The sequence below is a fragment of the Streptomyces sp. NPDC088730 genome (assembly GCF_044751215.1).
Lineage (GTDB): Bacteria > Actinomycetota > Actinomycetes > Streptomycetales > Streptomycetaceae > Streptomyces.
In genome coordinates, this window is record NZ_JBIVLK010000007.1 from 1 (window position 1) to 56918 (window position 56918).

At 70.5% G+C, this 56918-nt stretch carries 52 protein-coding genes and 2 pseudogenes (1 of these 54 running past the window's edge); 37 read left to right on the forward strand and 17 right to left on the reverse strand.

Annotated features, from left to right (window positions below; genetic code table 11):
• Positions 1-136: 136 nt before the first annotated feature.
• Together ACIP89_RS21485 and ACIP89_RS21490 are read right to left on the reverse strand one after the other, a co-directional pair.
• Positions 137-1672: a pRL2-11 gene (locus ACIP89_RS21485; protein WP_402116168.1), complete on the reverse strand. Its 1536-nt coding sequence runs from the start codon at positions 1670-1672 to the stop codon at positions 137-139.
• 202 nt (positions 1673-1874) lie between these two features.
• Positions 1875-2069, reverse strand: coding sequence for a hypothetical protein (locus ACIP89_RS21490; protein WP_402116170.1), 195 nt, complete (start codon positions 2067-2069; stop codon positions 1875-1877).
• Positions 2070-2964: 895 nt separating this feature from the next.
• On the opposite strand from ACIP89_RS21490, the pseudogene ACIP89_RS21495 reads away from it, so the two are divergent.
• Together ACIP89_RS21495 and ACIP89_RS21500 are read left to right on the forward strand one after the other, a co-directional pair.
• Positions 2965-3114 (forward strand): annotated as a pseudogene (locus ACIP89_RS21495) (replicative DNA helicase); the annotation flags it as partial.
• Positions 3115-3874: 760 nt separating this feature from the next.
• Entirely contained in the window at positions 3875-4453 is a 579-nt protein-coding gene (locus ACIP89_RS21500) for a DinB family protein (RefSeq protein ID WP_402116171.1), read from the forward strand.
• Between the two features lie 41 nt (positions 4454-4494).
• Here the strand turns inward: ACIP89_RS21500 and ACIP89_RS21505 are convergent.
• A pseudogene (locus tag ACIP89_RS21505) lies at positions 4495-5022 on the reverse strand (transposase); the annotation flags it as partial.
• Positions 5023-5439: 417 nt separating this feature from the next.
• Between ACIP89_RS21505 and ACIP89_RS21510 the strand changes: the two are divergent.
• The gene (locus tag ACIP89_RS21510) at positions 5440-6291 is read left to right on the forward strand and encodes a hypothetical protein (protein ID WP_402116172.1); all 852 of its coding nucleotides are present in this window, start codon (positions 5440-5442) and stop codon (positions 6289-6291) included.
• A 624-nt stretch (positions 6292-6915) separates the two neighbouring features.
• Here the strand turns inward: ACIP89_RS21510 and ACIP89_RS21515 are convergent.
• From ACIP89_RS21515 to ACIP89_RS21525, 3 genes are all read right to left on the reverse strand, one after another.
• Positions 6916-7161 (reverse strand): hypothetical protein, encoded by a 246-nt coding sequence (locus tag ACIP89_RS21515; protein WP_402116174.1) that lies wholly within the window; start codon positions 7159-7161, stop codon positions 6916-6918.
• Between the two features lie 32 nt (positions 7162-7193).
• Positions 7194-7745, reverse strand: a complete 552-nt coding sequence (locus ACIP89_RS21520) for a carboxymuconolactone decarboxylase family protein (RefSeq protein WP_401928892.1) — start codon at positions 7743-7745, stop codon at positions 7194-7196.
• 185 nt (positions 7746-7930) lie between these two features.
• Entirely contained in the window at positions 7931-8716 is a 786-nt protein-coding gene (locus ACIP89_RS21525) for a thioesterase II family protein (protein ID WP_402116176.1), read from the reverse strand.
• Positions 8717-8800: 84 nt separating this feature from the next.
• On the opposite strand from ACIP89_RS21525, the gene ACIP89_RS21530 reads away from it, so the two are divergent.
• The 3 genes from ACIP89_RS21530 (at position 8801) to ACIP89_RS21540 (ending at position 11528) form a co-directional block, all read left to right on the forward strand.
• Positions 8801-9085 (forward strand): hypothetical protein, encoded by a 285-nt coding sequence (locus ACIP89_RS21530; protein WP_402116177.1) that lies wholly within the window; start codon positions 8801-8803, stop codon positions 9083-9085.
• A gap of 84 nt (positions 9086-9169) precedes the next feature.
• Positions 9170-10057, forward strand: a complete 888-nt coding sequence (locus tag ACIP89_RS21535; protein WP_402116179.1) for a M20/M25/M40 family metallo-hydrolase — start codon at positions 9170-9172, stop codon at positions 10055-10057.
• Between the two features lie 37 nt (positions 10058-10094).
• A complete protein-coding gene (locus ACIP89_RS21540; RefSeq protein ID WP_402116181.1) occupies positions 10095-11528 on the forward strand; it encodes a M1 family metallopeptidase in 1434 nt (477 codons plus the stop codon).
• A 774-nt stretch (positions 11529-12302) separates the two neighbouring features.
• On the opposite strand, the gene ACIP89_RS21545 is transcribed toward ACIP89_RS21540, so the two are convergent.
• Positions 12303-13748 (reverse strand): FG-GAP and VCBS repeat-containing protein, encoded by a 1446-nt coding sequence (locus ACIP89_RS21545; protein WP_402116182.1) that lies wholly within the window; start codon positions 13746-13748, stop codon positions 12303-12305.
• A 284-nt stretch (positions 13749-14032) separates the two neighbouring features.
• Between ACIP89_RS21545 and ACIP89_RS21550 the strand changes: the two genes are divergently transcribed.
• Positions 14033-14197 carry a hypothetical protein gene (locus ACIP89_RS21550; protein ID WP_401928902.1) on the forward strand — a complete coding sequence of 55 codons (165 nt, stop codon included), beginning with the start codon at positions 14033-14035 and terminating at the stop codon, positions 14195-14197.
• Positions 14198-14337: 140 nt separating this feature from the next.
• On the opposite strand, the gene ACIP89_RS21555 is transcribed toward ACIP89_RS21550, so the two are convergent.
• Entirely contained in the window at positions 14338-14943 is a 606-nt protein-coding gene (locus ACIP89_RS21555; protein ID WP_402116184.1) for a helix-turn-helix domain-containing protein, read from the reverse strand.
• A 93-nt stretch (positions 14944-15036) separates the two neighbouring features.
• Here ACIP89_RS21555 and ACIP89_RS21560 point away from each other — a divergent pair, with 93 nt between their 5' ends.
• From ACIP89_RS21560 to ACIP89_RS21570, 3 genes are read left to right on the forward strand one after another with little or no spacing between them, the layout of a single operon-like run.
• Entirely contained in the window at positions 15037-15378 is a 342-nt protein-coding gene (locus ACIP89_RS21560) for a hypothetical protein (RefSeq protein ID WP_402116185.1), read from the forward strand.
• A 43-nt stretch (positions 15379-15421) separates the two neighbouring features.
• Positions 15422-15685, forward strand: a complete 264-nt coding sequence (locus ACIP89_RS21565) for a hypothetical protein (protein WP_402116186.1) — start codon at positions 15422-15424, stop codon at positions 15683-15685.
• A gap of 52 nt (positions 15686-15737) precedes the next feature.
• Positions 15738-16226, forward strand: a complete 489-nt coding sequence (locus ACIP89_RS21570; protein ID WP_402116187.1) for a DinB family protein — start codon at positions 15738-15740, stop codon at positions 16224-16226.
• A gap of 578 nt (positions 16227-16804) precedes the next feature.
• Here the strand turns inward: ACIP89_RS21570 and ACIP89_RS21575 are convergent.
• From ACIP89_RS21575 to ACIP89_RS21585, 3 genes are read right to left on the reverse strand one after another with little or no spacing between them, the layout of a single operon-like run.
• On the reverse strand, positions 16805-17137 hold the full coding sequence (locus tag ACIP89_RS21575; RefSeq protein WP_402116188.1) for an SCO4225 family membrane protein: 333 nt from the start codon (positions 17135-17137) through the stop codon (positions 16805-16807).
• Positions 17138-17167: 30 nt separating this feature from the next.
• Positions 17168-17848: a response regulator gene (locus tag ACIP89_RS21580; protein ID WP_401928908.1), complete on the reverse strand. Its 681-nt coding sequence runs from the start codon at positions 17846-17848 to the stop codon at positions 17168-17170.
• Entirely contained in the window at positions 17845-20226 is a 2382-nt protein-coding gene (locus ACIP89_RS21585) for a histidine kinase (protein WP_402116190.1), read from the reverse strand. The genes ACIP89_RS21580 and ACIP89_RS21585 overlap by 4 nt, the downstream gene beginning before the upstream one ends.
• A 278-nt stretch (positions 20227-20504) precedes the next feature.
• On the opposite strand from ACIP89_RS21585, the gene ACIP89_RS21590 reads away from it, so the two are divergent.
• From ACIP89_RS21590 to ACIP89_RS21605, 4 genes are all read left to right on the forward strand, one after another.
• Positions 20505-20954 (forward strand): DUF5707 domain-containing protein, encoded by a 450-nt coding sequence (locus ACIP89_RS21590; RefSeq protein WP_402116192.1) that lies wholly within the window; start codon positions 20505-20507, stop codon positions 20952-20954.
• Positions 20955-21351: 397 nt separating this feature from the next.
• A complete protein-coding gene (locus ACIP89_RS21595) occupies positions 21352-24861 on the forward strand; it encodes a hypothetical protein (RefSeq protein ID WP_402116194.1) in 3510 nt (1169 codons plus the stop codon).
• A 442-nt stretch (positions 24862-25303) separates the two neighbouring features.
• Positions 25304-25675, forward strand: a complete 372-nt coding sequence (locus ACIP89_RS21600) for an FKBP-type peptidyl-prolyl cis-trans isomerase (protein WP_401928916.1) — start codon at positions 25304-25306, stop codon at positions 25673-25675.
• Between the two features lie 778 nt (positions 25676-26453).
• Positions 26454-27854: an isopeptide-forming domain-containing fimbrial protein gene (locus tag ACIP89_RS21605; protein ID WP_402116195.1), complete on the forward strand. Its 1401-nt coding sequence runs from the start codon at positions 26454-26456 to the stop codon at positions 27852-27854.
• A gap of 66 nt (positions 27855-27920) precedes the next feature.
• Here the strand turns inward: ACIP89_RS21605 and ACIP89_RS21610 are convergent, their stop codons facing one another.
• Positions 27921-28952, reverse strand: a complete 1032-nt coding sequence (locus ACIP89_RS21610) for a hypothetical protein (RefSeq protein WP_402116197.1) — start codon at positions 28950-28952, stop codon at positions 27921-27923.
• Between the two features lie 453 nt (positions 28953-29405).
• On the opposite strand from ACIP89_RS21610, the gene ACIP89_RS21615 reads away from it, so the two are divergent.
• The 15 genes from ACIP89_RS21615 (at position 29406) to ACIP89_RS21685 (ending at position 43503) form a co-directional block, all read left to right on the forward strand.
• The gene (locus tag ACIP89_RS21615; RefSeq protein WP_402116198.1) at positions 29406-30353 is read left to right on the forward strand and encodes a helix-turn-helix domain-containing protein; all 948 of its coding nucleotides are present in this window, start codon (positions 29406-29408) and stop codon (positions 30351-30353) included.
• A 27-nt stretch (positions 30354-30380) separates the two neighbouring features.
• On the forward strand, positions 30381-30818 hold the full coding sequence (locus tag ACIP89_RS21620) for an SgcJ/EcaC family oxidoreductase (protein ID WP_402116199.1): 438 nt from the start codon (positions 30381-30383) through the stop codon (positions 30816-30818).
• 230 nt (positions 30819-31048) lie between these two features.
• Positions 31049-32101, forward strand: coding sequence for a zinc-binding dehydrogenase (locus tag ACIP89_RS21625; protein WP_402116200.1), 1053 nt, complete (start codon positions 31049-31051; stop codon positions 32099-32101).
• Positions 32101-33045: an ROK family protein gene (locus ACIP89_RS21630; protein WP_401928928.1), complete on the forward strand. Its 945-nt coding sequence runs from the start codon at positions 32101-32103 to the stop codon at positions 33043-33045. Before ACIP89_RS21625 ends, ACIP89_RS21630 begins: the two co-directional genes overlap by 1 nt.
• A gap of 31 nt (positions 33046-33076) precedes the next feature.
• Positions 33077-34078, forward strand: coding sequence for a phosphotransferase (locus ACIP89_RS21635; protein WP_402116201.1), 1002 nt, complete (start codon positions 33077-33079; stop codon positions 34076-34078).
• A 263-nt stretch (positions 34079-34341) separates the two neighbouring features.
• Positions 34342-34842, forward strand: a complete 501-nt coding sequence (locus ACIP89_RS21640; RefSeq protein WP_401928932.1) for a dioxygenase — start codon at positions 34342-34344, stop codon at positions 34840-34842.
• A gap of 103 nt (positions 34843-34945) precedes the next feature.
• Positions 34946-36268, forward strand: coding sequence for an aspartate aminotransferase family protein (locus tag ACIP89_RS21645; protein WP_402116202.1), 1323 nt, complete (start codon positions 34946-34948; stop codon positions 36266-36268).
• A complete protein-coding gene (locus ACIP89_RS21650) occupies positions 36265-37221 on the forward strand; it encodes an inositol monophosphatase family protein (protein WP_402116204.1) in 957 nt (318 codons plus the stop codon). Before ACIP89_RS21645 ends, ACIP89_RS21650 begins: the two co-directional genes overlap by 4 nt.
• A gap of 38 nt (positions 37222-37259) precedes the next feature.
• A complete protein-coding gene (locus ACIP89_RS21655) occupies positions 37260-38138 on the forward strand; it encodes a diiron oxygenase (RefSeq protein WP_402116206.1) in 879 nt (292 codons plus the stop codon).
• On the forward strand, positions 38125-39000 hold the full coding sequence (locus ACIP89_RS21660; protein WP_402116207.1) for a hypothetical protein: 876 nt from the start codon (positions 38125-38127) through the stop codon (positions 38998-39000). The genes ACIP89_RS21655 and ACIP89_RS21660 overlap by 14 nt, the downstream gene beginning before the upstream one ends.
• Positions 38997-40049: an NAD(P)H-dependent flavin oxidoreductase gene (locus ACIP89_RS21665; protein WP_402116208.1), complete on the forward strand. Its 1053-nt coding sequence runs from the start codon at positions 38997-38999 to the stop codon at positions 40047-40049. Before ACIP89_RS21660 ends, ACIP89_RS21665 begins: the two co-directional genes overlap by 4 nt.
• Position 40050: 1 nt before the next feature.
• Positions 40051-40284 (forward strand): acyl carrier protein, encoded by a 234-nt coding sequence (locus tag ACIP89_RS21670; RefSeq protein ID WP_371775305.1) that lies wholly within the window; start codon positions 40051-40053, stop codon positions 40282-40284.
• A 6-nt stretch (positions 40285-40290) separates the two neighbouring features.
• Positions 40291-40839: an MOSC domain-containing protein gene (locus tag ACIP89_RS21675; protein WP_402116209.1), complete on the forward strand. Its 549-nt coding sequence runs from the start codon at positions 40291-40293 to the stop codon at positions 40837-40839.
• Positions 40840-41093: 254 nt separating this feature from the next.
• Positions 41094-42464 (forward strand): hypothetical protein, encoded by a 1371-nt coding sequence (locus ACIP89_RS21680; protein ID WP_402116210.1) that lies wholly within the window; start codon positions 41094-41096, stop codon positions 42462-42464.
• A 262-nt stretch (positions 42465-42726) separates the two neighbouring features.
• Entirely contained in the window at positions 42727-43503 is a 777-nt protein-coding gene (locus tag ACIP89_RS21685; RefSeq protein WP_402116212.1) for a sirohydrochlorin chelatase, read from the forward strand.
• An 84-nt stretch (positions 43504-43587) separates the two neighbouring features.
• Here the strand turns inward: ACIP89_RS21685 and ACIP89_RS21690 are convergent, their stop codons facing one another.
• The gene (locus tag ACIP89_RS21690) at positions 43588-44730 is read right to left on the reverse strand and encodes a mandelate racemase/muconate lactonizing enzyme family protein (protein ID WP_402116213.1); all 1143 of its coding nucleotides are present in this window, start codon (positions 44728-44730) and stop codon (positions 43588-43590) included.
• A gap of 11 nt (positions 44731-44741) precedes the next feature.
• Positions 44742-45773, reverse strand: coding sequence for a hydroxyacid dehydrogenase (locus ACIP89_RS21695; RefSeq protein WP_402116215.1), 1032 nt, complete (start codon positions 45771-45773; stop codon positions 44742-44744).
• A 94-nt stretch (positions 45774-45867) separates the two neighbouring features.
• Between ACIP89_RS21695 and ACIP89_RS21700 the strand changes: the two genes are divergently transcribed.
• Positions 45868-46743: a LysR substrate-binding domain-containing protein gene (locus ACIP89_RS21700; protein ID WP_402116216.1), complete on the forward strand. Its 876-nt coding sequence runs from the start codon at positions 45868-45870 to the stop codon at positions 46741-46743.
• Between the two features lie 155 nt (positions 46744-46898).
• Here ACIP89_RS21700 and ACIP89_RS21705 read toward each other — a convergent pair whose 3' ends face one another.
• On the reverse strand, positions 46899-47507 hold the full coding sequence (locus ACIP89_RS21705) for a GntR family transcriptional regulator (protein ID WP_402116499.1): 609 nt from the start codon (positions 47505-47507) through the stop codon (positions 46899-46901).
• 350 nt (positions 47508-47857) lie between these two features.
• Between ACIP89_RS21705 and ACIP89_RS21710 the strand changes: the two genes are divergently transcribed.
• From ACIP89_RS21710 to ACIP89_RS21735, 6 genes are read left to right on the forward strand one after another with little or no spacing between them, the layout of a single operon-like run.
• Positions 47858-48946, forward strand: a complete 1089-nt coding sequence (locus ACIP89_RS21710) for a substrate-binding domain-containing protein (RefSeq protein ID WP_402116218.1) — start codon at positions 47858-47860, stop codon at positions 48944-48946.
• Between the two features lie 37 nt (positions 48947-48983).
• Complete coding sequence (locus tag ACIP89_RS21715; protein ID WP_402116220.1) at positions 48984-50072, forward strand: mandelate racemase/muconate lactonizing enzyme family protein; 1089 nt, start codon at positions 48984-48986, stop codon at positions 50070-50072.
• Complete coding sequence (locus ACIP89_RS21720) at positions 50069-51145, forward strand: ABC transporter permease (RefSeq protein ID WP_401928962.1); 1077 nt, start codon at positions 50069-50071, stop codon at positions 51143-51145. The genes ACIP89_RS21715 and ACIP89_RS21720 overlap by 4 nt, the downstream gene beginning before the upstream one ends.
• Entirely contained in the window at positions 51142-52221 is a 1080-nt protein-coding gene (locus tag ACIP89_RS21725) for an ABC transporter permease (RefSeq protein WP_402116222.1), read from the forward strand. Before ACIP89_RS21720 ends, ACIP89_RS21725 begins: the two co-directional genes overlap by 4 nt.
• Positions 52218-53762, forward strand: a complete 1545-nt coding sequence (locus ACIP89_RS21730) for a sugar ABC transporter ATP-binding protein (RefSeq protein ID WP_402116223.1) — start codon at positions 52218-52220, stop codon at positions 53760-53762. Before ACIP89_RS21725 ends, ACIP89_RS21730 begins: the two co-directional genes overlap by 4 nt.
• On the forward strand, positions 53759-54082 hold the full coding sequence (locus ACIP89_RS21735) for an L-rhamnose mutarotase (protein ID WP_401933354.1): 324 nt from the start codon (positions 53759-53761) through the stop codon (positions 54080-54082). Before ACIP89_RS21730 ends, ACIP89_RS21735 begins: the two co-directional genes overlap by 4 nt.
• 208 nt (positions 54083-54290) lie before the next feature.
• On the opposite strand, the gene ACIP89_RS21740 is transcribed toward ACIP89_RS21735, so the two are convergent.
• A complete protein-coding gene (locus ACIP89_RS21740) occupies positions 54291-55007 on the reverse strand; it encodes a GntR family transcriptional regulator (RefSeq protein ID WP_402116225.1) in 717 nt (238 codons plus the stop codon).
• A 400-nt stretch (positions 55008-55407) separates the two neighbouring features.
• Between ACIP89_RS21740 and ACIP89_RS21745 the strand changes: the two genes are divergently transcribed.
• Positions 55408-56478, forward strand: a complete 1071-nt coding sequence (locus ACIP89_RS21745) for a DUF3533 domain-containing protein (protein WP_402116227.1) — start codon at positions 55408-55410, stop codon at positions 56476-56478.
• Between the two features lie 38 nt (positions 56479-56516).
• On the opposite strand, the gene ACIP89_RS21750 is transcribed toward ACIP89_RS21745, so the two are convergent.
• On the reverse strand, positions 56517-56918 hold the final stretch of the coding sequence (locus tag ACIP89_RS21750; protein ID WP_402116228.1) for a SpoIIE family protein phosphatase. It continues 2334 nt past the right edge of the window; 402 of the gene's 2736 nt are visible here — the last part of the coding sequence; its start codon lies off the right edge, out of view; it ends in the stop codon at positions 56517-56519.

The following is a 56918-nucleotide window of genomic DNA, read 5'->3' on the forward strand; positions in this document are numbered from 1 at the left end:
TGGTGTTTTTTTTGTTTTTGTTGTGCGTTTCTTTTTGTGTGGTGGGCGTGTTTATGGGGGTTTTCTCCCGGGGGGGGGTTGGGGGGCGCGGGCCCCGCCCGGGGCGGGCCCGCGCGACGTCGGCGGGCCGGGATGGTCAGCCAGGGCCGGTGGCGTGGGCGCGGGGCCGGTTGCGGGCCCACTTCTTGAGGTCGCCGACGCGGTAGAGGAATTCGGCGCCGCGCTTGTCGACCGGGCCGGGGAAGTCCGGGTCGTTCTGGCGGGCCCAGCGCAGCGCCTTGAGGCTGGCGACGATGTCCACCAGGTGGTTCTCGTACGCCTCGCGCAGGCCGACCACCGCGTCGTCCGGGTCGGGTACCGGGGCCGGGGCCGGGTTCGCTGGCGGCGGCACCGCCGCGTCGCCGGAGTCGACGTCTGGGGTCGGCGGTGTGAGGCTCCAGGCGTCGGCGAGGAGATCCCGGTCGGCGGCCGGATCGGTGGTGGTCGCGGGCGGGAGCTCGGGGGCGCTGGTGTTCCAGGCGTCGGTGAGCGGGTCGGCGGCCGGGGTGGGCGTCTTGTGCAGGGTGGGGCCGGTCTTGCCCTGGGCGTGGACGCCGGACATCGCCCACTCGCGGGCCTCCGCGTTGGACAGGTTCAGGACCTGCGTCTCCTGGGCGCGGCCGCGGGTGACGACTTGGACGCGGCCGTGGTGGTCGCTCGCCATCGGGATGGGGCTGACTTCGGGAACGAGCATGCGCCAGGCGTTGAGGGTGTAGCGGACAAGAATCCGGGTGGAGAAGTTCTCGCGCATCGCGGGGCCGCCAACGGCCTGGGCGGTCGCGGACTGGGCGACCAGGAGCACGTGCAGGCGGACCTGGCGGCCCATGAAGAGGATCTCGGCGAGCGCGTCGACGGCCGGGGACGTCTTCGGGTCGCCGCTCTCGCGGATCTTCGCCCAGTACCGCTTGAGCTGCGCCATGGTGGCGTTGACCTCTTCGAGGAGGATCACGATCCTCGGGCCGACGCGCCACGGCTCCTTTTCGAGGACGTCGTCGGCCAGGTCCTCCGAGAGAGTGAGTCGGCGCCGGTCTTCCTGGGCGAGGCGGACCAGGGCGTCGTGGATCTCGCCGATGTCGCGGCAGTAGGTGACGCCGGGTACCCCGCGGGCCCAGGTGTGGGAGATCCGCTTGAAGTCCAGGACGTAGGCGAGCGCGCCGTTGTGGACGAACTGGCAGGTGATGCAGCGCAGGATGGTCGACTTGTCGCCGCCGGTGCCTGCGGAGATCAGGACGTGCGGTGAGTCGTGGTCCAGGTCGACGGAGACCTTCTTCTTGCCTGAGCCGAGGCCGATCAGCGGTGCGGACTCGGGCATCTTCGCGAGGATCTCCCGCACGCCCGGGTCGGACAGGCTCAGCTTCTTGGGCGGGACCTTGCGCTTCTTGACGATGACGTGGGTGTCCTTGCCCGCGCGGCGCCAGGTGAAGGAGACGTTCTCCAGGGCGAGCTTCTTGACGATGAGGTCGGCGACCAGGTCCTCGTTGAACCTCATGTGGGTGGGCACGTCGATGCGTATCTGGGCGTCGTCGTCGGAGAAGTGCCTGGGTACGTGGAGGTAGCGGCGTGGGTCGGTCAGCTCCGAGACGCCCAGCGGCACGGCCAGGGCCTCGTGCAGCGGGGTCACCCACTCACGCATGAACTCCCGGCGCCCCCGGGTCAGCAGCCCGTACGCGACGCCGCCGGCAGCCGCGGCCGAAGCGACGGCGATGCCACCGGTCTCCAGCGTCGCCAGGGCGGGGGCGGGGTTCTCCCAGATGTCGCGGGCGGTGGCGAAGGTGGAGTCCTGGTTCTCCCACAGCGCCCGTCGCGGCCAGGCCGCTGATGCGGAAGGTGAGGCGCTACCACCCGGCCCGGTAGGAGGAGCGGGACACCTTGCCTTCGACCGTGGGCAGGACGCGGGAGCCCGTGCACCAGAACGTCGCGTCGGTCTTCCGCTCCCCGTCCATGGGGCGGCCGGCCAGGAACCGGCCGATGCCGAACGCCACTGATCCGGCGGTCTCTTCCACCTGCTTGTCGAACTTGGTCTGTGCCATGGCGGTGCCCCTTCGGTGTGCGTCCAGGCACCTCACACCCGGAAGCGGACACCCCCACTTCTAGAAGCCCGCCCCTGTGGACAGAGACCGGCGACTCAACACCCCAAACCGTTCGCACCTTTTGTGTGACAACGCAGCGCAGTTGGCAGATCGGCACGCTTATTGGCAAACGAGGCCGACGTTGCTCTGTAGTTACTCTGCGGAGTCGTCCTACCGCAGGGCAGCTGGCGGATTCTCACCGGATCCGGGCAAGGCCGCTCGCCGAGAAGACGATGGCGCGGATCAGATTGGGCCTGGGCGGTACAGGACAGCCCTGGTGCCAGTGGAGGGCGCGACGGGAAGCAAGCCATTCTCCTTGGACCGGCCGATACGAAGGTGTACCGGCAGGGACGAGCCCGGCCTCCTCGTCCCACCGCTCGCCACGGTGTGCGCGTCGGGAACCATCATGGCCTGGTCGAGCTGGCCCTGACCGTGGAGGACTGCGGCTTCCGCTTGCTCCAGGCGCACGAGTACACGGCGGCGATGGCGTTCCCGGCGACGTACCGGTGGCGGGGCTCGAAGCGGGACCGGGTACGGATGGCCGGAACGCAGCGCCCTGCAGCATGGCGGCGACTTCGTCGTCGCCTGCGGTGTCGGATCCATCCCGTAGGAGGGGTGTTCACGAGTGTCTCTGACCAGGTGGAAGACAAGCGGTTGAAGATCGCTTCCCAGTTAGCCGAAGATCGTTTCCTGCTGATGGGACGGCCACTCGATATGGAGTGGAGTCACGGCGGCTACGCAAGGCAGAGTGAGACGGTGAGTCAACTGTGGGCACATAGCTTGACGTGGGCAGATGTGGATCCGGCTCGACATCCGTTCGAGATGGACGACCATGCGGCGGAGGAGTTGGCGAGCCTTGTCGCGGGACGACGCCTACGAGCCGGCATCCGCGCGGGCGGGCGAAGTCGACGTGATCGTGGACAAGCACAGGAACGGGCCCACCGCCTCGATCACGCTCGGGAACCAGCTTCACTACTCGCGCTTTGTCGATCTGGCAGAAACGTAAAAAAACTGCAAAGGCGCCTGCGGACATGCATGGCACAACCTGCCAGCGGTGACCGAGCATCCATAGCATCGGCCGTTCCGGCTCGGGCTGGGCTGGTTATCGAGCGGCCCCTTCTGGGTGACATCCGTCCGCAGGTCCACGTGCTGCGGGTGGGGAGAAGCGTGAGCAGGCCTGAGGTCCGGGCACTGGCGGTTTGAGGAAAGGACACCGTCACCCTTGCGCCCTCCCTGGGGCCCCAGGGGGCCATTGAGGCCACGAGGCGGACCTGTCGACCCATTTCCGCTACCGCGGATCCCGCGGAGCCGCAGACGGGTACACAGTCGATCAACGACGAACCGGACGGAACCCTCCATCAACCGGTGGCACCCCACCCAGCCTCCTGGGACGCCACGTCGAAGATGCCCAGCAGTAGCTGGTTACCAGGGGCGGAGCTGGGCGCGGAGTTCCTCTAACCACCGGTGGCGGTGTTCATCTTCGGGGTCAGGACAGGGACCGCGGACAAGGCTCTGCCGTACCGACCAGTCATCCGATGCGAGAACGATGGCGCAGGACAAAAACTCCGTAGAGGGATAATTGTGGCCAGTCATCCCAAACATGAACCTCTTGGTGTGGCACGCACTCCCCATCGCCGTAAGTGATTGTTTTCGATCCCAGGTGCGTTGAGCGTGGTGAGTGTCGGTCGTCGTCAGCCTCGGGCTCATCGCCGACTTCTTGTCACAGGCGCGTGGTTGGGTGGCCGCATCACTTATAGGAGGACCACGTGACTGATCTCAAGGCGGAGTTGCACCGCAAGCTGCAGGCAGGACGGGCCGGTTTGCTCGGCAAGCTGGAGGGACTCGCCGAATACGACATGCGCCGGCCTATGACGCCCACCGCCGCGAACCTGCTGGGCTTGGTCAAGCATCTGGCAGGCCTTGAGTACGGATACCTCGGCGAATCTTTTGACCGGCCAGCACCAGAACCCCTGGCCTGGGTCGAGGACGGTTCAATCTGGGAAGGCGCAGACATGTGGGCCAGATCCGATGAGTCCAGCACGTACATCATCGGGCTCTATGAACGTGCCTGCGCGCATGCCGACCGGACGATCACGGATCTCGCTCTCGAAACCCGGGGCCAGGTAGCGCACTGGCCCGAAGAGCGCCGGGCCACCACCTTGGGCGTCCTGCTGGTTCGCATGGTCTCCGAGACGGCCCAGCATGCCGGCCACGCCGATGTACTGCGAGAACTCATCGACGGCAAGGCCGGACCAGATCACGACGACTTCGGTGACGATGCCAAGTGGCAGCAATACCACGCCCGCATCCAGGCGGCGGCCGACACTCACCGCGTTCAACCTTGACGAGACCGTTCAACTTTCGGGGCGCAGGGCACCTGTGATTGCTTCCTCGACCAGCTGGAGGTGGTGCCTCTGCGGGCGAGGCGCCTGGTCATCACGGTGATGGCAGCCCAGGTGATCAAGGTTCCGGAGTGCTGGATCAGCCGCTCGTAATCTCGCGCATGACGGCGGGCGTTCATCATCCAGGCCAGACTCCGTTCGACCACCCAGCGACGGGGCAGCAGGACCCAGCCGGATGTGGTCTTCGGGCGGCTGACGGTCTTGATCGTCAGGTTCAGATATCTCTTTGCCCACGTCACAAGCTTGCCCGCATAGGCTGAGTCAGCCCAGACGAGCGTGATCTCGGGGTGCGTCAGCCGAAGCCGGAAGAGGACTTCCTTCGCTGCAGCGGAGTCGTGGAGGTCTGCCGGGGTGACCATCACCATCAACGGCAGGCCCTTGGAATCGACCACCAGGTGTCGCTTGCGGCCGTTGATCCTTTTGCCCGCGTCGTAGCCGCGGCTGTCCTTCCCGACGGTCGAGGCCGCCTTCACGGACTGGGAGTCGCTCAGTACGTGGGGACGCCGCAGGATACGAGCTGCATCCCGCGGCGCGGCTCGATGGTCTCAGTCTCGACTCGGTGCCGCTTCGGCCGGTGGTCCGGCTGGTGAGGCCGTTGGCAAATGCTCTCGCCGGTCTGTACTTGCCGCGTCGGAGTGCTTGTCGGCCCTGTGGCCGTCGTCCTCGGTCCGATCAGGAGGGCGACGATGAACCAGGGCAGCCGCTCACCGTCGCGGCCCTGGTCCGCCGTCGCCGCCTGGAGCGCTGACGTCCAGCAGGGCGAGCCACTGCTGTTCGCTCGGGACCCACGGCAGTTTCGTCACGCGCGCGAGGAGCCGGTACGCAACCGTGTCATGCTCGCTAGCACGAACGGCCGGGCGTTGGGGCCGATCTGGCCGCCCCACGAGCGCCGGAAGTCGGCCTGTCGCGGACGAACAGGGGGCAGGGAAGTGAGCGACGCTCTGGACTCCCAGTTCCGGGACACTGACCGGCGGGTCCGCGATGCCGACCGGCGAGTAAGCGATCTCGACAGCCGACTGGACGATCTGGAGGGCGAGCACGAGCGGTTGAAGTCCCGGTTCGGCTATACCGAGGACCTGGACCACGAGCTGCGTTCCCTCCGCGACGACATCTCCAACCTGGAGACCACAACCGAGGAACTCGACGGCCGGGTCGACGAGCTCGACGACCGCGTCGAGGCCGCAGAGCAGAAGGTAAAGCGGCTCACCCAGCACGTGCGACTGCTGGAAGGCCAGATCATGGCTGTCGGGAACGTCCCTCCCGCGGACCTGGACACCTACACCAAGGACCAGGGCGCCCTGGCCGCCACGATGGAGTCCGGGTGGGAAGCCGCCGACGCCCTCCTCACCAGCTCCCGCCGCACCCACCACCACACCCGGGTACAACGCTTCCACGACGCCCAGGCCCGGCACCGGGCCACCTGGAAGGAAGTCGTCGCCCTGGTCGGCACGCTGCTCTCCACCCCCTACAGCACCCAGCCCCATGCCAAGGCCGCCACCAAGCTGCGCTCCGTCATCGCGCGCGCGAGGCCACCGAGCAGCAAGGCCTCGCCCGGCAGGCTTCCGAAGCACGCACGTCCACCACGGCCCTCGCCGCGGACCGGGCGGCCACCGCCGAAAACAGCCGGCCATCGCCGCCGGCCGGCGCGCGGAACAACGCCTCACCCTGGCGCTACGCAGCAAACTGGCCGATGCCGTCAGCAACCGCCTGCTCCTGCCCGCCTGGTTCGCCACCGTCCTCGGCCCGGCCCCACCAGCACGAGACACCGAACGCTGGCTTGAATGCGCGACCCGCGTTCTGCTCTACCGCCTTACCTACCGCGTCACCGACCAGGTCCTCGCCCTCGGCCCCAGCCCCGACCCCGAAGACAAACACCGCCACGAGTGGTGGGAGGAACTGCGCACCGCACTCCGCCCCTGGTAACCGCACTTCCAGCAGACGCCTGCGCCGGCGCGCCGAGCAACAGCGGAGGAGCTCGCGGACAAGCTGGACTGACCGCTCCCACCGTTCACCTTTCCCATGACCGCGCGGCCTCCCCGTCGTAGAAGAGATCCCGGGAACAGAGCGGCGCCTTCGCCCCGCCCTTCGAACGGGCCGCCACCCGGATCGCCGACGCCACGGAAGAGGTGCCCATGCCGGCCGGCCTTACCCCGGAGGGCGCCTGGATCCCGCACGGCGTCGCCTGGACCGTGCACGCCCTGGCCACCGGGGAGCTGGGCGGCACATCCAGTTCAACACCGAGGAGCTCGACCCGGAGACCGTCGCCGGCTGGGCGCGCACCTACGCCGCCCTGGTCGAAGCGGCCGTACGGGAGCCCGACCGGGCCTGGAACAGCCTCGGGTGACGGGACGCCAGAGGGGGGTGGGGTACGGGAGGCCTCCCGTACCCCACCCCCCTCTGGCGGCTCAGCCGCCGTACGTGACGCCGAGGAGACCATCCGACTGTTCCCACAGCCGCCGCCACGCCCGTTCGTCCCGGGCCGGCCGGCCGGGGTCCCGTACCGCCGGCACCATATGCGTCCCGGGGCGCGCGAGCGCGGCGGCGGTCGCGAGGCCGATGCCCGAACCGGCACCGGTGACGACGGCGGTACGCCCGTGCCGTTCCGGCGCCAGGGCAGCCGCCCACCGCTCTTCCGTTGTCAGGCCGAACACGCCGGTCCTCCTTCCGCCGCCGCGTACACCGCTCAGGCCGGGACGCTCGCAGCCCGGCCGTAGCCCACGGTCGTGATCCGGTGCGCGGATTCGAGGTAGTAGTCGTCGGACACCGGCAGCGCGGTGTCCAGGCAGCTGACATACCGGTTGAACATGCAGAAGGACGCCGCGATCAGCACGGTGTCGTGCAGGTCCGCGTCGCTCGCGCCCGACCGCCTGGCCTCGGCCACTGCCTCGGCGGAGACGGCCCGGGCCGCCGCCTGCACCTCGGCCGCCACGGCGAGCAGGGCGCGCAGCTTGGCGCCGATGGGGGCGCTCGCCGGGTCGGCGAGGACCGCGTCGACCAGGGCCTGGCCCTCCACCAGCTGTGCGGCGGCGAAGGCGGCGTGCGAACCGGCGCAGAACGGGGTCCGGTTGAGGTGGGAGACGTACGCCGCGATCAGCTCCCGCTCGCCCTGGGGGAGCGAGGCGGGCGCCCGCAGCAGGGTCTCGGCGAGGTGGTTCAGCGGGGCGGCGGTATCCGGCCGGTTGGCCATCAGGCCGGTGATGCCGGGGAGGTCGTTGTCGAGCGCGATGTGCGTCATGCGAGGCCCTTTCAAGGAGGAGTGTTACGTGGGGATCGGCGCGGAACGCGGGGAGGCGGCCAGTTCCGCGTCGACCAGCGTGAGAGGCGGGTCGTCCGCGAGATACAAGTGGCCTCAGGGTACGACGAGTTGGCGGAAACCGCCGGTGGTGCGCCGCGACCAGCCGGCTGCCTGTCCGGGGCCGGTCACCGGGTCCGCGTCACCCAGCACGCCGGTGAGGGGACAGCCGGCGCGGTCCGCCGGACGCGCCGCTTACCGACTCGCCATGAGCAGGTCCGCCCGGATGTACGGGAGTACCGGCCGAGGAGCCCCGGATCGTCCAGCAGCGCGGGGTTGGTGCCCCCGAGCCGGACCAGGATCGCCGCGAGCTCGTCCGGGGACGCCGTCTCCAGCCCGGCGGGCGCCGATCGCGGAGGCGGGGCCGAGGCGCCGGAGACGAAGAGGTGACTGGGCGGAACACCGCCCCGCTCCAGCAGCAGCGCCGTCTCGAACGCGGCCCAGACACCCATGGAGTGCCCGAACAGCGCCACCGGGCGGTCCGCCAGAGCCGCGACGCCCGCCGCGAGATCGCAGACGTCCGTGCCGCACGGCTCGGCCGCCGGTCTGCACGGCCCGGATAACGCGCCGCGTATACCTCGAACCGCCCGCCGGGCGCGGCCCAGTCCCGGAAGAAACGCGGCCGTGCTCCCGGCGTGCGGGAGGCAGGCTACGCGAAACGCGGCACCGGGCGCGACCCGCGTGCGTTGAAGCCATGCCATGACCACGCTCCTCTCCCGGGCCGACGGCGGAACCCGGAGGGCAGCCTTCACCACCCGCGACGCGCCCGACGCGCTTGAACATGCGTTCAGGCACAGCGGAAGAGCGAGCACAGCACGCGGGAAGACGGTCCCGGCGCCCCCCGAGCCCGTTGCGCACGAAGGAAGGTGCGCCGCGCCCGACGCGGACCGCAGCCTAGGGGCCTGTCCGGGCATGCGGGGTACCCGGGCCTGCACGCACTGCCGGCCCGACACCGACCTCGGGGTGCTGTAACGGCGCGACAGCGGCAGGCTGGAGCTGTGGAACTCCCGATCAAGGTGGCCCTGGCGAGGCTCGGCAACCGACGGGAGCGCACCGTCCGCCGGTCAAGGAAGCAGAACACGAACCGTCATTCTTCGGCAGGGCTGCGCCGTGGCCCCGTACGGCGCACCGCCCAGCGGAAACTCAGCCCCGATCACCCCGGATCGGACGCCCACCGCGTCGTCGTCCTGGTCGTGGTCGTGGTGCCGATCGGTGGTATCCGCCGCTGCACGGAGCTCGTGGTTCCCATGGGTGACGACCACTGCGCGGCCACAGGTTTCTGACAGTTTCCTGACATCACTCAGCGACTCTCTTCTTCCGGCTCCGCGCCGGAAGATCCCGCCTTGCCCTCAAGGAGAGAGTCACGCATGGAGATACTCAGCCGCATGCGGCACACGGCCGTGTTACTCGGTCTGTGTGCGGCACTGGTCGCCGTTCCCGCCGCGGCGTCGGCCGAACCCACAGCTCCGAAGACGCCACGGATCCCCCTCGTCTCCACGGAGCAGATCATGCCGCACCTGCGGGCGCTGCAGTCCATCGCGGACCGTACCGGAGGCAACCGCGCCCACGGCACCAAGGGCTTCCAGCAGTCGCTGGCGTATGTGAAGGGCGTACTGGACAGGGCGGGCTTCCGCACCAGCCTGCGGCCCTTCACGTACAACGGCGTCCTCGGACACAACCTCATCGCGGACTGGCCGGGAGGCGACGCGGACCACGTCGTGCTCGTCGGCGCCCACCTCGACAGCGTCGAGGACGGGCCCGGTATGAACGACAACGGCTCGGGCTCGGCCGCCGTGCTCGCCTCCGCCGTCGCGATGTCGCGTGCGGGTGTCGCGCCGAAGCGGCATCTGCGGTTCGCGTGGTGGGGAGCGGAGGAGCAGGGCCTGATCGGCTCCGAGGACTACGTGCGCAAGCTCTCCGCCGCCGGGCGCGAGAAGATCGATGTCTACCTCAACTTCGACATGACAGGCAGCAAGAACGTGCAGCAGTGGCTCGTCGTCCACGACGACCCCAGGGCCACGGACGTGTTCGAGGCCTACTTCGCGGCCAAGGGGCTGCCCACCTTCGACATCGGCATCGGCGGCTCGGACCACGAGTCCTTCGGCAACGCCGGAATCCCGGTCTCGGGCTTCACCACCGGCGTCGGCGACTGCCTCCACGACGCATGCGACCGCATCGACAACGTGGACCCCGGGACCGAGACCGTCAGCGCCAACGCCGTTCTCGGCGTGACCTGGCAACTCGCCACCCGCTGATCACCGACCACGCCCCCTACGGTCAGGAGCAGGACCTATGCGCAGTACGAAGAAACGGCACCGATACCCCGCGGTGGTGGGCATCCTGGCAGGCAGTGTGCTGCTGACCGCCGTGCCCTCCGCGGCTGTCACCGGCGGTGGGTCCGGTGTGGGTGACCCGTACTTCCCCGACGACGGCAACCCCGGATACGACGTCTCCCACTACGACGTCCGCGTGGCCTACGATCCGGTCCGCCCCGGCCACCTCGACGGCGACACCACGGTCACCGCCACGGCCACCGACAGACTCGACCGCTTCCACCTGGACCTGGAGGGCTTCCAGGTCGGCTCGGTCACCGTCGACGGCGTCCCCGTCAGGGGCTTCACCCGCAGCGGGGCGCACGAGCTGGTCATCACCCCGGCCGGCCGGATCTCCAAGGGCGCGCAATTCGCCGTCCGCGTGCGCTACTCCGGTAAGCCCGTCGGTGAGAGCTGGCACCGGCTCACCAACGGCGGGGTGAGCGTGACCGGCGAGCCGCACTCCGCCACCGCCTGGTACCCGGCCAACGACCACCCGTCCGACAAGGCGACGTTCCGGGTCACCGCGACGGTCCCCGACGCCTGGACCGTGATCGGCAACGGCCGCCCCGGCCCGACCACCTCCCCGGCCAAGGGCCTTAAGACCTTCCGTTGGCATGAGGACAAGCCGCTCGCCACCTACCTCAGCACCCTCGCCATCGACAAGTTCACGGTTCACACGTCGAAGCTGGCCGACGGCACCCCGGTCATCAACGCCTACAGCCCCGGCGCCTTGATCGACCCGGCGTCCGAGGCGCTGCTCCCGGAGATCATCGACTTCCTGGCCTCGAAGTTCGGCCCGTACCCCTTCTCCTCGGCCGGTGGCATCGTCATCAGCGACGAAGCCGACGGGGGTGGCAACGGTCCCCTCGCGCTGGAGGCGCAGAGCCGTCCGACGTACAGCGGGGTGATGTTCGACGCCTCGATGGTCCACGAGTACGCCCATCAGTGGTTCGGCGACAGCGTCTCCTTCTCGGACTGGCGTGACGGCTGCATCGCCGAGTGCGTCGCTCAGTACACCAACCAGCTGTGGGAAGAGAAGGGTGGCGCCGACCTCGACACCGGCTTCTACGCCGGCATGGTGGAGGAGAGCGAGCAGGACCCCGGTTTCTGGAACGTGAAGCTCTATGACCCCGGCCAGGGCAAGGAGCTGGACCCGGCGCTGTACAGCAAGGGGTCGATGATGATGCACGCCCTGCGGCGGACCATCGGGGACGCCGCCTTCTTCGGGACCCTCCGGCGGTGGCAGAAGGAGCACCGCTACGGCAACGCCACCTGGCCCCAGTTCGAAGCGCTCACGAAGAAGATCTCCGGCCGGCCGGACCTCACCGGATTCTTCGACGCCTGGGCACACGGCACCACCGTCCCGGAACGGAAGTACCTGTACCCCGGAAGCCTCGGCCGTCTCCGGTGATCGGGGCGCCTGCAGTCGGGCCACGGCCACGGCTGGGTGGGCGGCCCAGTCGGCCGGCTGGAGGCCGGCCACGGCTGGGTGGGCGGCCCAGTCGGCCGGCTGGTGGCGGAGGTCCTTGAGGCCGTTGTACCAGTCGGGTCCGCAGTAATCCTTGGTGGTGCGCTCAAGCAGGTAGGGGCATCAGTCCTGCCATGGCGGCGGCCGGCAGCGGCTTGTAGAAGCGGGGCCGTCGGCCTCTTCGGGGCCGGCGGCGAGGCGGGCGTTCATCGCCGCGTCGTCGCAGAACGGGCTGTCCACCCGGCAGGCCCATCGCCGCCCCCGGCCTCGTGGAGCAGGTTTGCGATCCGTCCGGCTTCACGGATACGCCCGAGTCGGGGGTTCCTTCCGGCTGGTTCCCGTAGCCGGGTGCCCGGCCTGGGACAGCCAGGACGGGTAGGACTCGGTTCTGAGCAGCAGGCGGGGTGGTCGCGCCGGATGATCCGTTCTGCCGCTTCAGGAGTGGGCCACACCTGAAGGAAAGGAGGTACGCCTCGACCGGACCGTCGTCCGGTCCGAGGCTGTCCTCGGCATGTCCCTCGTCACGGCCGTGGACGTGGACACGCATTCGGTAGCTTCCCGGTCCGTTGGCGGCAAGGTCGGCTCGACGATGTAGAACCGACGGGAACGCACCCACGCACAGGTGGTTCCGCACTCTGCCGGCATACGGCGCTTCCTCGGCGTCGGGCCGGCAGGTGGGCATGAACCGGGGCCGGGCTCCAGCAGAGCCCTGGGCGGTCAGTTGGCGAAATTGTCGCCGAAGTAGGAGATCCCGGCAGGTCCGCCGACCGATCCCGGACCGAAGGACGTCGATCCGGTCGCCGTGATACCGCTGGCTCCCGTCTTGAACAGCCAGACCGAACCAACGCCGTTATTCTCCGCGGCGGCACCGGCCACCAGTTCCGCACGGCCGTCGTTGTTGCTGTCCGTGGCCCATACGGAGCCGCCGAACTCGTCACGGGCCTCGGCGGCGCCGGGGACCCCCGCTGTGTCCTGGGAGAAGCTCTTCGAGCCGGTCCCCGTCAGTCCCTTGGCCGAGCCGCGCAGCACCGTGACTGTTCCGGCCGACTGCTTTGATCCGAGGGCCTCGCCGGGGGCGCCGACGGCGACATCGGCGTACCCGTCGCCGTTGGTGTCACCCGCGGACACGCTCCACCCGAAGCGGTCGTTCTTCTCGGCGGTGCCCGGGACCGAGGTGGTGTCCTGGGTGATCCGGACAGGGGTCCGGGTGGACAGTCCGGAGGAGCTTCCGTACGTCACGGTGACCGCACCGCCCGGACCGCCGTTCGGTTCATCGGCTGACTTCTCCATGAAGTTGCCGGTGATGATGTCCCCGTAACCGTCCTTGTCGACGTCGGCGATGGCCGCCGCGTAGCCGCCCGCGAGTTTGCTCGATGCCTTGAGGCCGGTGGAGCTGCCGTTGTAGAGGACGCTGCGGGTGGCGTACACGTTGCCGCTCTCCTGCTGGCCCATGACGAGGAGGTCGGCCGCGCCGTCCCCGTTGACGTTGCCGGCGACGAGCTTGTCCGGGTAGATGCCGGTGGCGGCGATGGTGTCGATGCCGACGAGTGCAGCGGCCTTGCCGGTACGGGAGATGGGGCCCTTGAAGATGTCCAGGCTCGGGGTGGAGTTGTTACCAGCTGCGAGGTCGGTGTGTCCGTCGCCGTCGAAGTCGCCGGCCGCCAGGGCCCAGCCGAGTTCGTTCCGGTACTCGGGCAGCGGGGACGCGATGTCGGTGCCGGTCTTGAGGCCGGTCGCCCCGCCCCAGATGACGGTGAGGACACCGAACGAATCGGTGGAGCCGATCTGCTCGGAGTGCACACCGACCACGAGGTCGGTGTACCCGTCGCCGTCGAGGTCACCCGTGGTGAGCCGGTCACCGAAGTAGTCACCGGCCTCCGGAGTGCCGGGGATGCCCGTGGTGGCCTGGCTGATGACCGTGTGCTTGGACTTGTCGAGGCCGCTCTTGGTGCCGTAGACGACCGTGACGTAGCCGGCCCCTTCCTTGCCCGAGATCTTGCCGAGGGGCGCGGCTATGACGAGGTCGCGGTAGCCGTCACCGTTGAAGTCGCCCTGAAGCCTGGAAGGCGCGGCGGAGGCGCCGGCCGCACCGGCGACGAGCAGCGCGCCGGTGACCGCGGCAGCGGTGGCGGCCGCGGTGACGATACGGAGGCTCTGGTGCATGTGGGTCTTCTTCTCCTGCGGCAGGCCGGATGTCGGTGGTACGGCATTCGGAATTCGGTTGTTCGGTCGGCGCGGGTGCGCGAGTCGGCCGGTGTTCAGGCGCGTACGCGTATGCACTCACGTCGTTCGGTGCAGGTATGGACTGTTGGAAGGCCCTCGGGGTTGTACGGGACAGGAGTGCCGTCACGTGTAGTGGCAGGGCTCTTCCCGGTGGAGCCGCGCCGATTTCATGCTGACCGACCCCGCGTCGCACCCGGCTGGTCGCACGACACGGGGTCCGAGGGGTGTACGGCAGCGAGCGTCATGACCCGGCGGCCGGGTCGGGGCCCGGCCGCGACGTCCGCGAGCCGGCCGGTGGGCCGCTGGACCCGCAGCTGATCGAGGTGACCGACTGGACGGATGAGGAGGTCAACACCGACGCGTACCTGATCACCCCTCACAGCGCATAGGGGCCGGGCGGGCATCGTACGGGCCTGCCTCCGGCCGTCCTACGGAGGCACTACGCGCCGTGCGCCGTCGAGAGAGCCGTGGCAGCGCCGGTTCGTCTCCCGCTTCCGGCAGCCGGCGGCCTGGGGACTCACGCTCGTGCTCAGGTGGTGCGTGCCCTGATGTGTGCGCGTTCGCCCTGCCGGCCGAAGAGGATCAGCAGCTCGACCGCGCTGCCGTCGGCGCTGCCCAGGAAGTGCGGGAGTTCGGTGTCGAACTCGGCGGCCTCGCCGGGCGGCAGCACGAGGTCCTGATCGCCGAGGACCAGTCGCAGCCGTCCGCTGAGGACGTACAGCCACTCGAACCCCTCGTGCGTCTGCGGTGTCGGTTCGGCCGGGGCGCCCCGGCCGGGGATGAACATCTTGAACGCCTGCATCCCGCCCGGTCTGCGCGACAGCGGAATGAACGTCATGCCGTGCCGGTGCAGCGGCTTGAGGTGAACACGGGGGTCGCCGGTGGGCGGGGCGCCCACGAGGTCGTCCAGCGGGACGCCGTAGACGCGGGCCAGCGGGAGGAGCAGTTCGAGGTTGGCGCGGCGCCGGCCACCCTCCAGCCTGGACAGCGTGCTCTCCGAGATCCCCGTGGTCGCTGCCAGCTCCGCCAGGGTGATCCGGCGCTGCCGACGCAGCGCGCGCAGCCGCGGGCCGACCGCGTCGAGGATGCCCTCCAGGTCGTTCGAGCCGTTCGAGTCGCTCCGGTCGTCATTCATGGTGAGCATCATGCCGATCCAGCAAGTTCTCGTGCAATTCTGGCCCATGCTCGGGCAGTCTCGTCTCGCTACGTCCGATGAGGAGCACCGTCCATGACCGAAGAGACCATTGCCGAGGGGCACTCCGATGCGGGCCATTTCCGGGAAGAGCACTACAGCTCACGAGATGTGTCCACCGGACGCCGGTTGAATCCGCTGCTGGTGCAGATCGCTTCCGGTCTCACTCCGGGGACCGCACTCGGCCTGGGCCCCGTCCTCGGTGGTGACACGCTCCGGCCGGCCGGTGCGGGCCGGCGGGTGGCCTCCGTCGACGTTTCCGGCACGGCCGCGGCGCAGGTCGCCGACGCGGCTCGCGAGCGCGGGCTCGGTGACCTGGTCCATGCCGAGCGCACGACCTGGCCGTCGACTTTCCCGAAGGGCGCTTCGACCTGGTGATCGCGCTGTACCTGCGGTCGCCTTCGATCTGCCGCGTGCGCGGGTGCTGCGGACCGCGGCGCGGGCGCTGTCACCGGGCGGACTGCTGCTGGTCGTCGACCACGGATCGACCGCCCCGTGGTGGTGGAACCAGGACCATGACGCTTCGCACCCCACACCGCACGAGATCGCCGCCGATCTCGGCCTGGAACCGGACGGCTGGTCGACCGAGAGGGCGGCCTCGCCACGACGGATCACCATCGGGCCGAAGGGTCGGACCGCCGAGGTCGTCGACCACGTCCTGCTGTTCCGCCGGACCACCGGCTGAGCCGCACGACCCAGCTCCCCCTGCTCAACCGTTCGCACAGAAAGGCAATTTCATGAGTTCCACCCGTCGCCGTGACCTGCCGCCGCCGAGCACCGGTACCTCGGAGAAGGACGTACTGCTCGGCTTCCTCGACTACCTGCGCGCCGGCGTGGCGGCCAAGGTCGAGGGCGTTCCGGAACCGCAGGTCCGCACGCCCGGTGTCGCGTCGGGCACCAATCTGCTGGGGCTGGTCAACCACCTTGCCCACGTGGAGCGTTTCCTGTTCCTCGGCGAACCGGTCCCCGACTGGCAGGCCACCTTCGCCGCGGCTCCCGGCGACGCGGCCGACGAGGTCCTGGCCGCCTACCGCGACGCGGCCGCCCGGTCGAACGAGGTCGTCCGCGCCGCATCCGACCTGACCGGCACCGTCGCCCGCCCGGGGTCCCGGTCGAAAGGACCGTCCTTGCGGTGGGCGCTCACGCACATGATCGAGGAAACGGGACGTCACGCCGGTCATGCCGACATCCTGCGCGAACTCCTCGACGGGACCACGGGCCGTTGAACCGACCTGACCGGACCTGCCGCGGCTCAGGCGGCACCTCCCCCTGTCGGGCGTGGGGGCCGACGCGGAGCCTTGCCCCTGGCCGCAAGCGAGCCGATCAGGACGGCGGCCACACCGGCAGCGACGCGCTTGCCGATGTTCACGTCGACACGCTGATGGCGCAGGAGGTCATGAACGGTCCGAAGTGGGCGGCCATGCTCACCGATGCGGACCGCCGGGCGCTGTCACCGCTGTTCTGGAACCGCGGGAAACCGTCGCAGCCGCAACGTGAGGAACGGTCGGGCGTCCCCGCTGTGCGGTGGGCCGAACCGCGATCTCGTTCCCGGCGACCTGGCCCGGCGGGGTGATGGCGTACGCGATCTGGCGCGGCCGAGTGAAGGCGTATGCGGAGGCCACCAGACCGCGGACCTCAGCCAGTACGACGTACAAGTCCAGGCCGGCGGACGCAGGCGGCTGCGGCCCCCGGAACGGGAGGCGTCCGACTTCGTCCGCACCGTATTCCACCTGGCGGAGCAGCCGGAGCCGACTCTGGTCAGGTACGGCGAGATCCCGCAGTGGCGCGTGATTGCTGTACGTCCTCAGTCCGTGCGGCCGCCGCGACGCAGCGCGCGGGCGCACCAGCCGATGATCGCCGCGTTGACCGCTGCGCCGAGCGCGACAGCGGCGATCAGCATGACGGTGTTGTCCGGCAGGACGAGGAACACGAGGCTGACGGGGGCCGTGGCAAGGACCGGGATGACCCCGGCCATGGACTCGCCCGAGCTGTCGGTGACGGTCACCACGAGTGCCCATACGACCAGGACGACACAGAGAACGAGGTAGCCGAGGCCAACGACGCCGAAGAGATCGCGCAGTCGGCGGGGGACGGATCGGCCGGTATCAATATCAGTATTGGTATTGGTGTTGGTCATGGCGAGAAACTCCTTGGTGCGGCCGGGTGGTCAGAGGTGGTTGCCGGGCGGGTTCGGGCGGGCGAGGCCGAGGTCGTACGCGAGGATCGTCGCCTGCACGCGGTCGCGCAGGCCGAGCTTGCGGAGCAGCGCGTTCACGTGGGACTTCACGGTGCCTACGGTGATGCCGAGTTGGTCAGCGATCTCCGCGTTGGTGAGTCCGGCCGCGACCAGAACGAGGACGCCGCGCTGGCTGCCGGTCAGGCTGTCCAGTTCGGGGTAGCTCCCGACCGGGACCACGGCGGGTGGCCCGGCGGCGTAGTGTCCGATGAGTCGGCGGGTCGCGGACGGGGCGAGTACGCTCTCGCCGGCGGCCACCTCCCGGATGCCCTGCAGAAGTTGGGCGGGGTGTACGTCCTTGAGGAGGAAGCCCGAGGCGCCGGCGCGCAGCGCGTCGAAGACATACGCGTCGAGGTCGAAGGTCGTCAGGACGAGAACACGCGGCGCGTTCTCCTGTCCGGTGATGATGCGGGTGGCGGCGATGCCGTCCAGTTCGGGCATGCGTACGTCCATGACGACCACGTCGGGGGCCAGTTCTTCGGCCAGCCGCACCGCGGCGGCGCCGTCGGCGGCCTCGCCTACGACCGTCATGTCGTCCTCGTTGTCGATCACGGCGGCGAATCCGGCCCGTACGATGCCCTGGTCGTCGACGACCAGCACGTTGAGGCTCATTGATGTCTCTCCTCGGTGTCCGGCGCAATGGCGAGTGGCAGCCGGAGGCGGACCGTCCCCTGTGGGCCGGTGTCCAGGGTGCCGCCGACCGCCGCGAGCCGTGCGGTCAGCCGTTCCCGAACGGCGGGGTCGGCGGCGCGGGGCACACCGGTGGCCGTGAGCGTCAGCGTTTCTTTCTCCACGTCGAGTTCGAGTGTCGCAGGCTCCTCGCCGCCGGCCGCCAGCACCGTCTCCGCGGCGTGGTAGGCGGCCAGGTCGACGGCGGTGGGCAGTCGCTCCGGAACACGGTCGGTCAGCCGTATCTCGATGTCGCGGCCGGTGGCCCGGAGCTGGTGGGCGAGCAGGTCGAGCGCTTGGAGGGTGGGCTGCGGCCGCAGTCCGGGGCCTGTCCCGCCGTCCCGGACGGTGTCGAGCAGGGCGCGCATCGCGGCCAGGGCCTCGCGGGCGCGGGTCGCTGTCGCGTCGAGCCGGCCTGCCTCCGCCTCGGTGACCATGTCGGCGGTGCGGGCCAGTACCGTGGTTTCGAGGCCGGCGGCGATGCGGTGGCGCTCGGTCCACGCGTCGCGGACGGCTTCCTCAGTCCAGGCGGCGAGGCGTTCGTCGTGGGCGCGGCGGTCGGCGTGCCGGCGCCGGCGGCGGCGCTGTCCGGTCAGGTGGGCCGCGGTGCCGGTGAGGGCTGCGCCGACTGTGGTTGCCGCGATGACGGTCCAGATAGGAGCGGCCGTGCCCCGGTCGAGAACTGCGGTGGTGGCGGCCCCGGCGTGCACAAGTACGGCGAGGAGAATGGCCGTGACGTGGCCACGGGCGGGTGGGGGCTCGTCGCTTCCGCGCTCATGGTGGGCCCTCTTTGCGGCGGAGCCGCCTTTCGGCGCAGCGCCGCGCTTCTTCCGGGGCGGTGTGGTTCGGGCCGGCCCCATCGCGAGGGCCGCGAAGGTGGCCAACAGGCTCAGCGCGGGTGGGAGGAGGACCGGTCCTCCGTAGTTTCCCAGTGCCATCGCCACCGGCCACAACAGCGCCAGTCCCAGCAGCATCCCGTACGCCGTCCGCGGCGCCCTGCGCAGCCACGGCAGGGCCATCGCCTGGCCCGCCGCCAGCAGGGCGAAGAGGGCACCCGCCGACACCGGCGTCCCGCTCGACGCGTCCTCGGCCCGGACGACCAGGACGGGGAGCAGCGGCTGCAGGATCAGGCCTGTCGCCGCCGCCACCTGCGCCATTCGGTAGGTCCTCGGCGCAGGCGGTTCCACCGTCGTGGCCGTCCGGCCCGGCAGTACCGCCCGTACCTCCCAACCGCCGTCAGCCGTCGGGCCGCTGTGCACCGTGCCGCCCGCCTCCCGTGCGCGGGAGCGCAGGAAGCCCTGCCCGCGGCCGCCGCCGAGTCCCGCGCCGTGGGCCACCGCGCCGGCCGGCGGGGGTGTGCTGGTGACTACGACGTCAGTGCGGGTGTCGCCGTACCGGCACAGCATCCTCGTATGTGCGCCGGGGGCATGCCGCGCCACGTTGGTCAGCGCCTCGCGCACGATGCCGTACGCGGCGTCCGCGACGGCGCCGTCCGGCAGGGGGTCGATCTCGCAGTCCACCTGCTGGTCCAGGCGCCGGAATCCTGCGGCCAGGTCCAGCAGCCGTTCCTGCGGTGACGGCACACTCCCCCGGGAGGGCGCCGGCGCTCGTACCGCGCCGAGCGCGCGGGTGACCTCGCGGCCGGTCTCGACCGCGAACTCCAGTGCCTGTTCGGCAAGCTCGGGACGGCGGTCGTGCAATCCGAGGGCCGCCCCTGCCGTGACCACCACAGCCGTCAGATGGTGGGCGCTGACGTCGTGCAACTCCCTTTCCATACGGCGTCGTTCGACCGCCGGGAGTCGGTGTCGCTCGGACTCGGCCCGTTTCAGCAGTTGTTCGGCCACTCGCCGTGTGCGACGGGTCCGCCGCACGAGCAGCCCGGCGCCGCACGCGGTGGCGTAGAGCAGCGCGGTCAGGACGACGTCGAGTCCGTTGCGGTCGCTGAGTCCGTGAAGGCTGATGCCGTGCAGGAGCTGCCAGGCGGCAAGTGCCAGCACGCACAGTACGGCGGTGAAGGTGTCGCCTTCGGTCGCCACGGTGCAGAGGGCCAGTGCGATGCCCGCGGTCCCGAGCACCGCCATGGCCCCGGCGGGCAGGGGGCCGGCTCCCAGCGCGCAGGCGGCGGCGACCACGACCAGGGTGGTCACCGGGCGGGTACGGCGCAGGGCGAGCGCGGCCGTCACCACTCCGGCGACCAAGGCCGCCACGAGTAGGGCGGACGCGGGCGGGACGGCTCCGCGCATCAGCGGCGCCCCGGGCCAGACCAAGGCCTGGGCGCAGGTCAGCAGGACCGGGAACAGCCGGTCGTCGGTTCGGTTCATGTCGGATCAAGGCTATGTCCGCAGGTGAGGGGCCCGGCTCCGGCTGGAGGGGGATTCCGGCCTCTTACCTGGGTTGCAGAGTCTCTGCCTGTGGTTCGACGCGCCAATCGTCCCGCAGCGCGAGGACGGCGCCCTGCCCCCGGTCATAGGCTCGATCACGTCGAGAACGCGGTCGGCCACCGCTTCTACGACCACTTCCGGAACCGGCTGCACCAGAGGTGCTTTGACGCTCCTGTGCGTGTCCGGCCCAGCCTTCCAACGAAATCAGGGGATCTTCCATGTCCAAGCGCATTCTCTTCTCGTCACTCATCGGCGCAGTCGCCCTCGGCGCGGTGGCCTCCGGCAGCTTCGCACTGGCCTCGCCTCCCACGGAGCCGACCCTGGAGCACAGTTCGGCTCACTATGCGGCTCCGTCCGGCGGCAGCGCCGGCTCGTTCACCTACACCGTTGACGTGAGCGACGACTCGGGCGTCCGGGGCCTGAAGTTCCTTGCCTGGCCCGCGAGTTCGAAGCTCAACCCGACCGAGGCGGAGCTTCGCTCGGCGGAGAGCGCGAAGTGCCGGAGTACCTCGGACGAGACAGCACGCTGCACCTACACGCTGAAGGTCACGAAGCGGGATGCGGCGGACCTGCCCAAGGGCACCTGGTATGTCTCGGCACTGGCGACGGCCGCGGACGGGGGCACGGCATTCGTGGCCCGCGCCGCCACGTTCGACCTGACACGCTGACACTCCGGTCGGACCGTCGTTCAGTGGGGGCGGTCTGCCGGAAGCGGCTTCCGGCAGACCGGTCCCTGTCCGTGGAAGCTCCAGCCGCAGCGCTCGTGGTCTGCACGCTTGCCGCCAGCAGGGCGGGACTTGCCCGACGCGGTCGGCCTTCACCTGACCCACGCGTACGCGGAACACCTGCGGGGACGCACCCCGCCCGCCCCGGGAGATCACTCCGCGAGACGGGCCGCCTCCCCGCGGCCGAACAGCACTGCCCAGCAGTGGAATAAGTGTGCGATCATCTCGATGATTCTTCACATGTCACACACATGGCTGGCGCCTCGGCAGCTCTCCGTTCGCGTACTCCCGTGCGCGGGCGGCCACGCGTTCAGTCATGTCCCGGTCCGGGGGGAACGGTATGCCTCACCATTCGTACGCGCGGGCGAGAGCGGTCGCTTACGCCGCGCTGCTGCTCACGCTGGCGGTCCTGTTGTCCCTGCTGCTCCCGGCAGGCGGTGCACGGGCGTACGCCGCCGGCGCGGCCCCGGTTCCAGGCGTGCCGGGACCGGTCAAGGCCGCCTCGGACGGGGAGGACTGTGCCGTGCTCCCGCTCTCCGGATTCGGTGAAGCGGCGGCTTCGGCGGGCACGCTGGCGGTGCCGGGGGATTCGACGGTCTGCCTCACCTTCACGGCCGAGACGGCCGGACTGCACCGCCTCCTCCAGTCCGGCGGCAATGGGACGTACCTCAGCGTCCTCGACGGTGCGGACCAGCTCGACTGCTACGACCGCGAATGGGGGGCGGGCTGGTGCGAGTTGCCCCACTCGGGCACCTACACGCTGCAGTTGGCAAACAACTCGTCCGCCCCGGACACGCTCACCGTGTCCGTCGTCGCCCTCGGCACCGTCGAAGGGTGCGCACCCGAGATCAGCACCGCGTGGGACACCGCTCCGGTCACCGGCTCCGCGGCCGGGCCGACGGCCCTCCAGTGCCAGCTGTTCGCGGGGAAGACCGGTGAGCGAATCACCGAGACGATCACCACCCATGTGTACGGGGAGAGCAGAGTCTGGATCACCGACGGGACCGGCGCCCGGATCTGTCCGCACTTCAACGAGGGTGACGACGAGGGCTGCGTCCTTCCCGGAAACGGCCCCTATCGGGTCCTGTCGCAGATCAGCAGCGCCGAGACCGGCTTCCCCGCCGCGTACACGCTGACGGTACGCCGGCTCTCCGACCCGGTGGGCTGCGCGCACGTACCCCTCAACGCGTACAACTCCGCGCCCTCCACGACGGAACAGCCCACCGGCTGCAAGATCTTCACCGCCCCGGCCGCCGGACGCTACGACGCGTACAAGGTCGGCTCCGGCACCCGGACCGCGCTCCGGGTGTACGACCGGGCCGGCCGGACCGTCTGCACCAGCGGATCGGGCTGCAGCCTGCCCGCAGCCGGGGAGTACATCGTCCTCACCGATGACGCGACGCTGATCCTCGACCGGTCGGCCACCGCCGGCTGCGAGCCGGTCGGGCTCGGCCCGTACCGCTCCACGTTCGCCGAGGCAGGCGAGATCGACTGCCTGTCGCTCCCCCTGCCCGCCGGGGCCCGCATGGCCCTGCAGAAGCCCCTCAGCGGACCCGGACCGTACCCCGACGCCATCGTGATCGACGGCGCCGGAGAGCAGCTCTGCGACTGGATCTCGCTCAACGACGGCACCTGTGCGCTCACCGGCAAGGCACCGTTCAGGGCCCTGGTCTCCACCGACGCCGAGGACCCGCCGACCGGCGCGTACACCGTCGCGCTGCACCGTACGGACGCGTCGGACGGCTGCCCGGCCATCCCGGCGGGCGACTTCACGGCGACGAGCCCCACGGCCCGGGTCTCCACCGGAGACGGTGTCTTCTCACAGTGCCTGAGCATTCCGGCCGGGGGCCACAGCGCACACGAGGTGCTGCAGCTCCGGGCCGCCCCCGGCACCACGTCCCCCGCCCAGTTCACCGTCATCGACCCGCACGGCGCCAAGGTCTGCTCCGTATACGCCTCGCTCACGACCTGGATCCACTGCCCGCTGACGCCGGGCGTCGCCCACACTGTGCTGGTCACCGGCCGTGACACGGCCGCCTCCTACACGCTGAGCCGGCAGGACGTCACCGCCTCGGCCAAGGGCTGCACGGCCGCTCCGGCGAGCATCCCCGGCGGCCCGTCCACGGGCGGGGTCACGGCCGATCCCGGCCTGCTCGTGTGCCGGCAGGTCACCACCGCAGACGCCCGCGACACGGTGCACCTCAACGTCCGGGACGCGCTCGGCACCGCGAACCTCGTGGCCTTCGACGAGGCCGGCGAGAACCGGTGCAACAGCAACGCGGCCTGCGCGGTCACCGGTTCCACCCGCTACCAGGTGCTCGTCACCGTCCCCTCGCGGCTGAAGGCCGCTCCCACGTACCGCCTGGACACCGTGCGCATCGCGACGGCAGCCGGCCCTGCGGCGGAGTGCACCGAAGTCCCCGACATCAGCTACGGATACGGCCCGTTCACCGGAGTCCTCGACGAACAGCACGCCACGGCCTGCGCGGTGCTGCCCACCGCCGACGGCGACCGGTTCGACGTGGGCATCAGCGAATCCGGGGACGGAACCCCCAGCGCCGTGCCCGCGCTCTACGACGCGAGCCTCGGCAACGGCTGCACGCGCTATATCCCCATCGGATACGAGTGCGCGGTTTCCGAGCCGGGCGTCAGGGGTGTCACCCCGAGCACGCTGGTCCTGTCCCTGCCCGAGAACGCCGCCCGGACGTCTTACCGGGCCGAGCTCACCTGCAGGGCCTCCCGCTGCGGTGCGCAGGCCGTCACCATCGGCGAGCTGACCCCGACGACCGGTCCCACCGGTACCAAGGTCACCGTCCGCCTGTCCGGCACCGCTCTGCACGAGGACGACACGGTGTGGATGGTGCTGTCCGGCAAGAGGATCGAGGCGAAGACCACCGCCGTCTCCGCCGACCGCAGGACTCTGACCGCGGTGGTCGACCTGACCGGGGCAACGGCCGGCACCTGGACCGTGTTCGTCGACACGCACAACGGGTGGCAGTACCAGCGCGGCTCGTTCACCGTCACCCCGGCGGCCCTCGTCAGCGCCACCGCCCCCGTGATCGGCGGCACGGCCAGGGTCGGCGCCAAGGTCACCGCGTCCACCGGTACCTGGTCGGGCGCGCCGACATCGTACGCCTACCAGTGGAAGGCGGACGGCAAGGCGGTCACCGGCGCCACCGGCTCCTCCTACACCCTCCCCGGGACGCTGCTCGGCAAGAAGCTCACCGTCACGGTCACGGCCCGCAAGGCCGGTGCCGCCGACGTGGGGCGCACCTCGGCGGCGGTGACCGTGACGGCGGGGGCGGCCCCGAAGGCGACCACCGCCCCGAAGACCACCGGCACGGTGAGAGTGGGCGCCAAGGTCACCGCCGCACATGGCACGTGGAGCCCCGCTCCGACCTCGTACGCCTACCAGTGGAAGGCGGACGGCAAGGCGGTCAAGGGCGCGACCGCGTCCACGTACACTCCGTCGTCCTCGCTGCTCGGCAAGAAGCTCTCCCTGACGGTCACGGCCCGTCGCACCGGTCACACGAGCGGCACGGCGACCACCGCGGCGGTGAAGGTGGCGGCGGGCAGCGCCCCGAAGGCCACCAAGGCACCGGCGGTCTCGGGCACCGCGAAGGTCGGCCGCACGCTCAAGGCCGCCCACGGGACCTGGACTCCCGCCCCGTCCTCGTACGCCTACCAGTGGTATGCCGGCGGCAAGGCGATCAAGGGCGCGACGAAGTCGTCACTGGCGCTGAAGACGGCGCAGCGCGGCAAGAAGATCACCGTCAAGGTCACCGGGCGCCGCACCGGCCACACGAGCGGCACGGCCACCAGCAAGGCGACGAAGGAGGTTGCCCACTGAGGCGGCATCCGGCCGGGGAGCAGGGCGCGCGGTGACGGAATGACGCGGTGCAAGTGTGACGTCATCGCACCGCTGCGCACCGCCGCCGAACACCGCGGACCACTGGCGCTGTGCTGCCGGGGCCGCGTGACGCCCGCTCGGCCCCGTGGACGGGCACCGGCCGGCCCCGAGGAGATGCGCCGCGCGGCCGGCCGGGCGCGGTGGGCAGGGCAGGGCGTTCTCCTCGGCCCGGCTCCGCCCCGGGGCGGCCTGCGTGGCTTCGGTCGTGGGGACGCGGCGGGCGCAAGGTGGCTGCGGGGGCTGCTCGCGGCACCGGTGCTCCGGTTCCTGACCGGCAGATCGATCGCGGTAGCGTAGTCGTGATAGTGCGTGGAGTGACCACGCGGCCCGAGGGACTCCGCACCGGATGCGCCCCGGCCCGGCAGAGAGGAACGAAGCCGCGATGAGCCTGTCGAAGCCCGAGATCGACTTTCCCGAGGGAGAGGCTCCCGATGATCTGAAGATCAGGGACATCGTCGTGGGGGACGGTGCGGAGGCGAAGCCCGGTGCCATGGTGGAGGTCCACTATGTCGGCGTCACCTTCGCCACCGGCGAGGAGTTCGACGCCTCCTGGAACCGGGGGCAGGCCTTCAGGTTTCCCCTGGGCGGCGGCCGGGTCATCAAGGGGTGGGACCAGGGCGTCGAGGGAATGAGGGTCGGCGGCCGGCGCGAGCTCGTCGTTCCCCCGCACCTCGCCTACGGCAACCAGTCGCCCTCGCCTCTGATCCCGGCCGGCTCGACGCTCATCTTCGTCGTGGATCTGCTCGGCGTCTGAGGCTGACCCACCGCCGCCCGCCAGGCCGTCCGAGGCCGGGCGGGCGGCGCTGCTCCTCCCCCACGCAGGATCCGCCGGACAGTCCCTCCGGTGCCGGGCCGGTGCCGGAAACGTCCAGTCCCACGTCCCGCAGGCGCCCTGCGCCGTGCCCGGGGCCGCACCCCGGCTCCGCCGGCCGGCCCGGCACCGGTCGTCCGCGCGCGATCCGCGAACGCGGCGAGCACCGCGCGGTCCTGCGGCGGTACGTCGAGCGCGTCACGGGCGACGGCGTCGCAGACGACGGCGAGGGGTCACAGTCGCCGTCGGCCGCCCGGACGAGTCCGACGGCGCCGATCCCCGACCGGATCGCCCTTGGGCCGCGCTGTCCCGATCCTGATGCCCGCCGGGGCTCGATCGACCGAGTCGGGCATATCGGCCTCCAGGCGCGGATCAGTCCCGTCGGGGGCGTCAGCTTCGTGATGTCCGATTCACCCGCCGCAAGGGTGAGTGCGTGGGGTGCGACGGAGGCTTTCGGTCATCAGGGGTGGCGAGTGCGAGGGGAGTGCGAGGCGCGTGTGATGGGAGCGGTGCGCCGACGGCGGCATGGGTGAGTGCGCGGCGAGGGCCGTCCGGCGCGGAGGCCGTAAACCTGTCGCGCCGGGATGGCCGACGGAACGCGGCCATCCCTTTACGCATCCGGTCGAGTGCGTTGCGCTGTGCGGAGCTTTTCCTCCGTCACAGCGCGGTTGTGCGGCTGTCGGCGGTGCGGTTCAGCAGCATTGACTTGAGGGGAAGAACCATGGCCACACCTCCTGCTCCGCTCCGGGTCGCTCTGGTCAACGGCAGTTTCGAACAGCCACCCGTCACGGGTGTGGAGTACCTTCCGGATGCCTCGCAGACACAGGCGGCGAAGCGGGTTCCGGGCTGGCTCACTACCGCCACCGACCACACGATCGAACTGTGGCACTCCGGCTTCAACGGGGTGCCCTCGGTCGACGGTTCCCAGTTCGCCGAGCTCAACGCCTTTCAGGTGTCCACGCTCTACCAGGATCTGCCGACCACACCCGGTACGAAGCTGTACTGGCGGCTCTACCACCGCGGCCGCCAGGGGGACGACACCATGGCGCTGGACATCGGCGCCCCGGGATCCACGGTGCAGCAGAGGCGCTTCACCGATGGCAACACCGCCTGGGGCTACTACACCGGCACCTACACCGTCCCGGCGGGTCAGACGCTGACGCGCTTCGCCTTCCGGTCCATCTCCGCCGCCGGCGGGAATCCCGGCATCGGCAACTTCCTGGACGGGATCTTCTTCGGCACCGCTCCGAACGTGTCGCTCGTCAAGGCCGCCGTACCCGCCGGGCCGTTGGAGGTGGGTGACGTCGTCACGTACCGCATCACGGCCAGGAACGAGGGCGGCGGTGCCGCCGAGAGCCTGGTCCTCTCCGACACCGTTCCGCAGGGGATGACCTACCTGCCCGGTTCGCTGCGCGTCGTCGACGGCCCGAATGCCGGGGCGAAGAGTGACGCGCAGGGTGATGACCAGGCGTACTACGACGCCGCCGCGAACAAGGTCGTATTCCACCTCGGCAACAGCGCGTCGGGCACAGCCGGGGGCAGCCTGCCCAACACCGAGACCCTGTCGGCCGGGACGACGGTGGAGTACCGGGTGGTCATCGACAGGGCCAGCGGTGGCAAGCAGATCACCAACACCGCGTCCGCGTCCTACGAGAACCGGCTGGGCGACAGGCCCGAGCCGCTGACCTCCACGTCCAACGAGGAGGTCACGCGAGTCAATCCGGCGGCGGACCTGGCGGTGACGAAGGCGGCCGACGCGACCACCGTCACCGTCGGGCAGACGGTCACCTACCGCGTCACCGTCCACAACACCGGCCCGAACGCTGCCACCGGCGTCACCGTAACCGACCGGCTCCCCGACGGCCTGCACTTCCTGTCCGCCGACGGCACGCCGGGCAGCTACGACCCGGCTAGCGGGCGGTGGACCGTGGGCGACCTGGCCGAGGGCGCCACGGCCACCCTGGTGCTGCGGGCCAAGGCCACCAAGACCGGCCGGACGGAGAACACCGCGACCGCCACCGCCGCCGAAAAGGACCCCGACACCACCAACAACACCGACACCGTCACCATCTGCGTCGAATCAGCCCCCTCCTGCTGCGACCCCTGCGCCACCGAGGAGTAGCCCCCCGGAACCCCATCCAGCGTGCCGTTCCTCCCGTCCGAACGCTGTCCGCAGGCGGTGCGCCGGTCACCTCGCGAGCGGTACCACGCGAGTGCGTCGGCGGCGCAGGTGCAACCGCACCAGCCGCAGGCGGCGCGACTCGCGGGCGCACAGCGCCACCTCGTCCGCGAAGCGGCGGTCGTTGTGCTCATGCACCTGCGCGAAGAGGAGACCGGCTTCGTCCATCGCGTCCACCGCCTCGCTCCTGCTTGCCCGCGCTTCGAGGTGGTGGGCGTAGTCGAACAGAGCCCGTGCCAGTTCGCGTTTGTGCCACACACTGTGCGGAACCACTTCCCGATACGTCTCTACGGCCATCCGCATGTTCTCGGCCGCCTCGGCGTAGCGTCGGGCCCCGTAGTCGGCCCTCGCCCTGCTCAGATGGGATTCCGCCCGGGTTGTCTGGGCCTCCAGCTGTTTTCCTGCCGCCTCCTCGATCCCTGCGGCCTGCCGGGTGAGGTCCTCCGCCGCGAGAGGCTCGGAGGTCACGTCGGCCGGGACGCGGCCGGCGAGCCGGTCGATCACTGTCCGGCGTCCGGCCGCCACCAGGTCGGCCTTGGCCGCGTACCGGTCGCTGAACCGCGCCAGCTCCCGGAAGGTTCCGAGCGCCACCTCCGCCAGCCGCCGCGCCTCGGCTGCTCCGGTGGCGGCCTGGTGTTCGGCGATGAGCCTGGCCAGATCCAACTGCGCGTCAGCGGTCTGGGCGTACAGCCAGGCGAACCGGTCCTTGAGCGGGCTGTACCCCGCAGAGAACAGCACCGAGTCGTCACCCAGCCGTCGGGCGACCCGCTGGGGGTTGTCCACCTCGCGATCAAGCCTTGAGTACACATCCAGCGCCGCACGTGCCGCGGAAAGCGCCGCACGGCCGTCCCCGCGCGATTCATGGATCTGACTCCTGAGAGTCAGAGTCTGCGCCAGCAGCACCACATCGTCGTCATGGTCGGCTGTCGCCACCGCCTCTTCAGCCGCGGCCACCGCGATCTCGCTGTGCCGCAGCGCCGCGTCCCAGCGTTCACTCGCGACGGCACCCGTCGCCCGCGCCTGTGCTCGGGCTGCCCGCACACGAGAAGCTGCCGCTGACCTCTGAGCCATACTGCCTCCTCCGCGAGCACCCACCGATGGTCTACCAGACCGGCCTGCCTCGCCGCATCGTCCGGACCGGCATGATGGCCGGCGGCCGGAAGTGTCCGGGCGGATCCGGACGCACCTGGCCGAGCCGTGAAAGCGCACGGTTCCCGGCGGGGAGTAACCCGTAGTCCAGCGGATACGCGTGTGTGACTGAGCACTTCAGCCGGCGGGCTCAGCGCCGGTACGCGCCGGTAAGGTCGCCCGTGGCCGCTGGGCGGGCGCCGGGCCGGGCTTCTACTGATGATGAGGTCGGACATGACGAGCGTCGCCGAACAACGCGCTGGAGAAAGCAGGCCCACGCCGCGAGAGCATGATGTGAGGCTCGCGGCTCCCGGAGGGTGCGCACAACGGCGGCGTCCTGTACCGCGTTCCGCGTACTGAGGGCCCATGAACAGCGCCGACGTATTTCTGGAGACCCTCGCGACAAGCGGCCTGCCGCCCCTGCTCGGCCGGCGGCACGCCGGCGACGACTTCCACGCCGGCATCGTCACCCGCGACCTCGGGCCTCTACGGCTGGCCGAACTGGTGACTCCCGAGGGTGAGTGCTTCCGGGACGAGCGGTCCGCCCGCGCCACCGACGGCGAGCTGTGGCAGATCGAGCTGGTGAGGCAAGGACGGGTGCGCGCCGAGCAGGGCCGCAGCACCGCTGTACTCGGGCCCAACGACCTGGTGCTGATCGACCCGGTGCGGCCGGTCCGGTTCGCCAGCACCGAGTCCACGCACGTGACCATGCTGATACCCCGGCGCTCACTGCGACTCGGAGCGGACGACGCCGCCCGGCTGACTGGAGTGCGTATTCGCGGCGACCAGGGCCCCGGGGCCCTGGTGTCCTCGCTCGCACGGGACATGGTGGGGTCCCTCGACGGATTCCGCGCCGACGAGGCGGACCGGTCGGCGGCCGCGGTGATCGAACTGATCGCGGTGGCACTCTCGGCTCAACTGGGCCATTCGCAGAGGCCGGCCGCCGACGAGACGTTGCGCACCCGGATCCTCGGCTTCATCGGGGCAAGGCTGTCCGACCGGGATCTCACTCCGGCGAAGGTGGCCGCGGCGCACCACATGTCCGTGCGCCGACTGCACAAGCTCTTCGAGGACCAGCCGCTGACGGTGGCGGCCCTGATCCGCCGGCAGCGCCTGGAACGCTGCCACGCGGACCTGGCCGGAACCGACCGGACCGTCGCGGCCGTCGCCGCCGACTGGGGGTTCACCGATCCCGCGCACTTCAGCCGGCTGTTCAAGGCCACCTACGGATACAACGCCGCGGCACTCATATCCAACAACCGTGCGCGGATGATCAATGCGTCCACCGGCCGACCCGCCGAGGATGGTGGCTAAGAGTACGGATAGCAGAAAGGCGATCACATGGAACAGTCGGTCGAGGCAATGCGCGCCATCCCGGCCCGGATGAACGAGGGCTGGAACAGCGGTGACGCCACCGCGTTCGTCGCCGATTTCGCGGATGACGCCGAGCTCGTAGACTTCGAGGGGACCATCCACAAGGGGCGCGAAGCGGTGATTGCGTTCAATCAGCCGCTCTTCGACACCATGTTGAAGGGTTCCCGGATGGTACGGAGCGAAGTGCCGTTCGCCCGTATCGTCCGCCCGGGCTGGGGTGTGGTGCACCACCGCGTCGCCATGGTGATGCCGGGCGAGGAGGAGCCGCCGGCGAGCCGCTCCTTCATGCAGCTGCTGGCGCTCGTGTGGCAGAACGACCGCTGGGAGGTCGCGACGCTGCAGAACGCGCGCTTGATCTCGCTGGAAACCGCGATGGCCCTGGACGCCCGGGCAGCCGCCGGGTAGGGGGCACGGTCCCCTCAGTCCGCCTCGCGCACGCCGGCCGGCGTCTCTCCTCTGCGACAACGACTGCGCAATGGCTCATAGGTGTCCTATCCGGTCGCATTCAGCTGCGTTAGCGTCGCCCTTCCGAAAACCGATGGGGAGGTCTCGTGCGCGCTCTCGTCTATCTGGGTCCAGGCTCCGCCGAACTGCAGGACAGGCCGGCCGCGCAGCTTGCGCACGATGATGACGTCGTGGTGGAAATCGTCGGTACGGGCATCTGTGGAACGGACCGCAAGATCCTGCTCGGGCGGTTCCCGGCCCGGCCGGGTACCGTGCTCGGACACGAGTCGGTGGGTGTCGTGCGGGAGACCGGACCGCAGGTGCGTTCGGTCGGGGTCGGGGACCGTGTGGTGGTCAACCCGACGTTGTACTGCGGCTGGTGCTCACCGTGCCGCCGGGGAGCGACCAACTTCTGCCGGCACAAGGCCGGGACCGAGGTCGGTGTCGACCGGGACGGCACGTACGCGGAGGCCGTGACCCTGCCGGAACGTTTCGTCGAACGAGTTCCCGCCGGACTGCCCTTTCGCAGCGCGGTTCTGATCGAGCCGCTCGCTTGTGTCCTGAACAACGTCGGGGCCGCCTCCGTCGCGTGGGGCGACACCGTGGTGGTGCTCGGCGCGGGTCCGATCGGCATGCTGACCGCACTGGTCGCCGGCCGCCAGGCGCGCCGGGTCACCGTCGCCGAACCGGACGGCTACCGGCTGGAGCGGGCCCGCGAACACTTCGCGCACGTGGTGGACGTGGGCGGAACCGACCCGGTGGAAGCCGTGGCGAAGACATGGGGCGACGAGCGTCCCTCCGTCGTCTTCGACACCACGGGCACCGGGTTGGACACGGCGCTGCGACTGGTCGACGACGGCGGCCGGGTGGTGGTGATGGGGTTCGACGACACGTACTCCATGCCGCTGCGCCCGCTTCAGCTCACCAACCGGGGCATCAGCGTGATCGGCGCCGGGGACTACCGGGCCGACATCTTCCCCGTGGCCGTGGACCTGGCCGCCGAACTCGGCGTCCCACAGCGACCCGGCAGCGGGACCGGCACTCTCCTGGAGCGGCTGGTGACGCATGAGTTCCCGCTAGAGCGTTACTCAGAGGCGTTCACCGCGCTCGGCGGCCTCACCCGGGATGACGGGGCCGACGGGGATGACGGCAGCGAACGGCAGCCGCGCTACGACGCGCTCAAGGTCGTGATCCGTTCACACTCCGGCCCGGTCGGCGCCGATGGCTGGCCGGTGGGCTTCTGATGAGCGCGCCACGGCTCGGCTCCATCGAATCGGGCGGGTCCAAGTTCGTCTGTCTGGTCGGCTCGGCCCCCGACCGGATCGAGGCCGAGACCCGGATCCCGACCGGCCGGCCGGGCCCCACCCTGGCTCGGGCCGTCGCCTTCTTCCGGGAGACGGTCGCCAGGACGGGTCCGCTGGACGCCATAGGCATCGCCTCCTTCGGCCCCCTGGAACTGCGACGGGGGCATGCCAAATTCGGTCATCTCGCCGCCACCCCCAAACCAGGCTGGTCCGGGGTGGACGTCGCCGGTCCCTTCGCCGACGCCCTCGCGGTGCCGGTGGGCATCGACACCGACGTCAACGGTGCGGCCCTCGGTGAGGGCCGCTGGGGTGCCGCACGGGGACTGGACACCTACATCTACCTCACCGTCGGCACCGGGATCGGCGGCGGCGCGGTGATCAACGGCAACGTGGTCAGCGGTCTGATCCACACCGAGATGGGCCACCTCACGGTGCCCCGGCTCGCGGGCGACACCTTCGCCGGCTCCTGCCCGTTCCACGGCGACTGCTGGGAGGGGCTGGCGGGCGGCGAAGCGATGGGCGCCCGCTGGGGCGCCCCGGCCGAAGAGCTGACCGGGGACGCACTGCGTGAGGCACTGCGGATGGAGGCCGGCTACCTGGCGGCGGGGCTCCGCAACATCATCTACACGACCGCTCCCCAGCGGATCGTGATCGGCGGCGGTGTCGCGGCGTTCCCCGGGCTCTTTCCACTGATCCGCGCCGAACTGACCTCGACCTTGGCCGGGTACCCGGGGCTGCCCGAGCACGCCGCCGAGGACTTCGTGGTCCCGGCCCGGCTGGGCCGGCTCGCCGGACCGGCGGGCGGACTGGTCCTGGCGGCCGGGGCGGCGGCCGCCGCGCGACCGTCGCCCGGCGCTGGGCCATCGGGGGGAACGGAGGCATGAGCGCGGCCCGGAGCCGGGCAGGCTGGCCGGTATGACGCGCCCTCATCCGGTGGGCCTCCTGGACCCGGCCACGCACACGTGGCTGACCCGGCACGCTCTGCCCGGGGCCCTGCTCCACGAGGTGGGCCCGCTCGCCGGGGGGTTCACCAACGACATGGCGGTGCTCACCGTCCACCGCCCCGAAGCGGCGGGTGCGGAGCGCTATGTGCTGCGACGCCATCGGCCTTGCGGCAGCCGGTTCCCGCGCAACACGTGTGCGGTGGAGATCGCTGTCCTCGGCCGGGCGGCGGCCCGTTCCGTCCCGGTGACCGCGGTGGTCGCAGCCGATCCGCAGGGTCACGCCACCGGCCGCCCCACCCTGCTCTACCGGTTCGTGGAGGGGATCCCGCTCAGCCAGGTACTCGCGGACGGCCCGGCGGCCGGCGAAGCGCGGTCCCTGGGCCGGTCCGTCGGCTCGGCGCTGGCGCGGATCGGCCGGGTCAGGCTGCCCCGCCCAGGCGCCTTCGGCGACTCTTCGCTGGCACCGGCCCCGGACGGTGCGGCCCCGCTGGGCGACCTGGCCGGTTTCGTCGACCACTGTCTGGCGACAACGGCTCCGGGCGGGCCGCTGAGCGGAACGGACTCGGCCGTCATGCGCGCCCTGGCCCGCCGCGGGCCTCAGGCACTTGCCGCCGTGTCGGGTGAACGGAGCCTGGTGCACGGCGACTTCAACCCGAAGAACGTCCTGGTCCGACGATGCGCAGGGCAGTGGGCGGTGGCCGCCGTGCTCGACTGGGAGCTCGCCTTCAGCGGCTCCCAGCTCTTCGACGTCGGGAACATGCTGCGTTTCGCCCGCGAGTACCCGCGTGCCTTCACCACGGGCTTCGTCGACGGCTTCCGGGGCGGGAACGGCCGGCTGCCCGCGGACTGGCCGCGGCTGAGCCGGACGCTGGACCTCTTCGCGCTCGCGGACATCCTCACCGCACCGCCCGACCCGGCCTACTTCGCCCGCGCACGCGCCGTTCTGCGGCGGTCCGCCGCCGACTGGCACTGATCCTCCGCGATCTCATCCGTCTCCGGTTGTCCCCGGGTGCCCCCGCTTTCCCATCCGGCCCGTGACCCGCTCTATTCCCAGGGGGAACTGCTGTCCACGTGGGCCACGGAATCCTGGCAATAAAATGCCTGGAAATGGCTGAGAGGCGCTACACGGCCTTCTTTTCAACATCGAAAATTCCGGTTAATGTGCCTGGATCGAAGTGAATGATCCTTTGACCGAGGGAGATCTTCGCCGTGGAGATCGGAAGTCCGGAAAATGCTGTGAAGACGCTCACTCCGACCGTTCGATGCAACGGAACGCCTCCCACGCCCGCCCTGCGGGAAGGGCCGTACTACAAGCCCGACACCCCACTCAGGACCAGCTTCCGGGGCGATGACGACCAGGGTGTCCCGATGGTGCTGCACGGCGCCGTACGCACCCCCGACGGGGAACCGATCGGGGGCACTCTTCTCGACTTCTGGCAGGTCGGAGACGCTGGAGTCTACGACGACGACGGCTTTCGGCTGCGCGGCCACCAGTTCGCGGACGCCGAGGGCCTGTGGCGGCTGGAGACAGTCCTGCCGGCCATGTATCCGGGGCGGACGCGGCACGTGCATGTGAAGGTGCAGCCGCCCGGCGGAGCGGTGCTCACCACGATGCTGTATTTTCCCGGCGAACGCCGAAATCACCTCGACAAGTATTTCCGGCCAGAATGCCTGATGGAAGTACGGAAGACGTCGGAGGGCTGGGATGCGGCGTTCACCTTCGTCCTGGAGGTATGAGATCTCACGCCCGTAACGCCGGCGGGAACTGAAGGTTCCCCTGCCTGGCAATATCGATTTTCGTCGTCCGTCGTGTCTGCGGGCGGAATTCGACAGGAGTCACATGGCTGACCTCACGCGCGTCGAGCGCGGTGCCCGGGGTGACGTACGAAGCGACGCCCTGAGCTACGCGCAGAAGCATCTGTACTACCCGGTGAGTGCGTACGAGATGGATCACGGCGAGGGTGTCCACCTGTACGACACAGACGGCAACGAGTACCTCGACTGCGCTTCCGGCACGTTCAATCTGAGCCTCGGCTACGGACATCCCGAGGTGGTCAAGGCCATGCGCGACCAGGTCGAACGGCTGGTGCACACCACATCGACCTTCCAGACGGCGCCCGTCAACGAGCTCGTCCGGCGGTTGGTCGAGGTGACCCCGCCGAACCTGACCAAGGTGCACCTCAAGGTGTCCGGCGGGTCCACCGCCAACGAGGGCGCGGTCAAGATGGCCCAGGTCGCCACCGGGCGCCGCGACGTCGTCACTCTGTTCCGCAGTCACCACGGGCAGACGATGATGACGACCACCATGTCGGGCGAGTCCTTCCGCAAGGCACCATTCCCGCATCTGATGCCCGGCGTGCTCCACGTCCCCGACCCGTACTGCCTGCGCTGCTTCTACCGCCAGGCGGGCCCGGACAGCTGCGGCATGCTCTGTGTCGAGCGCATCAACGACTTCCTCGACCACGCCAGCTCCGGCAGCGTCGCCTGCGTGGTCGTCGAACCGATCTCGGGCAGCGGCGGCAACATCGTGCCTCCCGACGGATATCTGCCCGCGTTACGTGCCCTGTGCGACGAACGGGGCATCGTCCTGATCTTCGACGAGATCCAGACCGGCATAGGCCGGGTCGGCCGGATGTTCGCCGCAGAGCATTACGGGGTCCGGCCCGACATCCTGACCACCGCCAAGGGACTCGGCGGATCCGGCGCCCAGGTCGCGGCCATTGTCGCCGACGAGCGGATGTCCGGGCTCAGCGCGGACCATCACTCCTTCACCTACGGCGGCAACGTCCTCGCAGCCGCTGCCTCGGCCGCCACGCTCGACGTGATCGGCCGTCCTGGATTCCTGGAGAACGTCCGGGAGGTCGGCGCCCACATCATGGAGAGACTGCGCGACATGGCCTCCCGCCACCCCACCGTCGTGGACGTGCGCGGCCTCGGCCTGATGATCGGGATCGAGATCGGCGACGACCAGGGACTCCCGCACAGTGAGCGTGCCCAGGCCCTGGCCCGGCGCGGCATGGATCACGGTCTGATCCTGCGTACCTCGCGCTACGGCAGGGGCAACGTCATCAAGATCCGTCCACCGCTCATTCTCACCCGCGCGGAGGCCGACCTGCTCTGCGACCGGGTCGAAGCCCTCTTCGCCGCCGGGGCCGCCGCATGACCGGCCCCGAGCACGACGGACCCGCGGGCGCCGCGGCCGTGCGGCAGTACGTGACCGGTCTCGCCACAGCCGTCCGGGACGCCGTGACGGCGGCCCAGCACCAGGCGGGCAGCCGGCTGGTCCGGGGCCACTCACCGGGAGGAGACGCCCAGTTCGGCCTCGACGACATCGCGGAAGCGGCCACCTGGAAGTACGTCGCCGACCACGATCTGCCCGTCGCTGTCTACTCCGAGGACCGCGGCCTTCAGTACCACGGCACGGACCCCGCCCATCTGCTCGTCGTCGATCCGATCGACGGCACCCGGCCCGCCGTCGCCGGCCTGGAGTCGGCCACCGTCTCGGTCGCCGTCGCCCGCATGTCGCAGCGCCCGCGCATCGCCGATGTCGAACACGCCATTCTGATGGAGCTGCGCTCGGGCGCCTACCTCTACGGGGACCGGGAGACGCCCGGCATCACGGCGCACGGATACGACCACGCAGTTCCGGCGCTGACCAGCACCACCGACCCCTCGCGGATGCTCTGGTCACTGGAATTCAACGGTCACCCGGCCCAGCTGATGACCGAGGCCTACGGCCACCTCATCGACCGCTCGGCCAACACCGGCGGGGTCTTCGTCTTCAACAGCGCGACCTGGTCCATCTCCCGGGTGCTCACCGGCCAGCTCGACGCCTACGTCGATATCGGCAACCGACTGCTGCGCGACGACCCGGCGCTGCTGCCCGAGTTCGAACGCGTCGGCAACGGCCGGGTCCTGCACCTGTTCCCGTACGACATCGCGGCGGCCGTCTTCCTCGCCGAGCGGGCCGGGGCGGTCATCACCGACGCCTACGGACAACCGCTCGGCGACACCGTCCTGACCGACCTGGGCATCGCCAACCAGCGCTCCTGTGTGGCCGCCTCCACCCCCGAGCTCCACCGGGCCTTGTTGTCGACCATCCGATGGAAGGAGTGACGTCCATGTGCCCCCCGAACACCCCTCCCGTGCGAGCGGTGACCGCGACAGCGGACGACACCGAGTTCCAGGCACTGCTCGACCGGCTCTCCGACAAAGCCACCGCGGACTACTACAACCCGTTCACCACCTTCGACTGGCCGGCCTCGATCCCCACCGACGAGCTGTGGATGTCGCCCGAACTGCTCTCCCCGTACGGCACCGAGGTGATGGACGGGCTGAGTACCGCCCAGCTCCATGCCCTGAGCCGGTGGGAGAGCGTCAACTTCTACAGCCTCAACGTGCAAGGCATCCGCGAGCTGCTCGTCGAGGTGACCCGGCGCGTCCACACACCTGGCTTCGAGCTCCCCTCCGAGTTCTTCCACCACTTCATCGGTGAGGAGAACGACCACATGTGGTTCTTCGCCACCTTCTGCCTCAAATACGCCGGCAAGATCTACCCCGACAGGTCGGTCAGGCTGCCGGAGACGCCACGCGACGCGGACATCGAGAACTTCCTCGTCTTCGCCCGGATTCTGGTCTTCGAGCAGATCGTGGACCACTACAACGTCCAGCTGGCCGCCGACAGCCGCCTGCACCCGACCGTCCGGCACATCAACCGGCTGCACCACCAGGACGAGTCCCGCCACATCGCCTTCGGCTGCCGTCTCGTGCAGCTCCTGTGGGAGCGCCTCCTCGACCGGGGCCTGGATGAGGGGGCACGTCACGAACTGCGCGGCTACCTCGGCCGCTACCTCACCACCAGCATCGAGTCGTTCTACAACCCGGCCGTCTACCGCGACGCGGGTCTACCGGACGGCTTCGCGCTGCGCCGGAGACTGCTCGCCCACCCAGCCCGGCAGGCCGCCCACGCCAAGGTCCTGCACAAGACGACGGGCTTCTTCAACCGGATCGGGGTGCTCGATGCCCGTCACTGATGCCGCGGCCACGGACGAGACCGGGACCGCCTGGTCGGTCCGCGACGGGCTGGCCACCCTCGACGAACCCGCCGTTCTGCTCAAGGGCGCGCTGGACGCGGTGTTCACCCGCTGGGCCACCGGGGACGGAGCCCGACAGCAGAGCTACCCGCCGCTGCTACGGGCCGACGACCTGCGGACTCTCGACTACTTCCAGAACTTCCCGCACCTGGGCAGCCCGGTCACCCGCATCCGCCCCGACCGGCTGGCCGACCGCGCAGCGTCCTGGCCGGAAGCAGCCGCCCTGCCTGCCGTCGACCTGGCCGACGCCAGTCACCTGCTGCCCTCCGCAGCCTGCTACGGCTGCTTCCTGCACCTCTCCGGCACCAGTGCTGACAGTCCCGTCCTGATCACCACCGTCGCGCAGTGCTACCGCAACGAGGACCACCACGACGGGCTGCGGCGGCTCTGGGCCTTCACCATGCGGGAGATCGTGTGCGTCGGCTCCGCCGAAACCGTCCGGGCCCATCTGGACCGCTACCGCGAGCGGATCGTCGCCTTCGGTTCGGCCCTCGGCCTCACCCTGGACCGGCAGCCCGCCACCGACCCGTTCTTCGAGAAGGACGGCTCCCGCACACTCATGCAGATGCTGGCTCCGGTCAAGGACGAGTACCTGCACACCGACGGGACTGCCGTCGCCTCCACCAACAACCACCGCAACTTCTTCGGCGAGCGCCGTGCCATCAGCCACGCCGGCCGCCCGGCCTTCACCGGATGCGTCGCCTTCGGCCTGGAGCGGTGGATACATGCCCTGGGCGACCTCTACGAAGGTGACCTGGGAGCCGCGCACCGCGCGGTACGGCGGTGCGGAGAAGGCTCATGACCCGGCTGGCGGACCGGCTCGGCCTTGCGCTGCCGCTGCTGCAGGCCGGGATGGGTGCCGTCGCCGGAGCCGAGCTGTGCGCCGCGGTGTCCCGGGCCGGAGCGGGTGGCACCCTCGCGCTGTACAAGGAACCGCCGGCACGGGCCGCCCGGCTGGTCCGTGAGGTGGCGGCCGCCACCGGCCGCCCCTTCGGCGTGAACGTGATCCCCGAGGTCACCGGCCCCGCCGCCTGCCTGGACCAGCTCCGAGCCGTCCTGCCCGAACTGCCCCGGGGTGCCTTCGTCACCTCCTTCGGCCTGCCCGACGCCGATGCGGCCAGGGCCGTCCGGGCCGCCGGGCACCCGCTGGTGATCCAGGTGGGCACCGTCATGGAAGCCGGCACAGCGCTCGGACGAGGCGCGGCCGTCCTGGTGCTGCAGGGCACCGAAGCCGGCGGCCACCTGCTCGGCCGGCTGCCGGTGCGCGATCTGCTGGCCGGCGTACGGGCCCGCCATCCGCACGCCGTACTGGCCGTCGCGGGCGGGATCGCCACCGGCGGTGACCTCGCGGACGCCATTGCCCGGGGCGCGGACGGGGCCATGGCCGGAACGCTGTTCATCCCGGTCGCGGAATCCACCGCGCACCCGCTCTTCAAACAGCGGGTGACCGAGGCCGTGGCCGACGACACCCTCATCACCTCCCTGTTCCGCATCGGCTGGCCGCACCGCCCGCACCGGGTCCTGGGCAACCCCCTCACCATCGCCGGTGAACGCGCCCCAACCACCTTCATAGCCACCACCCGGGTGGACGGGCGGGAGTACCCGATACCGCGCTACAGCGCGGCGGCTCCGGGCAACGGCACCACCGGCCGCATCGAGGAGATGGCCATGTACTGCGGCCGGTCCTGCACCCGCGTCACCGGTCGGCACCCGGCAGCCGTCACCGTCGCCCGGCTCAGCCAGGAGTACGAGAGCGCACGCGGGCTCCGCACCGCCTCCCCCGGCCCCGCGAACGGCATCCCCGCCCGCACGAGCGGCTCCGCAAGCCGACCCCAGAGCCAGGAGCGATGACATGGACGACGTGATCAAGCCGGTTGTGGACTGGCTGCTCGAACGGAACCCGGGCCGAGAAGAGATACCGGAGGACCTCGACCTCATCGAGAACCGGCTCATCGACTCACTCGGCTTCATGGAGTTCCTCCTGCTGCTGGAGGACCTGATCGGACGGGAACTGCAGCTCAACCAGATCGACGTGGACCAGTTCCGTACTCTCCGCTCCATCAATCAGCACTTCCTGAAGGGCTGACCGCCCATGGCACTGGAACCGCAGCAGCTGTCCGGGCCGGGCCGGATCACCTCCTTGTACCTCGCCTCGCGCGCCGGCGATCCCACCTTCCGCGTCGCGTGGGCACGCGCGGTGACAGGCCGTGGCCTGGCAGGAGACCGCAACTACTGGGCTGGCGAGGGCCCCCGGCCCCGGCGTCGCGGGGCCGGCCGGGCATCCGGCGTCTGCGATGTCACCCTCATCGAAGCCGAAGCCCTCGATGCCCTGGGCCGCGAGCACGGCATCACGCTCACTCCCGCCGAATGCCGGCGCAACCTCATCTCGCGGGGCATCCGGCTCAACCCGCTGGTGGACCAGGAGTTCCAGATCGGCACGGCAGTCCTGCGCGGCCTCAGACTCAGCGAGCCCTGTGCCCGCCTCGAACAACTGGTCCGCCCAGGCCTTGTCCGCGGCCTGCTGCACCGCGGCGGACTTCGGGCCGAGGTGATTCGCGGCGGGATCATCCAGCCGGGCGACCAGATCCTCCCGCTGCCGCAGGGCACGCGGCCTCTTCTCGCTCCGGCCGCCCCTCCCTGAGCCACCTGGGTGTCCGGCCCGGACAGGCCGGGACACCGCGCCGAATGCCCGCACCCTGGGCAGGTGTCCGCCGGCCGAACCCGGCGACGGCCAGACACCGGAGCCGGCATGTCCCGTCCGCGCTGAACGGCGGCGTTCAAGGACATCTACGGCCGACCACACCACCAGCATCCACACCCGCAGCCCCACGGTTCTCCCAGGCGCCACGCGGAGGAGGAGTCGTCCAGCCGTGGCCTTGCAGACAGGAAGGCACCATGACGATCGAAGGCGTCGGCCCGGGGCACACCGGGGGCACAGTGTTCCAGCACGGCACGGACGGCCCCGCGGCCAAGGCCGTCGAGCGCGCGAAGGAGGCGGCCGAGAAGCTGAACGCGGCGGGGACGGCCGTCTCCGTCCGCCTGTTGGCATCGGGCTTCGCTCTCCGCCTCGGCCAGCGGGCCGCCGAGCACCTCGCGGAACCCGACAGGAGCGGGCCGGACAGCGGCTTCCGTGACCTGGTGTCGGAGGTGCTCGCCGGATACCTTCCCCCGGATACCGCCGGAACCGTCGACGCGGCTCTGACCGGACGCGCCGAACAGATACGGTCGGCCGCCCAGGGCGCCGGATGCGAATTGCACTCGCCGTGGTCCGTGCCCACCCTGCTCGCCCCCATGACCCTCGACGCCGCACCGCGCGAGACCGGCCTGTGGTTCAGCGTGTTCACACCTGGCGCGGGCTGGGGCGCCGACACCCAGTTCACAGCCCACTTCGCCTCCGAGACCCCCGCCCTGGCCGTCTTCGGTGACGACTTGTACTGCGTCTACCAGGGCCGGGGCGACGATCCGGGCCTGCGGTGGACCGTGCACCGCGCGGACGGCAGTCGGTCGGAGGACCAGGCGTTCCCTGCCCACCACACCCTGGGCAGCCCGGCACTGGCCATATTCCAGGACCGGCTGTACTGCGCGCACCGCGGCGGTTCGGGCGACTGGGGCATCGCGGTGACCTCCTGTGACGGCGATACCTGGACGCCGGACCTGCCGGTCCCGCACGCCGAGAGCGTCTACGGCCCGGCGCTGGCCGTCTTCCGCGGCTCCCTCCACCTCGCCTACGCCGACGCCGCCCAGCGGATCATGGTCACCACGAGCCGGGACGGCCACAACTGGACGGCCCCCGAGCCGATTCCCGGCTGCGCCACCACGAGGTCCCCGGCGCTCGCCGTCCACGACGGCACCCTCCACCTGCTGCACGGCAACCCCAAGGATGGGGCCATCCACTGGAGCCGGCTGCGCGACACCGGCTGGACCTCCGAGGGCGCGCTGCCGGGACACCGCACGCGGAGCAACATCGGCCTCGCCGTCTTCGACGGAAAGCTGATGTGCGTCCACCGCGACCCCGCGCGCCAGCAGCTGTGGTGGTCCGCCTTCGACGGCGCCGAATGGAGCACAGACACCGAGATGCCGGGGCACAGCAGCAAGTACGGCACGGCACTCGCCGCACACCGTGACAAGGCCGGTACCCGCGACCAACTCCTCTGCGTCCACCGGGGTCACGCCCAGCGCTTCGTCACCGGAGCAGGGGAGGTCCTGACCGACGAGGACCCGGCGGGACTGCACGAACTCGACGATGGGGACTCCGTCGCCGACTGAGACCGGCCTCACGGCAGCCGGGGCGGGGGGCCCGGAGTCTGCGGTCGCCCTCGGCACACCGCGAGAGGCCACTGATCCGGAAGAGGACGAGGCCGTCGTGCCGGGGTCACGACATGACCCCGGCAAGGTCACCGGCATCACGGGCCGTCCGCACACTCCCCGTTGACCGGATCCGAAGCGCCCGATCCGGCCCATCTCCTCACGGAAGGTAACCTGGACATCACTCCAGGTTGGGAATGTTCGTGAAGAGAGTGGTACGGCAGTGACCGACGTGCTCGACGCTCCACCCCCTCCCGGCACCGGGACCGACGGGAGCGCGCTGCTCCTGCTGGCACACGGAAGCATCGACCCCCAGGCCCAGGAAGCCACGCGTGCCCTCGCCCACGCGGTCGGGCTCTCCTGGGCGGGCCGGATCGAGGTCGCCTATCTCCGGCACGCCCGCCCCACAGCACGTCAGGCGCTGCACGCCCTCGCCGAGACCGGACACGGTCCTGTGGTCGTCGTGCCGTTGCTGCTCACCTCCGCCTTTCACGCCCGGGTCGACCTGCCCAAGGCGCTCACCGGTCCACCCGCTCAACCACCGGTCGTGACACCGGTGCTGGGCGGTTCCCCGGACGGGCCCGACGAACGCCTCGTCGCAGCGCTGCGACGCCGTCTGACCGAGCTGCACGTCGGCTTCGACGCCGTGGTGGTGGCGGCTGCGGGCAGCAGCGACAGCGACGCCTGCCGGTCGGTCAGTGCCATGGCGTCCGCAGTGGGGGCCGGCCTCGGACTGCCCTGCCTGGCCGGCTTCGCGTCGACCGCCTCGCCCACGCCCGCCGAAGCGGTCCAGCGACTGCGCGACGCGGGAGCGCGACGGGTCGCGGTCGCGTCCTACTGCTTCGCACCCGGGAGGCTGTTCCGCCAGGCGGTCCAGTCGTCGACCGAGGCCGGAGCGGTCGGCATTTCCGAGCCGCTGGGTGACGCACCCGAACTCGTCCGGCTCATCCTGGACCGCTTCCGCCAGGCCTGTAGCTCCGGGCCGGCCGAGGAACACTGACCGAGCGGTCGGGACCGCGAACGGCTGTGCGCCCGTCGCGTACAAGGGAGCTGCGGCGGGACAGCTGACCGGTCATGGTTCTCCTCAGCGATAGAGCAGGTTGACCGACTCGGCGCGGATACGCTCCTCGTCGACCTCGATGCCCAGTCCGGGGGCTGTGGGGACCATCGCGACGGCCTTGGTGAGGGTCAGCCCGTCGACGTACAGATCGGTCAGGAGCTCAGGCCCGTTGAGTTCGGCGGGCAGGGCGAGTTCGAGCTGGCTGAAGACGTGGAGGGCGGCGGTGAACGCGATGCCGCAGTCGGTGAGACCGCTGGCCAGGATCTCCAGACCGCCGGCGAGCGCGGTCTGGGCGGTCTTCAGGGCGTTGCGCAGTCCGCCGGACTTGCAGACCTTGATCACGACCAGGTCCGCCGCGTCCAGCCGGATCGCACGCGCCAGGTCCTGGGCGGAGAAGCTGCCCTCGTCGATCGCGACCGGCAGGTCGATCAGTTCACGCACCCTGCCCATCGCGAGCGTGTCGGTGCTCGGCACGGGTTGCTCGACACAGTGGATCGTGCTGATGTGCGCCGTCCGGTTCCGGAGTTGCCTGAGGGCGGCCGGGCGGTACGACTGGTTCGCGTCGAGCCACAGCGGTTTGCCGTCGGCGGCTTCCGCGGCGGTCTCGATGGCCGCCGTGTCGGCGTCCACGTCGCCACGGATCTTGATCTTGTACGCCGCATAGTCCGACGACTGGAGTACGTGTGCGCGGACCGTGTCCTGGTCGCCGACTCCGATCGCCGAGCAGAGCGGGATCTCGTCGTGCACCTTGCCACCGAGCAGCGCGTGTACGGGGACGCCCGCGAGTTTGCCGGCCGCGTCGTGCATCGCGACGTCGACCGCGGCGCGGGCGAACGGGAAGCCGTTCGAGACCGCGGGGCTGAGGCGCTGGGCGGCGCGCCGTTGGAAGAGCTCGATGTCGAACGGTGTGAGCTGGAGCAGGATCGGCGCGAGGTGGCGGCGGATGATGACGGCCATCGTCTCGGCGGTCTCGTAGCTCCAGCTCGGGAGCGCGCGCTGTTCTCCCCAGCCGACCACACCGTCCTCGGTGGTCAGCTTGACGAAGATCACCGCCGCGGACTGGTCCGGCGCGGCGTCGGGTGTGCCGACGGCTCCGCTGCCGAGCACGAACCGGCGGGCGAACGGTACAGCGACCGGGAAGACCTCGACCTGGGCAATGCGGGACATCGGCGGTCCTTTCAGGCGGTGATCGGCCAGGCGGCCGGTTCGACGAAGCCCGGCCCCCGGGTGCCGTCGGCCAGCCACCGCAGGGCGTCGCGCAGCACATAGCCCGCGAGCGCGCGGTGACCTTCGGCGGTGTCGCCCGCGATGTGCGGGGTGAGCAGGAGGTTCGGGGCCTGGAGGACCGCCGCGTCGAACGTCGGGGGCTCTGGGTCGTAGACGTCCAGGGCCGCGTAGATCCGGCCGCTCAGCGCGTGGTCCAGGAGTGCTTGCTGGTGGATCGCGGAGCCGCGTGACGCGTTGACGACGACCGCGCCGTCGGGGAGGTTCTCGATCAGCTCGCGGGTGATCATGCCTTTCGTCTCGGGCACGTTCGGGACGTGGACACTCAGGAACGGACTGCCCGCGGCGTCCTTGAGCGTTGTCGTCCGTACGCCGATCTCCTGTGCGGCGGCGGGCGACAGGTAGGGGTCGTGGACGGCGATGTCGCAGCCGAACGGTTCGAGCATGGTGATCAGTGCGCGGGCCGTGCTGCTCGCGCCGATGATCCCGACCTTGGCGCCGGCCAGCTCGTGACCGCGGTATTCCGTCTGGTTCCAGCCGCCGGACCTGATCGCGCCGTCGAACCGGGGAAGGCGGCGGACGAGGGTCAGCAGGGCGCCGAGGCAGTACTCGCCGACCGACCACGCGATCCGCCGGCCGGCCGAGAAGACGCCGACGCCGTGGTCGAGGATGACCGGATCGATCAGGTGCTTCACCGTGCCGGCCGCGTGCGCGACCGCCTTCGGGCCCCGGCCGCCGGCCCACAGCTCGTTGCCGAGCTTGGGCGTGCCCCAGCTGGTCAGCAGGACGTCGGCGTCGGTGGCCAACTCGGTCAGGGCGGCCGGGTCGAGACCAGCGGGGCTGCCCGGCTGGGCCGGGCCCGTCGCGTGCCCGGCTTCCGCCCAGACGACGTCGAAGCGTTCGTCGAGAAGCCGGTGCGTTTCGGCGTCGATGACATCAGCGGCACGTTCGGGGGAGATGAGGGCCGCGAGTCGGGGAATCGGCACGGGAGCTCCTTCGGGCTTGGCGTGGATTCGACGGTAGGCGCCATCCGCCATGCAGGTCCAAGCCCGTTTTCGCATGAACCGATACCGTGCGCGCATGAGTTTCACGCTTCAGCAGCTCCGTGGCTTCGTCGCCGTCGCCGAGGAGCTGCACTACGGGCGGGCGGCGCGGCGCCTGAACCTGACCCAGCCGCCGTTGACCCGGCAGATCCAGGCCCTTGAACGGATGCTTGGCGTCAGCCTGTTCGACCGCCCCGGCCGTGGCGTCCGGCTGACCGCGGCCGGCGGAGTGTTCCTGGAGCACGCCCGCCGCGTGCTGGCGCTGCTGGAGGTGGCTCCGGAGGCGACCAGGCGCGCGGCCGAGGGGACGACCGGGACATTACGGCTCGCGTTCACAGCGATCGGCGCGTACGCCGTACTCGCGGATTTCCTGGCCCTGGTCGGCAGACGGACGCCGGGGGTGACGGCGGAGCTGACGGAGCTGGTGAGTCCCGCGCAGTTCGAGGCGCTGGCGAACCTCGATATCGATCTCGGGCTGGTGCGGCCGCCGATCCCGGAGGGGTTCGAGTCGATGCTGGTGCACTCGGAGGACCTGGTGCTCGCCGTACCGGTCTCGCATCCGCTGGCGTCCGGTGACGGGCCGGTATCACTGGCCGACGTCACCGCGGACTACATCGGGTACAGCCCGGAGGGTTCGCGGTACCTGCACGACATCTGCGCGGCGATGATCGGGGTGAACCGCTACGCCGTGAGCCAACTGGCGTCGCAGGTGCCGACGATGCTCGCGTTGGTGCGGGCCGGTCTGGGATGCGCGCTGATCCCGCGGTCGATCACGGCGATGAGAGTCGAGGGCGTCAGGTACCGCGAACTGGACGCGGCCGACGCGCATTCGGTGACGCTGCACGCCTGCTGGAGCCCCGACAACCCGAATCCGGCGCTGCGGCGGCTGGCGGAGAAGCTGCGCGAGGAATAGCCGGGGCCGGGGAAACGACCGCATCAGCGTGGCCGTGTGTCCCTACAGCTCGTCTACGTGCCGGCCCCCTTTCCTGGATGCCGCCATGGATATGGCCGGACGGCGTCCAGCACGGGCCCGATGACACCGGTCGGCACCCCCCGCAAGGGCACGGCTCAGACGCCGTCCTCGTACCGGCTGAGATGCCGCGCGAGGCTGAGCTCCAGATGCTCTCGCATGGCGTCCTCCGCCCGTTCGGGGTTGCGCCGCAGTACCGCTCGCAGGATACGGCTGTGCTCCACCGCCGTGGCGGGGCTGCCGCCGGTGACCGGGCTGAGCCGGAAGAGGTGGAGGTGCGCGTGCAGCCGTTCCACCGCGGCGGCGAGCAGGGTGCGCCCCGAGGCGGCGGCCAGTGTGTCGTGGAAGCGCTGGTCCAGCACCGCGAAGCGCCCGTAGACGGCGAAGCTGTGGCCCTTGTCGGGCAGGCCCTGCATCTCCTCCATCAGGGCCTCGATCCGGTCCAGTTCGGTGTCGCCGGTCTGCTCGGCGGCCAGAGCCGCGGCCCGGGGCTCCAGAAGGAGCCGCATCTCGAAGAGTTCCTCCACGTCCCGCCGGCCGAGCAGTTCGGTGGTGCGGTAGCCGGACAGCGACCGCTTGAGGACCAGACCGTCCGCTTCGAGGCGGGCCAGCGCCTCACGCACCGGGGTGGGCGAGACGCCCAGTGACCGGGACAGTGACTCGATGCCGACCCGGGCACCCGGCTGGATCACGTGGTCCATCACCATCGCCTTGACGGCCTCGTAGACGCTGTCCCCCAGCACCTCGCGCTTCGCCGCCGCACCGGCGGCCCGCTCAGTGGCCGCGACCGGGACGGACTCCGGCCCGTCGGTGTGGTTCACCGGCATAGTGCTACTCCCTCAGACTCAACAATCCTATGTGATTCAACACGCCTCCACTCCGGAGGGCCATACGCCGGAAGGCCGGACTTCCACCCGACCCCGAGCGGATAGCCGCTCACCACCGGGGCTATCGCACCCCATTCAAGGTATTCGACGCACAGGCCTTGACGGGGCGATCCCCTCTCCCCCAGCATCTCGGCAACAGAATCCTATCTGATTCAACTGAGGCAATGATCATGATCCTTCGTAGATCCGCACTGCCCGCTGCCGCCGCCCTCGCCCTCCTGGCCATCTTCTCGACGGCATGCACCGTGAAGTCCTCCGGCGACACCGGGCCGGCCGGCACCGCGACCGCCGGGACCGGCAAGGGGAGCGCCGAACTCGCCGACGGTTCCGGCACCAGGGTCGCCCTCGTCCCGGGCGGCGCCCACCCGTACTTCCAGCCCTGGAAGAAGGCGGGCACGGACGCCGAGAAAACGCTGAAGCTGGGCGATGTCGCGTTCGACGAGACCGCGGAGTGGGACCAGCAGAAGCAGAACAACCTGCTGTCGACCCTGGCCGCGCGCGGCTACAACGCATTCGGCGTCTTCGGGGTGTCCCCCACCGACGTCAACACCACCTTCTCCGACCTCAAGTCCCAGGGCCTCGCGGTGGCCTCCCTGGGCTCGTGCCCCGCCGGCGGCAGGAACGAGGCCGACTTCTGCCTCTCCACCGATGTGGAACTGGCCGCCTACAAGGCGGCCGAGGCCGCCATCGAGGCGATGGGCGGCAAGGGCACGATCGTGCACCTGACGGGCAACAACGTCGACGCCAACACGCAGTTGCGGATCAGGGGCGTGGAGAAGGCCGTGAAGGAGTCCGGCGGCAAGGTCGGTCTGCTGCAGAACATCACCGACATCGACAAGGACCTCCAGACCGCGCAGAAGGCAGTCTCCGACCTGCTGGCGACCAAGGGCTCGCGGATCCAGGGCATCGTCTCGACCGCGTACAACCCGGCGGTCGCCGCGGCCGAGGCTGTCCAGGAGACCGGCTCGAAGGCCAAGGTCGTGGCGATCGACGACGACGCCAAGATCCTCTCCTCGATCAAGAACGGCTCGGTGAGCGCCACGGTCGTGCAGAACCCGGTGGGCCAGGCCGAGATCGGCGCCTGGGCGCTCGCGCTGCTGCAGAGCAAGCAGTGCACGGTCAAGCAGCCGGGCCAGGTCATCGACTCGGGTTCCTTCGTCGTCACGAAGCCGAACCTCGGCACGTACGACAAGGCGCGCGAAGCCAAGACAGCGGAGCTGAAGAAACAGTTCGCCGAGGAGTACCTCTCCTGCGGCTGACCGTTCCGGCACAACGACAGAAAGTCAGCGCACCCGCATGACCATGATCACGAAAGCGACGGCCCTGCTGGCCGACATCGCGGTGGAGACCGACCGCACCGACGCCGTGCAGTCCTTCGTCAAACAGGAGACGATCCTCGTCACCCTGACGACCACGGACGGCGTCGAGGGAACCGGCTACGCCTACACCATCGGCACCGGCGGCACGTCCGTCCTGGCACTGCTGCGGGACCACCTGCTGCCACTCCTCGCCGGGAAGGACGCGCGCAACGTCGAGGGGCTCTGGCAGGAGCTGTTCGGCCTGACCCGTGCCACCACCACCGGCGCCATCACCTCGCTCGCGCTCGCCGCGATCGACACGGCACTGTGGGACCTGCGCTGCAAGCGCGCCGGCGAACCCCTGTGGCGGCTGGCCGGCGGTCACCGCCGGGAGATACCGGTGTACGACACCGAGGGCGGCTGGCTCCACCTCGGCACCGACGAGCTGGTCAAGTCGGCCCTCGCCGCGAAGAAGGCGCGGTTCTCCGGCGTCAAGATCAAGGTCGGCAAGCCGCACCCGGCCGAGGACGCGGAGCGACTGCGCGCCGTACGCGAGGCCGTGGGACCGTTCCTGCACATCATGACCGACGCGAACCAGTCGCAGTCGCTGTCCTCCGCCGTGCGGCTGGCCGCCGCCCTCGAACCGTACGACCCGTACTGGCTCGAAGAACCCATGCCCGCCGACGACATCAGCGGCCACGCCCGGCTCGCCCGCTCGACCCGGATCCCGATCGCGGTCGGCGAGTCGATGTACGCGCCGATGCAGTTCCGCAGCTATCTGGAGACGGGCGCCGCCTCCGTCGTACAGGTCGACGTGGCCAGGGTCGGCGGAATCACGCCGTGGCTGAAGGTCGCCCACCTCGCCGAGACGTTCAACGTCGAGGTCTGCCCGCACTTCCTGATGGAACTGCACGTCAGTCTCGTCGCCGCCGTCGCCAACGGCGCGTACGTGGAGTACATCCCCCAGCTGCGCGCGGTCACCCGCACCGAGCTGACCGTACGGGACGGGCTGGCCGTCGCTCCGGACGAGCCGGGCATCGGGATCGACTGGGACATGGACGCCGTCGACCGGCGGAGGGTGTCATGAAGACGGCCGTCGCTCCATCCGGCAGCGGGACGGACCGCCCCGCCGACGGGGCCCGGCCCGCGCACCGGCTGCCCTTCTGGGTCAACCAGCGGCTCGGGCTCCTCGTCATCATCATCGCGCTCGCCGCGCTGTTCGGCGTCCTGCGGCCGGCGTTCTTCGACGAGCGGCTGGTGCTCTTCCCGCTCCTGAGGGACATCTCGACGCTGACGGTGGTGGCACTGGCGCAGATGGTGGTGCTGTCCATCGGGCACATGAACCTCGCCGTCGGACGCATGGCCGCGTTCGGTGCGTTCTTCGCCGGCTTCGGCTATGACCGGCTCGGTCTGCCGCTGCCGCTCGGCCTGCTGCTGTGCCTGGTGGCGGGCTGTGCGATCGGCGCGCTGACCGGCTGGATCATCGCCCGTACCGGGGTGAACTCCTTCGTCGTGACGCTGGCCATGGACTTCGCCCTGCTGGGACTCGTCTCTCTGCTCTACTCGGCCTTCACGGACAACGCCGCGTTCACCACCCGTCCGGACGGGCTGGCGGAGCTGCGTTCCTACTCGCTCGCCGACGTCTGTGCCGGGCGGATCTGCGGCTCCGCGGCCGTCCCGCAGATCATCCAGTTCACCGTGATCGCCCTCCTCGGCCTCGGCTTCCTCTACTCCCGTACCCGCATCGGACGCGAGCTGCTGCTCACCGGCGCCAACCCGGGGGCCGCCGAGCTGTCCGGCATTCCCACCGGCCGCAGGATCGTGCTCGCGCACGCGCTCTCGGGACTGCTCGCCGCACTGGCCGGGTTCATGGCCGCCGTCGGCACGGGCACGTTCCGCGCGTCCATCGGCGACGACTTCATGCTCCCCTCGTTCCTGGGCGCGGTCCTGGGCGGGACCCTGCTCACCGGGGGCGTCGTCTCCGTCGTCGGCGCCCTGCTCGGCACCTCGCTGGTCGGTGTCATCCGCAAGGGCCTCGACCTGCTGGGCGTCGGGCTCGAAAGCCTCAACATCTACCTCGGCTGTGTACTGCTTCTGGCCCTGTCCGCAGACCGGGTGCGCACCGTCGTGTCCTACCGCAAGGTGGTGCGTTCCACGTGACCCCGCTCCAGAGCGGCAGGACGGCGGCCCGGTCCGCACTGCGCCGCTTCTCACGCTCCACGACGACCACCCTGCTGGGCGTCGCCCTCGTCGGCTACGTCGCCCTCGGCGTCTCGTCGTCCGGCACCTTCTTCGAAGGGCCCTCACTCCGTACGTTCCTGCAGTACCTCGCCACACCGGTCCTCATCGGACTGGCCCAGATGGTCGCCCTGTGCGTGGGGCAGCTCAATCTCGCGGTCGGCGCGCTGGGCGGGTTCAGCGCCTGCCTGATGGGCGTTCTGATGGCCGACGCCGGCGTCCCGGCCGGGCTCGCCGTACTGATCGGTGTGCTGGGCGCGACCCTGACCGGCCTGATCACCGGCGTGTTCATCGTCGCCACCCGCATCAACGGCTTCATCGTGACGCTCGGCACCATGACCATCCTGCTGGGTGCGCAGTACCGGCTCTCCGGTACCCGCACCATCGACGGGTACTCCGCCACGCTGCGCGACCTCGGCCGCGCCGCGCCGCTGAACATCCCGCTGGTCTTCGTCACGGCCCTGGTCTCGGCCGCTCTCCTGGCCGCCTTCATGTACCGCACCGTCGCGGGGCGGCGGCTGCTGGCCGCGGGCGGGAACCCGCTCGCGGCCAAGCTGTCGGGCATCTCCACCGACCGGCAGATCGTGCTCGCCCACACCCTGTCCGGGCTGCTCATCGGCATCGCCGCGCTGACCGCCACGGCCTCGCTGCCCGGGGTCAACCGCAGTGTCGGCGGGGACTGGCTGCTGCCCAGCTTCGCCGCGCCCATCATCGGCGGCATGGCGCTGACCGGCGGCTCCGTCGCGGTCCTCGGGACCGTACTCGCCGCCTTCGTCATGCGCCTGATCGACACCGCGCGGGCCCAGTTCTCGCTCGACCCGAGCTGGGTCAACTTCCTCATCGGGGTGGTCGTTCTCGGCACCGTCGTCGGCGGCCAGCTGCACCAGGGCCACCTCGCCAGGAGGGGCGGGTCATTCCGAGGCACTCCCCCGCCGGAGCCTCCCGAGGGGACAGCCCGGCCGACGGCCGTACCGATGCCGACGGGAGAGGCCCGATGAGCGAAGTCCTGCTGGAATGCGATCAGATCGTCAAGGTGTTCCCCGGTGTGCGCGCGCTCGACGGCGTCGGCCTGCGGCTCACCGCCGGCTCCGTGCACGCCCTGCTCGGCGAGAACGGGGCGGGGAAGTCCACTCTCATCAAGGTGATCACCGGCGTGCACGCGCCCGACGGCGGCAGGCTGCTCAAGGGCGGCCAGGAGATCCAGCCGCGCTCCCCGCTGGACGCCATGCGCGCCGGCATCGGTGTCGTCCACCAGGAACGCAACCTGATCCCCGGGTTCTCGGTGGCCGAGAACATCACGCTGCAGAACCCGCCCTCGCGCCGTGGCCTGGTCGACCGGGAAGCCATGACGGCTCCGGCCCGGCGCTGTCTGGCCGAACTCGGCCTCGACATCGATCCGCACCAGCTGGTGTCAGAACTATCGGTCGCGCAGCAGCAGTTGGTGGAGATCGCCAAGGCGCTCCACACCGACAGCAAGGTCCTCCTCCTCGACGAGCCGACCGCCTCGCTCTCCCCGCAGGAGGCCGAACGCCTCTTCGACGTCGTCCGGCGGCTCACCGAGCGCGGCACGTGTGTGGTCTTCGTCAGTCACAAGCTGGAGGAGGTCTTCGCGGTCTGCGACACCGTCACCGTGCTGCGCGACGGCCGGTCCGTACTGGAATCGGCACCGCTCGCGGAGCACACCCAGGACGACGTCGTGACCCTGATGGTCGGACGCGCCCACGCGGTGACGGCGATGACCCCGCGGCCCGTGGACACGTCCGCGACGCCCGCGCTCTCCCTCACCGGGCTCTCGACGGCCTCCGGCCACCGTGACATCTCCCTCGACGTGCTCCCCGGGGAGATCGTCGGGCTGTACGGCCTGGTCGGTGCGGGGCGCAGCGAACTGGTCAAGGCCGTGCTCGGTCTGGACCGCGTGACCGGCGGTGAGATCCGGGTGTACGGGGAGCCCGCGAGGATCGGCTCGCCGCGGCAGGCGCTGCACGGGTACGGGATCGGCTATCTGACGGAGAACCGCAAGGAGGAGGGTGTCTTCCTGGAGCAGCCCATCCTCCGCAACATCACGGTGACGGTCTGGAGGAAGCTGGCGAACGCTCTCGGGTACGTTCCCGCCCGCCGGGAGCGCGAGACCGCGGAGGATCTTGTCGAGCGCCTCGGCATCAGGATCTCCGGTCTCACGCAGAACGCCGGTGAGCTGTCGGGAGGCAACCAGCAGAAGGTCAGCCTGTCGAAGTGGCTGGCGGCCGACACCCGGCTGCTGGTCGTCGACGAGCCGACCGTCGGCGTGGACGTGCGGACCAAGCACGCCTTCCACGAGCTGATCTGGGAGCTTGCCCGCGGCGGTCTGCCGATCCTGCTGATCAGCAGCGACCTGGCGGAGATGGTGACTCTGGCCGACCGGGTCGTCGTGATGGCCGGTCACCGCATCCGAGGCGAGGTGGCCAACGACCACGACTACGGCCGGATGAGCGGCCGGATCATCCGTATGATCCATGACCGGCCGGCCGTGGCCGGGTCCGCGAAGGGGCCGGCCACGTGAGGCGCGTCGCACAGGTCATCGCCCTGCGCCCGGATATGGCTGCGGAGTACCGGGAGCTGCACCGTGCCGTCCCCGAGCCCGTGCTCGACCGGCTGCGACGTTCCCACATCGCCAACTACTCGATCCACCTGCTCGGAGACCGGCTGTTCAGCTACTTCGAGTACCACGGCGACGATCTGGCCGCCGACCTGGCCCTGATGGCCGGCGACCCGGCCACCCAGGAGTGGTGGCGGCTCACCGCTCCCTGCCAGCGGCCCGTGGACGAAGCCGAGGCCGGCGCGTGGTGGGCGTCGGCCGAGCAGGTCTTCCTCATGGAGTAGGCCGTCGGGCCGGCGGCGGCGCGGGCGGCCCGGCGGGGGTTCCCGCTCTCGCCTCCGTCCTCGGCCGGCGGGGCAAGGCCCCGGTCGCGTCGGGGAAACCGCGGCCGTGGGCCGGGCGCGTGCGCGGGCCGGCCGTCCGCCGGACACGGTGTGCAAGCTCTCGCAGCGGGTCAGCCGCTGACGCCCGTCGGGGCGCCGGCCCGGTCGGTCACTTCTCCTCGAACCGGCTGAGCTGGCGCTCCAGGCTGTGCGTCAGATGGTCCGTCATCGCCTGCGCGGCCCGCTCGGCGCTGCGGCGCAGTATCGCCCGGACGACCCGCTCGTGCTCGGCCAGGGTCGGATCGTCCTCGACGGAAAGGCTGCTGAGGCGGAAGACGTGGAGATGCGCGTGGAGCCGCTCGACCGCGTCCAGGAGCAGTGGGCGACGGGCGGCCACCGCGACGGCGTCGTGGAAGCGCTGGTCCAGGGCCGCGAATTCACGGTAGGACGCGTAGGGGCCCGCGGGACCGGGGTGGGCCTCCATGTCCTCCTGGATGGCCTCGATGGCGTCGAGCTGGGACTCGTCGGCGTGCAGCGCCGCCAGCGCCGCGGCCCGCGGCTCCAGGAGGAGCCGCATCTCGAACAGCTCCTCAACCCCCTGCCGGGTGAGCAGCTCCGTCGCCCGGTATCCGGAGAGGGAACGCTTGACCACGAGACCGTCGGACTCCAGGCGGGCCAGCGCCTCGCGGACCGGGGTGGGTGAGACGTCGAGCCTGCGGGCGAGGGATTCGATGCCGACGCGGGCGCCCGGAGCGATCTCATGGTCCATGACCATGGCCTTGATGTCCTCGTAGACGCTGTCGGACAGTGGCTGGCGGACCGGCGCCGTGGGGGGCCATGGCCTCCCGGCCCGGTCGTCGAAGACGCTCGGGTCATTCGTCGGCATCCAGTTCTCCTCACTTCACCACATGTGCGACCACCAGCAGCTTAGCGAGGTGGAACGGGCGAACGGCGGGGTTCACCGTGGTCCCGCAGGGCAGCGGGGGCGCTGCGGAACGCTTCGGGCGGCGGCCTCCGTGGGCGCCCTCTTCGCACGCCGGGAAGTGAACTCGTGGAACGGTCGGGCGGGGGTGTCCGTTCGGTACACGGACACCCCGCCGGTGCCGCTCACCGTCGCGCGCACCCGGGCTTCGCAGGCCGCCGCCGTGCAGGCCCGATGCCGGTCGCCACGCGCTCGGGCGACGGACGTCCTGACCGCCTCGACGGCCGCGGGGGGCCGTCCGGGGCGGTCACCGTTCGGACCCGTCCGGGCTGCGGCAGTTCCGACGTGCGTCGAAGTTGGACGTATGCCAGCACAGAGCCCGGTCGGCGTTCCCGGCGGTCAGTCGTCCCCGCGCTTCCGCGGTGTCGGAGAATGCCTCAGCGGGCGATCGGTACGCCTGGTGCTCGGGGTGCTGGTGCTGCAGACAGCGTTTGTGCTCTCGTGCGTCGGCGCGTTCCGCGATCCCGTCCCGCACCGCGTTCCCCTGGCCGTCACGGCCCCCACGACGCGGATCGCCGACGACGCCTTCTACCAGCTCGCGTTGCTGCCCGGTGAGCCGGTGGACCCGCTCCGGGTGGCCGACGAGGCCGCTGCGCTGGACCGGATCCACGGTCGGGAGGTGGACGGTGCGCTCGTCCTCTCCCGATCCGGCACCGCAGACCTGCTGCTGGTCGCCAGTGGGGCGGGCCCCTTGCTGGCCGAGGAACTCGCCAGGCACGTCACCGCGGCGGAAAGACACCAGGGCCGCACGGTCAGGGTCCGGGACGTGGTGCCGGTCGCGCCGGGTGACAAGCGTCTCCTCTCCTCCTTCTCGCTCGTTGTGGGCTGGTGTGCGGGCGGCGTCCTGTGCGCCTCTGCGCAGGCGTACGGTGCCCGGCGCCGTCGTCCGGCGGGGCTGCGCGCGTCGGCCGCCATGGGCGTGCAGCTGATGTACTCGGTGCTCGCCGGACTCCTCGGCGTGCTGGTCGCCAGGTCTTTCCTGGGCGCGGTACCAGGCAACTTCTGGGCCCTGTGGGCGCTGGGATCCTTGCTGGTTCTGACAGTCGGGGCCCTCACACTCGCCCTGTACGAATGGGCCGGAGCGCCGGGAATCGGTCTGGCGCTCCTGCTCGTGGCCGTCCTCGGCGTGCCGAGCGCGGGCGGGGTGTATCCCACCGAGCTGCTGCCCCCGTTCTGGCGCGCTGTGGGCCCGTCCTTGCCGCCCGGCGCGGGCCTGGATGCCGTGGACTCCATCGCCTATTTCCGTGGCGCGGGTGCCGGCGGTCCGCTGTGGACGCTCCTGGCGTGGGCCGGCGGCGCGGTCGTTGTCCTGCTGGGCGGGGTGCTCGTATCCCGGTCCCGTCCTCCCGCGGCGCGGGTTACTCGCCGGCCCTGACGCCCAGTCGCCGCTGCGACGCCGCCGGCCCCCCGGTGTCACCAGTCCTCGTCCGGCCACTGGTCGAGCAGCGCTTCGCCGTTGAGGCTGCTGTGGGGTACCTCGGTGCCCAGGGACTGCTCGGCCCAGATGACTTTGCCGCGTGCGGTGTAGCGCGTGCCCCAGCGGTGTGCGAGCCGCGCGATGATGAACAGGCCGCGGCCGCCCTCATCGGTGGTGGCAGCCTGGCGGACGTGCGGGGCGGTGCTGCTGCCGTCGGCGACTTCGCAGATCAGGGTGTCGTCGTCGTGCAGCAGCCGGAGCCGGATCGGCGGGGAGCCGTACCGGATCGCGTTGGTGACCAGCTCACTGATGATGAGCTCCGCCGTGTAGGTGGCGTCTGCCAGTCCCCACCCGTTCACCACACGCGCCGCTTCCGCACGGATCCTGGAGACGGTGGT

Bases quoted from the DNA above. Each gene is read 5' to 3' on its own strand.
- ACIP89_RS21540 (WP_402116181.1), top strand. From the start codon at position 10,095: ATGCGCAGTACGAAGAAACGGCACCGATACCCCGCGGTGGTGGGCATC.
- ACIP89_RS21555 (WP_402116184.1), bottom strand. From the start codon at position 14,943: ATGAATGACGACCGGAGCGACTCGAACGGCTCGAACGACCTGGAGGGC.
- ACIP89_RS21575 (WP_402116188.1), bottom strand. From the start codon at position 17,137: ATGACCAACACCAATACCAATACTGATATTGATACCGGCCGATCCGTC.
- ACIP89_RS21525 (WP_402116176.1), bottom strand. From the start codon at position 8,716: ATGCCCGGACAGGCCCCTAGGCTGCGGTCCGCGTCGGGCGCGGCGCAC.
- ACIP89_RS21720 (WP_401928962.1), top strand. From the start codon at position 50,069: ATGAAGACGGCCGTCGCTCCATCCGGCAGCGGGACGGACCGCCCCGCC.
- ACIP89_RS21715 (WP_402116220.1), top strand. From the start codon at position 48,984: ATGACCATGATCACGAAAGCGACGGCCCTGCTGGCCGACATCGCGGTG.
- ACIP89_RS21645 (WP_402116202.1), top strand. From the start codon at position 34,946: ATGGCTGACCTCACGCGCGTCGAGCGCGGTGCCCGGGGTGACGTACGA.
- ACIP89_RS21730 (WP_402116223.1), top strand. From the start codon at position 52,218: ATGAGCGAAGTCCTGCTGGAATGCGATCAGATCGTCAAGGTGTTCCCC.
- ACIP89_RS21585 (WP_402116190.1), bottom strand. From the start codon at position 20,226: ATGAACCGAACCGACGACCGGCTGTTCCCGGTCCTGCTGACCTGCGCC.
- ACIP89_RS21520 (WP_401928892.1), bottom strand. From the start codon at position 7,745: ATGACGCACATCGCGCTCGACAACGACCTCCCCGGCATCACCGGCCTG.
- ACIP89_RS21605 (WP_402116195.1), top strand. From the start codon at position 26,454: ATGGCCACACCTCCTGCTCCGCTCCGGGTCGCTCTGGTCAACGGCAGT.
- ACIP89_RS21650 (WP_402116204.1), top strand. From the start codon at position 36,265: ATGACCGGCCCCGAGCACGACGGACCCGCGGGCGCCGCGGCCGTGCGG.
- ACIP89_RS21535 (WP_402116179.1), top strand. From the start codon at position 9,170: ATGGAGATACTCAGCCGCATGCGGCACACGGCCGTGTTACTCGGTCTG.
- ACIP89_RS21590 (WP_402116192.1), top strand. From the start codon at position 20,505: ATGTCCAAGCGCATTCTCTTCTCGTCACTCATCGGCGCAGTCGCCCTC.
- ACIP89_RS21680 (WP_402116210.1), top strand. From the start codon at position 41,094: ATGACGATCGAAGGCGTCGGCCCGGGGCACACCGGGGGCACAGTGTTC.
- ACIP89_RS21615 (WP_402116198.1), top strand. From the start codon at position 29,406: ATGAACAGCGCCGACGTATTTCTGGAGACCCTCGCGACAAGCGGCCTG.
- ACIP89_RS21560 (WP_402116185.1), top strand. From the start codon at position 15,037: ATGACCGAAGAGACCATTGCCGAGGGGCACTCCGATGCGGGCCATTTC.
- ACIP89_RS21630 (WP_401928928.1), top strand. From the start codon at position 32,101: ATGAGCGCGCCACGGCTCGGCTCCATCGAATCGGGCGGGTCCAAGTTC.
- ACIP89_RS21675 (WP_402116209.1), top strand. From the start codon at position 40,291: ATGGCACTGGAACCGCAGCAGCTGTCCGGGCCGGGCCGGATCACCTCC.
- ACIP89_RS21665 (WP_402116208.1), top strand. From the start codon at position 38,997: ATGACCCGGCTGGCGGACCGGCTCGGCCTTGCGCTGCCGCTGCTGCAG.
- ACIP89_RS21705 (WP_402116499.1), bottom strand. From the start codon at position 47,507: ATGGTGATGGACCACGTGATCCAGCCGGGTGCCCGGGTCGGCATCGAG.
- ACIP89_RS21670 (WP_371775305.1), top strand. From the start codon at position 40,051: ATGGACGACGTGATCAAGCCGGTTGTGGACTGGCTGCTCGAACGGAAC.
- ACIP89_RS21660 (WP_402116207.1), top strand. From the start codon at position 38,125: ATGCCCGTCACTGATGCCGCGGCCACGGACGAGACCGGGACCGCCTGG.
- ACIP89_RS21545 (WP_402116182.1), bottom strand. From the start codon at position 13,748: ATGCACCAGAGCCTCCGTATCGTCACCGCGGCCGCCACCGCTGCCGCG.
- ACIP89_RS21710 (WP_402116218.1), top strand. From the start codon at position 47,858: ATGATCCTTCGTAGATCCGCACTGCCCGCTGCCGCCGCCCTCGCCCTC.
- ACIP89_RS21600 (WP_401928916.1), top strand. From the start codon at position 25,304: ATGAGCCTGTCGAAGCCCGAGATCGACTTTCCCGAGGGAGAGGCTCCC.
- ACIP89_RS21580 (WP_401928908.1), bottom strand. From the start codon at position 17,848: ATGAGCCTCAACGTGCTGGTCGTCGACGACCAGGGCATCGTACGGGCC.
- ACIP89_RS21740 (WP_402116225.1), bottom strand. From the start codon at position 55,007: ATGCCGACGAATGACCCGAGCGTCTTCGACGACCGGGCCGGGAGGCCA.
- ACIP89_RS21490 (WP_402116170.1), bottom strand. From the start codon at position 2,069: ATGGCACAGACCAAGTTCGACAAGCAGGTGGAAGAGACCGCCGGATCA.
- ACIP89_RS21635 (WP_402116201.1), top strand. From the start codon at position 33,077: ATGACGCGCCCTCATCCGGTGGGCCTCCTGGACCCGGCCACGCACACG.
- ACIP89_RS21745 (WP_402116227.1), top strand. From the start codon at position 55,408: ATGCCAGCACAGAGCCCGGTCGGCGTTCCCGGCGGTCAGTCGTCCCCG.
- ACIP89_RS21570 (WP_402116187.1), top strand. From the start codon at position 15,738: ATGAGTTCCACCCGTCGCCGTGACCTGCCGCCGCCGAGCACCGGTACC.
- ACIP89_RS21690 (WP_402116213.1), bottom strand. From the start codon at position 44,730: ATGTCCCGCATTGCCCAGGTCGAGGTCTTCCCGGTCGCTGTACCGTTC.
- ACIP89_RS21595 (WP_402116194.1), top strand. From the start codon at position 21,352: ATGCCTCACCATTCGTACGCGCGGGCGAGAGCGGTCGCTTACGCCGCG.
- ACIP89_RS21620 (WP_402116199.1), top strand. From the start codon at position 30,381: ATGGAACAGTCGGTCGAGGCAATGCGCGCCATCCCGGCCCGGATGAAC.
- ACIP89_RS21485 (WP_402116168.1), bottom strand. From the start codon at position 1,672: ATGCGTGAGTGGGTGACCCCGCTGCACGAGGCCCTGGCCGTGCCGCTG.
- ACIP89_RS21700 (WP_402116216.1), top strand. From the start codon at position 45,868: ATGAGTTTCACGCTTCAGCAGCTCCGTGGCTTCGTCGCCGTCGCCGAG.